General features: G+C 34.7%; 48 protein-coding genes, 1 riboswitch and 1 other annotated feature (2 of these 50 cut by a window edge). Of the genes, 7 read left to right on the plus strand and 41 right to left on the minus strand.

Annotated features, from left to right (window positions below; all coding sequences use genetic code 11):
- The 3 genes from DES36_RS00285 to DES36_RS00295 form a co-directional block, all read right to left on the minus strand.
- Positions 1–1102 carry the 5' portion of a vWA domain-containing protein gene (locus tag DES36_RS00285; protein ID WP_113919222.1) on the minus strand. The gene continues 260 nt to the left of window position 1, outside the view, so the window shows 1102 of its 1362 coding nt (coding positions 1–1102); its start codon is at positions 1100–1102; the stop codon falls past the left edge of the window.
- Positions 1103–1147: 45 nt separating this feature from the next.
- Positions 1148–2458 (minus strand): leucine-rich repeat domain-containing protein, encoded by a 1311-nt coding sequence (locus DES36_RS00290; protein WP_170128114.1) that lies wholly within the window; start codon positions 2456–2458, stop codon positions 1148–1150.
- A 146-nt stretch (positions 2459–2604) separates the two neighbouring features.
- Positions 2605–3387, minus strand: coding sequence for an arylamine N-acetyltransferase family protein (locus tag DES36_RS00295; RefSeq protein WP_113919224.1), 783 nt, complete (start codon positions 3385–3387; stop codon positions 2605–2607).
- Between the two features lie 210 nt (positions 3388–3597).
- Between DES36_RS00295 and DES36_RS00300 the strand changes: the two genes are divergently transcribed.
- Positions 3598–3825: a hypothetical protein gene (locus DES36_RS00300; RefSeq protein ID WP_113919225.1), complete on the plus strand. Its 228-nt coding sequence runs from the start codon at positions 3598–3600 to the stop codon at positions 3823–3825.
- A gap of 183 nt (positions 3826–4008) precedes the next feature.
- On the opposite strand, the gene DES36_RS00305 is transcribed toward DES36_RS00300, so the two are convergent.
- Positions 4009–4557 (minus strand): hydrolase, encoded by a 549-nt coding sequence (locus DES36_RS00305; RefSeq protein ID WP_113919226.1) that lies wholly within the window; start codon positions 4555–4557, stop codon positions 4009–4011.
- Between the two features lie 242 nt (positions 4558–4799).
- Here DES36_RS00305 and DES36_RS00310 point away from each other — a divergent pair, with 242 nt between their 5' ends.
- Positions 4800–5066, plus strand: coding sequence for a hypothetical protein (locus DES36_RS00310; protein WP_148581874.1), 267 nt, complete (start codon positions 4800–4802; stop codon positions 5064–5066).
- Between the two features lie 81 nt (positions 5067–5147).
- Here DES36_RS00310 and DES36_RS00315 read toward each other — a convergent pair whose 3' ends face one another.
- From DES36_RS00315 to DES36_RS00375, 13 genes are all read right to left on the minus strand, one after another.
- Positions 5148–6371 (minus strand): ABC transporter permease subunit, encoded by a 1224-nt coding sequence (locus DES36_RS00315; protein WP_113919228.1) that lies wholly within the window; start codon positions 6369–6371, stop codon positions 5148–5150.
- Position 6372: 1 nt separating this feature from the next.
- Positions 6373–7281: an ABC transporter ATP-binding protein gene (locus DES36_RS00320; protein ID WP_113919229.1), complete on the minus strand. Its 909-nt coding sequence runs from the start codon at positions 7279–7281 to the stop codon at positions 6373–6375.
- 137 nt (positions 7282–7418) lie between these two features.
- Positions 7419–8201 carry a glycyl-radical enzyme activating protein gene (locus DES36_RS00325; protein WP_113919230.1) on the minus strand — a complete coding sequence of 261 codons (783 nt, stop codon included), beginning with the start codon at positions 8199–8201 and terminating at the stop codon, positions 7419–7421.
- Positions 8202–8219: 18 nt separating this feature from the next.
- A complete protein-coding gene (locus DES36_RS00330; RefSeq protein ID WP_113919231.1) occupies positions 8220–10556 on the minus strand; it encodes a formate C-acetyltransferase in 2337 nt (778 codons plus the stop codon).
- Positions 10557–10765: 209 nt separating this feature from the next.
- Positions 10766–10978, minus strand: a complete 213-nt coding sequence (locus DES36_RS14680; protein ID WP_113919232.1) for a hypothetical protein — start codon at positions 10976–10978, stop codon at positions 10766–10768.
- Positions 10979–11246: 268 nt separating this feature from the next.
- A complete protein-coding gene (gene guaA / locus DES36_RS00340) occupies positions 11247–12536 on the minus strand; it encodes a glutamine-hydrolyzing GMP synthase (protein ID WP_113919233.1) in 1290 nt (429 codons plus the stop codon).
- Positions 12537–12671: 135 nt separating this feature from the next.
- Positions 12672–13241 (minus strand): indolepyruvate oxidoreductase subunit beta, encoded by a 570-nt coding sequence (locus DES36_RS00345; RefSeq protein WP_113919234.1) that lies wholly within the window; start codon positions 13239–13241, stop codon positions 12672–12674.
- A complete protein-coding gene (gene iorA, locus DES36_RS00350) occupies positions 13242–15023 on the minus strand; it encodes an indolepyruvate ferredoxin oxidoreductase subunit alpha (protein WP_113919235.1) in 1782 nt (593 codons plus the stop codon).
- A gap of 233 nt (positions 15024–15256) precedes the next feature.
- A complete protein-coding gene (locus DES36_RS00355) occupies positions 15257–16888 on the minus strand; it encodes a class I adenylate-forming enzyme family protein (RefSeq protein ID WP_113919236.1) in 1632 nt (543 codons plus the stop codon).
- Between the two features lie 151 nt (positions 16889–17039).
- Positions 17040–17286 (minus strand) — a binding site (T-box leader).
- A gap of 330 nt (positions 17287–17616) precedes the next feature.
- A complete protein-coding gene (gene guaB, locus DES36_RS00360) occupies positions 17617–19074 on the minus strand; it encodes an IMP dehydrogenase (RefSeq protein ID WP_113919237.1) in 1458 nt (485 codons plus the stop codon).
- Positions 19075–19572: 498 nt separating this feature from the next.
- On the minus strand, positions 19573–21207 hold the full coding sequence (gene groL, locus DES36_RS00365; RefSeq protein ID WP_113919238.1) for a chaperonin GroEL: 1635 nt from the start codon (positions 21205–21207) through the stop codon (positions 19573–19575).
- 26 nt (positions 21208–21233) lie between these two features.
- A complete protein-coding gene (gene groES, locus DES36_RS00370; RefSeq protein ID WP_113919239.1) occupies positions 21234–21518 on the minus strand; it encodes a co-chaperone GroES in 285 nt (94 codons plus the stop codon).
- A gap of 279 nt (positions 21519–21797) precedes the next feature.
- A complete protein-coding gene (locus DES36_RS00375; RefSeq protein ID WP_113919240.1) occupies positions 21798–22661 on the minus strand; it encodes a DNA-3-methyladenine glycosylase family protein in 864 nt (287 codons plus the stop codon).
- A gap of 131 nt (positions 22662–22792) precedes the next feature.
- On the opposite strand from DES36_RS00375, the gene DES36_RS00380 reads away from it, so the two are divergent.
- A complete protein-coding gene (locus DES36_RS00380; protein ID WP_113919241.1) occupies positions 22793–23233 on the plus strand; it encodes a hypothetical protein in 441 nt (146 codons plus the stop codon).
- 143 nt (positions 23234–23376) lie between these two features.
- Here the strand turns inward: DES36_RS00380 and DES36_RS00385 are convergent, their stop codons facing one another.
- The 3 genes from DES36_RS00385 to DES36_RS00395 all read right to left on the minus strand — a co-directional run bounded on the left by DES36_RS00385 (position 23377) and on the right by DES36_RS00395 (position 26279).
- Positions 23377–23952, minus strand: coding sequence for an ANTAR domain-containing response regulator (locus DES36_RS00385; RefSeq protein WP_170128115.1), 576 nt, complete (start codon positions 23950–23952; stop codon positions 23377–23379).
- A 220-nt stretch (positions 23953–24172) separates the two neighbouring features.
- A complete protein-coding gene (gene glnA, locus DES36_RS00390; RefSeq protein WP_113919437.1) occupies positions 24173–25477 on the minus strand; it encodes a type I glutamate--ammonia ligase in 1305 nt (434 codons plus the stop codon).
- A 157-nt stretch (positions 25478–25634) separates the two neighbouring features.
- On the minus strand, positions 25635–26279 hold the full coding sequence (locus DES36_RS00395) for a redox-sensing transcriptional repressor Rex (RefSeq protein WP_113919243.1): 645 nt from the start codon (positions 26277–26279) through the stop codon (positions 25635–25637).
- Positions 26280–26515: 236 nt separating this feature from the next.
- On the opposite strand from DES36_RS00395, the gene abc-f reads away from it, so the two are divergent.
- Positions 26516–28435, plus strand: a complete 1920-nt coding sequence (gene abc-f, locus DES36_RS00400) for a ribosomal protection-like ABC-F family protein (protein WP_113919244.1) — start codon at positions 26516–26518, stop codon at positions 28433–28435.
- Between the two features lie 200 nt (positions 28436–28635).
- Here the strand turns inward: abc-f and tsaD are convergent, their stop codons facing one another.
- The 7 genes from tsaD to mnmA form a co-directional block, all read right to left on the minus strand.
- The gene (gene tsaD, locus DES36_RS00405; RefSeq protein ID WP_113919245.1) at positions 28636–29658 is read right to left on the minus strand and encodes a tRNA (adenosine(37)-N6)-threonylcarbamoyltransferase complex transferase subunit TsaD; all 1023 of its coding nucleotides are present in this window, start codon (positions 29656–29658) and stop codon (positions 28636–28638) included.
- Positions 29659–29697: 39 nt separating this feature from the next.
- Entirely contained in the window at positions 29698–30393 is a 696-nt protein-coding gene (locus DES36_RS00410; RefSeq protein WP_113919246.1) for a TIGR01906 family membrane protein, read from the minus strand.
- Positions 30387–30830, minus strand: coding sequence for a ribosomal protein S18-alanine N-acetyltransferase (gene rimI / locus DES36_RS00415; RefSeq protein ID WP_113919247.1), 444 nt, complete (start codon positions 30828–30830; stop codon positions 30387–30389). The genes DES36_RS00410 and rimI overlap by 7 nt, the downstream gene beginning before the upstream one ends.
- The gene (locus DES36_RS00420) at positions 30827–32047 is read right to left on the minus strand and encodes a CapA family protein (RefSeq protein ID WP_113919248.1); all 1221 of its coding nucleotides are present in this window, start codon (positions 32045–32047) and stop codon (positions 30827–30829) included. Before DES36_RS00420 ends, rimI begins: the two co-directional genes overlap by 4 nt.
- Before the next feature lie 29 nt (positions 32048–32076).
- Positions 32077–33369, minus strand: coding sequence for a sensor histidine kinase (locus tag DES36_RS00425; RefSeq protein WP_113919249.1), 1293 nt, complete (start codon positions 33367–33369; stop codon positions 32077–32079).
- On the minus strand, positions 33362–34036 hold the full coding sequence (locus DES36_RS00430; RefSeq protein WP_113919250.1) for a response regulator transcription factor: 675 nt from the start codon (positions 34034–34036) through the stop codon (positions 33362–33364). Before DES36_RS00430 ends, DES36_RS00425 begins: the two co-directional genes overlap by 8 nt.
- A gap of 320 nt (positions 34037–34356) precedes the next feature.
- A complete protein-coding gene (gene mnmA, locus DES36_RS00435) occupies positions 34357–35445 on the minus strand; it encodes a tRNA 2-thiouridine(34) synthase MnmA (RefSeq protein WP_113919251.1) in 1089 nt (362 codons plus the stop codon).
- Positions 35446–35874: 429 nt separating this feature from the next.
- Between mnmA and DES36_RS00440 the strand changes: the two genes are divergently transcribed.
- Positions 35875–36072: a DUF378 domain-containing protein gene (locus tag DES36_RS00440; RefSeq protein ID WP_113919252.1), complete on the plus strand. Its 198-nt coding sequence runs from the start codon at positions 35875–35877 to the stop codon at positions 36070–36072.
- 203 nt (positions 36073–36275) lie between these two features.
- Here DES36_RS00440 and DES36_RS00445 read toward each other — a convergent pair whose 3' ends face one another.
- The 5 genes from DES36_RS00445 to DES36_RS00465 form a co-directional block, all read right to left on the minus strand.
- On the minus strand, positions 36276–38402 hold the full coding sequence (locus DES36_RS00445) for an ATP-binding protein (RefSeq protein ID WP_113919253.1): 2127 nt from the start codon (positions 38400–38402) through the stop codon (positions 36276–36278).
- The gene (locus DES36_RS00450) at positions 38393–39481 is read right to left on the minus strand and encodes a metallophosphoesterase family protein (RefSeq protein WP_170128116.1); all 1089 of its coding nucleotides are present in this window, start codon (positions 39479–39481) and stop codon (positions 38393–38395) included. Before DES36_RS00450 ends, DES36_RS00445 begins: the two co-directional genes overlap by 10 nt.
- Before the next feature lie 270 nt (positions 39482–39751).
- Positions 39752–40462: a tRNA (adenosine(37)-N6)-threonylcarbamoyltransferase complex dimerization subunit type 1 TsaB gene (gene tsaB / locus DES36_RS00455; RefSeq protein ID WP_170128117.1), complete on the minus strand. Its 711-nt coding sequence runs from the start codon at positions 40460–40462 to the stop codon at positions 39752–39754.
- Positions 40463–40488: 26 nt separating this feature from the next.
- Positions 40489–40932 carry a tRNA (adenosine(37)-N6)-threonylcarbamoyltransferase complex ATPase subunit type 1 TsaE gene (gene tsaE / locus DES36_RS00460; protein ID WP_113919256.1) on the minus strand — a complete coding sequence of 148 codons (444 nt, stop codon included), beginning with the start codon at positions 40930–40932 and terminating at the stop codon, positions 40489–40491.
- A gap of 140 nt (positions 40933–41072) precedes the next feature.
- The gene (locus DES36_RS00465; RefSeq protein ID WP_113919257.1) at positions 41073–42815 is read right to left on the minus strand and encodes a homocysteine S-methyltransferase family protein; all 1743 of its coding nucleotides are present in this window, start codon (positions 42813–42815) and stop codon (positions 41073–41075) included.
- Positions 42816–43085: 270 nt separating this feature from the next.
- Here DES36_RS00465 and DES36_RS00470 point away from each other — a divergent pair, with 270 nt between their 5' ends.
- Positions 43086–43271 carry an alpha/beta-type small acid-soluble spore protein gene (locus DES36_RS00470; protein ID WP_113919258.1) on the plus strand — a complete coding sequence of 62 codons (186 nt, stop codon included), beginning with the start codon at positions 43086–43088 and terminating at the stop codon, positions 43269–43271.
- Between the two features lie 187 nt (positions 43272–43458).
- On the opposite strand, the gene DES36_RS00475 is transcribed toward DES36_RS00470, so the two are convergent.
- The 8 genes from DES36_RS00475 to hpf all read right to left on the minus strand — a co-directional run bounded on the left by DES36_RS00475 (position 43459) and on the right by hpf (position 55044).
- Entirely contained in the window at positions 43459–44046 is a 588-nt protein-coding gene (locus tag DES36_RS00475; protein ID WP_113919259.1) for an ECF transporter S component, read from the minus strand.
- Between the two features lie 251 nt (positions 44047–44297).
- Positions 44298–44413, minus strand: a riboswitch (FMN riboswitch).
- 160 nt (positions 44414–44573) lie between these two features.
- Positions 44574–46727 carry a Tex family protein gene (locus DES36_RS00480; RefSeq protein WP_113919260.1) on the minus strand — a complete coding sequence of 718 codons (2154 nt, stop codon included), beginning with the start codon at positions 46725–46727 and terminating at the stop codon, positions 44574–44576.
- A 121-nt stretch (positions 46728–46848) separates the two neighbouring features.
- Positions 46849–47947 (minus strand): peptide chain release factor 2 gene (prfB, locus tag DES36_RS00485; protein ID WP_423230740.1). Its coding sequence is split into 2 segments (ribosomal slippage): positions 46849–47886 and positions 47888–47947, totalling 1098 coding nucleotides; the frame shifts between segments, so codons are not numbered across the junction.
- A gap of 13 nt (positions 47948–47960) precedes the next feature.
- Positions 47961–50468: a preprotein translocase subunit SecA gene (secA, locus tag DES36_RS00490; RefSeq protein ID WP_113919261.1), complete on the minus strand. Its 2508-nt coding sequence runs from the start codon at positions 50466–50468 to the stop codon at positions 47961–47963.
- A 157-nt stretch (positions 50469–50625) separates the two neighbouring features.
- A complete protein-coding gene (locus DES36_RS00495) occupies positions 50626–51981 on the minus strand; it encodes a DUF5317 domain-containing protein (RefSeq protein WP_113919262.1) in 1356 nt (451 codons plus the stop codon).
- Positions 51978–53237 (minus strand): HD-GYP domain-containing protein, encoded by a 1260-nt coding sequence (locus DES36_RS00500; RefSeq protein ID WP_170128118.1) that lies wholly within the window; start codon positions 53235–53237, stop codon positions 51978–51980. Before DES36_RS00500 ends, DES36_RS00495 begins: the two co-directional genes overlap by 4 nt.
- 238 nt (positions 53238–53475) lie before the next feature.
- Positions 53476–54105, minus strand: a complete 630-nt coding sequence (locus tag DES36_RS00505) for a hypothetical protein (RefSeq protein ID WP_113919264.1) — start codon at positions 54103–54105, stop codon at positions 53476–53478.
- 411 nt (positions 54106–54516) lie between these two features.
- Positions 54517–55044 (minus strand): ribosome hibernation-promoting factor, HPF/YfiA family, encoded by a 528-nt coding sequence (gene hpf, locus DES36_RS00510; RefSeq protein ID WP_113919265.1) that lies wholly within the window; start codon positions 55042–55044, stop codon positions 54517–54519.
- Between the two features lie 1116 nt (positions 55045–56160).
- Here hpf and fba point away from each other — a divergent pair.
- Positions 56161–57090: a class II fructose-1,6-bisphosphate aldolase gene (gene fba, locus DES36_RS00520; protein WP_113919267.1), complete on the plus strand. Its 930-nt coding sequence runs from the start codon at positions 56161–56163 to the stop codon at positions 57088–57090.
- A gap of 183 nt (positions 57091–57273) precedes the next feature.
- On the opposite strand, the gene mnmL is transcribed toward fba, so the two are convergent.
- A protein-coding gene (mnmL, locus tag DES36_RS00525) for a tRNA modification radical SAM protein MnmL/YtqA (protein WP_113919268.1) crosses the window boundary here: on the minus strand, positions 57274–57671 show its final stretch. Its footprint extends 547 nt past the window's final position; only the last 398 of its 945 coding nucleotides appear in the window; its start codon lies beyond the right edge, outside the window; its stop codon occupies positions 57274–57276.

Below are 57671 nucleotides of genomic sequence, written 5' to 3' on the forward strand. Positions count from 1 at the left end.
AATTTTCAAACTCTTCATCTGAAGTAATCTTTGTGTCCTGCTGAATCTTTGCATCGCACTGAATAATATGAATATTTACTTTTCTAAAAAAGTTTTCTGTGCTCTTCATAATGGAGTATGTTTTATTCAAAAATCCTTGCACAACTTCTCCCGAGCAAGAGCCAGAAGTATCTAGTGCTATAACAAAATCTTTAATCTTATAGACTTCTTTGTGCTCTAGTGGCTCAATTAGGGGAAGGTTTCCGTATAATTGCATTCCGTAAGTATAAAATCCAAAATCAAACTCATCATTATTGACTTGGATCTCTTCTGATAGAACAGAAAATTGTCTTAAAAATTCTCCGTAATCGTAGTGATCTCGATGAACTTCTTTTATGTTTTGAATCAAAGCTGTGGCCTCTTCTCCACGGTCTTTAGAAAAAGTCTCTAGTTCGACCTTGACTCTCTCACTAATTTTCTCCCACTCTTCTTTAATCTCCTCTTGGTATTCTTCCTTTTGTTCTTCAAATTTTTTATAAACAAATTCTTCATCTATTTGATTGTCAAACTGTTTCCTCTTTGGATTGAATCCCCAGATAGAGTGATCATCTCTTTTAAACAATGCATCATATTCCTTTAATTGATTCTCAGCCAGAGGATTACGCCAAAAGTACTTATACAATTTCTCAGCTGTAATTTCTGTCTTTTCCTTCAATATGTCAATTACATCTTTTTGTTCTATATCCTTCTGAGTCTCAACGGCCTTTATATTTAATTCTAATATGGTATTTTCAACGGCTATATCTGTAGCTAGATTCCACAAATTAGCATCTTCTATACCTATCTTAAATGGATGATAAAAGATCCAGTGAAAAACCATATGCAAATATGTTCTAGCTAACGCTTCCTTTTCTTTCTTATAGGTTTTTAAGACGTACTTATAGTCGTAGAAAAGCATCTCTCCATTTGACCCTATAGTATTATTATCTGTAAGCTGAAAGGATTGAAACTGATACAATGCTATATGGAGAAAACCTAAAGATACCAAAAGATAATCTCGGGTTAATAAAAGAATCTCCTTGGCTAAATCTCTTGATTTTTTTATTTGTTCTTCTTGATTCATACACATCTCCATTCTCACAAATTAGGTAAACATAAGATTCTCCCCTTAGTCTAAAGACAATGGATCATCAATATCTTGATTGTAGACATTCTCATTCTTGTACTCCATTAGGAAAGCCAGAACTTTAATAGACCTAGACGTATTTGCCTCTTCAATGAATACATCAATTTTGTGAGGATCTATTTTATTTGTACGAGCTAAATAATGGAGGCCTTCTAGTGAATCCTCATGTATTAATTCTAAAATGATATCGTCAATGTGAGATGAAATGTAATTTTCGTAGGTTTTTTGTGATATCGTATTGTATTTGACTTGACCCTTGCAATACATGAGAGCTAATTGTCCTTTTTGATCAACACTTAGAAGAAAGTCAAAGGCAAAGCTACTACCAGAAAAATACTGCAATTTATTGTTTAATATGCCTTTTCTCAGAGGTTCTAATCCGTTTAAACCATTTTTTCCATCTCCTGTTATGGTCACTTTTTCCAGATCCTTACAACCGCTAAAAGCCCATTGGCCAATTTTCACCTTGTCTGACATTTCTATGCTTACAAGAGCAGAACCATTAAAAGCGTGATCCCCTATACATTGCATCGACTCAGGAATAATTATTTCTTTTAGATTTATACTACCCCAAAAGCCGTTTTCCTGAATCCTTTTTACTTTCTTTGGTATCTCAAAAGATTCCCCTTTATTAATAGGATAGTATATTAAAGTCTGTTGGCTCTTATCATAAAGAACTCCGTCAATACTTGAATAATTCTCATTCTCATCTTCTACCTCTATAGATTCTAAACTCTTACAAGCTTCAAAAGCATGCCAGTCGATTAATTTTACTTTAGAAGGAATATGAATCGTTTTTAAATTAGTGCATCCTTTAAATGCAGCTCCTCCTATCTCTACAATTTTATCAGGGATATGGATACTGTCTAGACTCTTGCAATCTACGAAGGCATACCACCCTATTTGGGTAACGGATTTTGGAATAACAATATCTTTAAGTTTACTACAACCGCTAAAGATGGATTTGCCTATTTCTTTTAGCTCTTCTGGTAAATGAACACACCTAAGAGAAGTACAGTAAGAAAATGCATTACGACCGATTACCTCTACTGTATCAGGTATACTCATTTCCTGTAAGTCACTACAGTTACCAAAAGCCCACTTCCCTATTTTAACAACGGTATTAGGTATTTCTATAGATTTTATTCCTTTGATGTTTTGAAAGCACTCTGGGCCAATTTCTTTCACGGACTTACCATTAATTACAGACGGAATCTTTACAATATTATCTGTAATACCTTCTACACCCGTGATTACAATAGCATCTTTTTCTTCTTTATAATAAAATTTCAACACATCATCTCCCCGTGTTCGTTCTAAGCTCTAAGTAAAATCAGCAGGTCACTCCGCGACCGCTGATTTTACCACCTTACCACCTTACCACCTTACCACCTTACCACCTAAAAAGAACACCTCTGGGTAAGAGAGGTGCCCTTATATTATCTCATTGTCTCTAAATCCAATTTAAAATATTCTTTTAGCAGTTTATTATAATGATTGTCATCCTCTATTTCTAGTAGAGATGTTTCATTACCTTCTACTACCTTAAAATGATCGTCTGTTAAAGTAATACGGCCTTCTTTTGTAGGCATGGTGCATACTTTTTTGTTGACAAAAAGAGACTCTGGAAAGGTAGATGTAAAGTGATGGGACATCATAAAATCCGCTGGACTGCATTCTTTTAAATCAAAAGCATATATATACATAAACTCATCTTCGACTTTTCTTTGCAATGCATATCCATACTTTTCAACTTCTACAATTCGAAAAGTATCATAGAACTGTTCTTGTTCCTTTCCTAGCTCTATAAGTATAGGAGCAGCCAAGCCGTGATTTCCATAACCTACATCTAATAGATACTTATCATCACCTATTTCCACACACAAAACTTGATGAGTTTTTGCATTATAAGTTATTCCATTATCTTTTGTAATGCGTGCTAATAAATTTAACACTTTAAAACCCAATCCTTGTAGGATAATGGACAACAAGCCATTCATTTCAAAACAGTATCCACCTCTTTTATTGGTTACAATCTTCTTATATAAAGATTCTCTATCCAAATAAACTGGCTTTTTTAAATAGACATCTAGATTTTCAAAAGGAATATTTAGGGCATGAGCCATGTGTATATTATATAAAGTTTCTTTGGATACATCTAAACTCCCCTTGTAATTAATTCTTTCAAGATACCCTTCAATCGTAAAACAATCTTTTGACATAGTAATTTCCCCTTTAAGTGTAGTCATAGTTTTCTTACTTTTTATTATTATATAAAATTAGTCAGATTACAATATCTAATTGCACATAATTTCTCTTTTCATCATATTTTTTACTTGTCTTATGAAAATATTATCTAATCTTATAAGAAAATAATACATTTTTAATTTCAGTGGGGTCATACTATTTATAAACAAATAAAGGAGTCTATTATGTTTGAGTACACTTTTGAGCGAGATACTGATATAAAAGTATTGACTTCATTTAATATGAATTACGATAAAAAAGAAGTTACAAATGGCCAAAATTATAAAAGATATTACTACACCTATCCAAATGGATTAACAATAGAAATGATTGAGTATCGTAATAAGACCGTATTAAAATCCAATAGGGAATTTGTGGAAAATGGAGATGGGACGTTTGATATACTTATTTAGGTGGTAAGGTGATAAGGTGGTCAGCAAATATGCGACTTACGTCGCAATGAACAATGAATATTTAATAATTAACAATACTAAGGTAATTTTATAAAAATCGCATATTTGTACTGTTCAATGTTCCATGTTCATTGTTCATTGTTCATTAAAAGCTTAGTTTTTTCCGCTTTCCACTTTCAGCAGTTATTTTATCATCTTCGAAATCGCCTTAAATTCTGGCGTTCCAGCGATTTTTAACATATCAAATAACAAAGTCTCCGTATTGCTTATTACTGCCCCCATATCTTTCATTAATGCTATGCCATTTTGTTTATTCTCTAAGGTTCTAGAGCTTACTGCATCACTAGCCACAAATACAGAGTATCCGTGATTTAATAAATCTCTCGTTGTTTGGTATACGCAAACATGTGTCTCTACACCTGTAATAATCACTTGTTTTCTCTTAGATTTTTCTAAATACGCCAAAACCTCATCAGTGCAACAAGTATAGCTTATCTTTTCAAATATAGGATCATTTTTGGTGAGAGCATCTATTTCGCCTATGGTTTTACCTAAACCTTTAGGGTACTGCTCAGTTACAAATATGGGTACTTCTAAAATTTTTGCTCCAGATATGAGAATTTTACTCTTATTCACTAATTCTTCTTTCTCAAGTATTGCTGGCATTAATTTTTCTTGAATATCAATGACTAAAACAATTGCATCCTCTTTATTTAGATAAAATTTATCCACTTTTACTCCTCCGTTTCCCTTCTTTGAAAATGTATATATTAACTTCAGTATAACATTTTTTTATAAGAGTTTGTACAGGTACTTACTTTATTACAAATAAGTATAACTATATTTTTTAGGTAATAAAAGTATAATTTTTTCATATAAATTGGGAATAGTAATTTTATCAAGAATTTAATATTATTGATAAACTATATTTAGGAGGTTTTCATGTGAAAAAGAAATTTTTATTATTAATAACTATGGCTTGTTTCATCTTTAGTTTTTCTGCTTGTACAACACAAGAAGAGCCTATTGAAGAACAAAACCAGCCCATTGAAGAACAACAACAAGTGGATCCTGGCAACGACGGAGATATCAATGACGACAATCTAGAGAATGACGTTATTGATGATGGAGAAAATGTCGGCGATGAAATGAACGATGCCGTCGAAGATGCTGGTGATACTATGGATGAAGCAGGGAACGAAGTAAATGACGCCGTAACTAATGACAATAACAATCAGTAGGATAACACTTTTGTCGCTTTAAAGAGATACGTATTAAAAACCATAACAACCCTTTAGGAGTTCTTATGGTTTTCTTTGTTTTTAAATAAGTAAGTCTCTTCTTGTAAATAATATATGAGAGAAAATATAGCATAATATTGTCCATCCTACTAAAACGAGTATCCCTGTAATTGCCGTAAAGTTAGGATCGTTTAAATAAACAGATATATCTCCTGTAATCATTTCCCCTATTGATGAATAGGTGGTAAAGACGAATTTAGACAAACCATAAAAGCTGGATATCTGAAATACGATCGTTGCCGCAATAAGAGATACTACACTTGCACCCATAGAAACCATACTGCTCTTTACAATAGAAGATATCATAAAGACAAAAGATGTAACTGCCAAAATAAATAGCCCTTGGTATCCAAATAACATGAGAGTATATTGCCAAACGGGAACAATTCTCCAGCTACCGTCAATTAATTCTAATGGATGAGATCCGTTTTCAAGCAGTACGGAAAGATCCCAATCGAAGGCCTTGCCAATAGCCATTGGATAATTCATATCTCCAAAGCCAAATAAGAAACCAACTAAGATAAAAGACAAAAGCTCGATTAATATAATTAATCCTACTGCAGCAATTGCAACAGCAAGAAATTTAGATAACAGCACTTTCCCCCTAGATACAGGCTGGGCTAAAAGCAATTTCATAGTCGGTGGCGTCCATTCTCCTGAAACCATATCTGCTGCAAAGACGGCAATTCCAATTGCCAAAAATATTTGACCAAGCTGCAAAACTAATTCATTAATATAGATGAATGCATTAAAATCATAATTTTCTTGTGGCTTAATCTCCTTATATTGCAAGTATTTCAATTGCTCTAATTCCAGTTTCATAGAAACTAAATCTCCAGATGAATAAAGCGCTTTATTATCTTCAATCATTTTTTCATGTTCTAAGATATCTTGTTTTAATATTTCTTCCCAAGATAGATTTTCATCCACCCTTGTCTTTAGTATCTTTAGTTCTTCTTCCATCATTTTAATATCACTTTGGATTCGGTCCTGATAAAGCTTTACTTCATCCTTATCATTTTTTATTTCCTCTGGAATATTCTCCATGTCCTTCTCTAAATATGCTATATTCTCTTCTAGATTTTGAATTTGAAATTCTGGCTTACTGTATTGTTCCATATAATAAGCGTTTTGCTTAATGCCGTAACACAAAAATACTGTTAGTAAGATAAATCCCACAATGACAACTAGAGTCTTTTTTCGCTTAAAGAGTTTGTATAGCTCTTGTCGTATGAGAACAGCCATATTATTTCCCCCCCTCTACTAATTCCATATACCTTTGTTCTAAACTATTTTGTTTTTGATATATCTGGTATATGTCCACATTTTTCTCTACTAAGGCTTTGATGATTTTTGGAGTGCTTCCCTTTTCTATTACAGCACAGTACTCTGTACCCTTTTGCACTACATTTGAAACTTCTCCAATACTATCTAATACATTTTTTATAGAACTCACTGGACTTGCTACAATTGCAATTTGTTCGTATCCCTGTTGGACGTTTCCGTTAATCAAGTCCTCCATGCTTTTGATTTCTCCATGATTGATAAAAGCTACTCTATTACACAGTTGTTGTACCTCGCTAAGTATATGAGAAGAAATAAATACAGAGGTTTTTAGTTCCTTTACAGCATTTTTTACAATATTTCGAAAATCGATGATTCCAGATGGATCTAATCCATTAGTAGGTTCATCTAAAATAAGCAGTTTTGGTTTTCCCAAAAGAGCACAAGCTAGGCCTAACCTCTGTTTCATGCCTAAAGAATACTTTCCTACCTTATCATCTATTCGATTTGATAAATCTACTAACTCTACCACATCCAATATATCTTGTTTCGGTATTTTTCGAATTTCGGCAATCATCTTTAAATTCGCCATACCAGATAAGTAATTGTACATTTCTGGATTTTCCACCACTGCTCCTAGCTTAGCTCTGGCTCTGTTGCCATCCTTTAAAATGTCAGCTCCATTAATAGAAATACTACCTTTGTCCGGCCGAATAAGTCCTACAATCATCTTTATCGTCGTCGTCTTACCTGCCCCATTAGGTCCTAAAAAGCCAAAGATTTCTCCTTCTTCTACAGAAAAATCAATTCCTTTGATGATTTCTCTTTTACCTAAAGACTTATAAACATTATTTACTCCAAGAACACTCATACTTCCCCTCCTCTTTATATAATCAAGTATAATAGATTTATTTTAAATACTTATTACAGAATTCTTACAAGAATCTTAAAAATACAAAAGAAGCGCTCAAGCGCTTCTTTTGTATTTTTATTTATTCAATTCTTCGTCTAAGCTAATCCTTCAATAATTGGAATTATTTTTTTTGCTATAAAAATTTCTTTAATATTATTTATTTCATCTGTTGATAATGCAGGTATTCCATCCATAGCATATTCCCACCCCAAATAGTGGTACTTATTGCTTCCATATTGGTGAAAAGGCAATAGATGAACTTGATTGATATTATATTTTTTAAGAAAATCTATAATTTGCATTAGGTTTTCTTCATTTGCGGTATAATCAGGGATAAGTGGAACTCTTGGAATAAGCTCTACGCCCTCTGTTTCTGCTGCTAATTTAAAGCTTTCTTTTACTTTTGATAAATTTGCACCTAAAACCTTTTTTAAATTTTTCTCATCCATAATCTTCAGATCAAATAGTACCTGATCTAAATAAGGAAGCAACTCTTTTAGATGATATGCACTGGTGGATCCTGTTGTCTCGATTGCTGTATGAATACTATATAATTTTAGTTCCTTTAATAATTCTCTTGCAAATTCATATTGAGCTAGGGCTTCCCCACCAGATAATGTTACTCCACCAGATGAAGTTCTAAAGAACATTTCATCTTTTAAAACTTCATCTACGACTTCTTCTACTGTTTTCCATTCGCCAATGGTTTCCGTTTTTCCATTTTTTATCCACTCTGTATGCTGTACAGCGCCTTGGGACTCTGGATTGCTACACCAAGGACAAAATAATGGACAACCCTTTAGAAAGACCACCGTACGAATACCACTTCCATCATGAACAGAATATCTTTGAATATTAAAAATCAATCCTTTCATCATTCACACTCTATCCCTTCCCTAAAGTGTATGTGATGCACGAGCGATAATATCGTTTTGGATTTTTTCATTTAAGTCTACAAAGAAAGCAGAGTAACCAGCTACGCGGACAACTAATCCTCTATAATTATCAGGGTTCTTCTGTGCATCAAGCAAAGTATCCTTAGATTGAACATTAAACTGCACATGTTGAATTTTTAATTTCGTGAATGCTCTGAGAAAATTTGAGAATTTCTCTATCCCTTCTTTGCCGTTTAACGTATTTGGTTGAAATTTCAAATTCAGGAGACTTCCATTGACCATGAGCATATTATCTAGTTTACTCACTGTCTTTAGAACGGCTGTTGGTCCTAGACGATCTCTACCTACCATTGGGGAAAGACCACCATCTGCTAATTGCTCTTGTTTTTTCCTTCCATCAGGAGTAGCTCCTACAGCCTCTCCCAGAGGAATATGTGCAGAAACTGTGTATGCACCAGGATTAAACTGACCACCACGGATATTAGTATATTTGCTCATTTCAGTAGAATAGTGCTTAAACATATCTGCTGCGATAAAGTCTATTTCATCATTATCATTTCCGTATTTATCAAAGTCGTTTATGACATGTTCTTGTAATGAAGCGTATTTACCTTCAAAGTTTTTCTCCATTGCTTCTAACATTTCATCAAAAGTGATTTCTTTATTTTCAAAAACCATTTTCTTTAAGACATACATAGAATCACTTAAATTAGCCTGACCTATGCCCTGAACTCCTGAAAAATTATACCTAGCGCCCCCTTCTGTTAAGTCCTTACCATTTTGCAAGCAATCAAGAACAAGAGAGGATAAAAATGGTGTAGGAGCAAATTCTCTATGCCCTAAATCTACAATATCAGATCCTCTAGTAATCAATTCAACATAGTATGAAATTCGCTCTTTCATCTTCTGATAAAGCTTTTCATAAGTAATAGTATGATCTCCCTTGAAGCTATACATGGTTAGTTCCATTACACGTAAGAAATTAAACATTGCGATATCGTGAAGTCCATAGGTACGACCTGGTATAGTCACTTCTACACATCCAACAATGGCATAGTCTCTCGCATCATCTAAAGTGACCCTCTTTGTTAAAAAAGCGGGCACACATACTTCATCATTAAAGAGCTGTGGTATGCCTGTACCCATGCGAATGGTTTCACAAGTTTTATTAAGGAATTTTTGAGAAATCAACTCATTGGTTCGTACAGACAGATTGGGTTGTGGCGTCTTTACATATGCATAGGCATCTAAAAACAGATAAGACAGTTCATTTATAGAGGATCTTCCAAAAGAGTCTAACCCTCCTAATGCAATATTATATCCTACAGGAAAACCAGCAAATGATTTTGCACTTGTTTGACTTCTTAGTATTACTACATCATTTGTTTTTAGGTAGAAATCAATCAAATAGGAGAGTAAAGTTTCCTTTGAGTAACCTTGATTTAAGGAACTTAAATAGAGTTTATATAAGTACTGGTCCATTCTACCTAAGGACATAGACGACGCGTTGGATTCATACTGAGCGGCAATACTTGTCAACCAAACTAATTGTAATCCTTCTTGGAAGTTTTCAGGTTTTTCTGTGCTTAACTTATTACACATAAAAGCAATATAGAGCAACTCTTCTCTTCTTTTAGCCGATATGCCCTGATGTTCTGCTTCGCTTCTGGCTAGTTTTTCATATCTGAGACAATGCCTAGAAAATGCTTCAAATACAATGAGCGCAGCACAAAGGAAATCATTATCGGGATTCTTAGAAATGTGTTCATTTAGAATGTCCATGTATTCTTTTATGCCATGCTTTAAAATCGTTGGAAAATCTAAGATGATATGACCTTGCCCCTTATCCGTTTGATTTAAGCTAACGACCCCTTCATCAATAGACTTTTGAATATCTTTATCTATTTTTTTGGTTATAAAATCTTTCATGCATTTTCCTTGCCAGTAAGCATATAAAACATTTTTATAAATCTTCTTATTTTCTTCTGAAAAATGAAATTGATCTTGAGGCCTAGTATCCATGGTATCTATTTCATCGAATATCCAGTAGGGGTCCATCTCTGGTGATACGATACCACTTCTGGGTTTAATGGTTCGATTACCTACTAGAAGTTCTCCTTCACGAATGGAAATTTGAACATGATCTAAAATATGGGCTACAGCCTTTGCTCTTCGCAAAATAACGGCTTGCCCTTGGGTTTCTTTATAACTTTCAGTATATAAAAGAGCTCTTTCTAAAGAAATTTCTCTTGTTGGATTCAACATATTTTTCTTTATGTTTTCTATTCTCTTTGTGTCTACTTCGTCGAAATTACACATTATTCTTGTTGTCTGCATATTTTAGTAACTCCTTTTCTATGCTTTTATTCTAAATTTTCTCTTCTCATAATATAGAGATAGTCAGTGTGAAAATATGTATTATGATCAATTCACACTGAATACTACTAATTACATTCCTTATATTACTTCCATATCAAAATCAAAACTGCTACAATTTTCACTATATATCTCTCCTCGTATAATAATTTTTTAAACAATCGCACTTGCTAAACTATCATTTGTATCATAAAAAGTTGTTCATTATTAATCCCTTTATGAGATAAAACGTTTTCACAATAACGAAATAAGTTTCTTTGTATATCTTCCTCTGTACCCTTTATTCTAGTGCCTCTTTTTGAAGAGATAATCTTAATAGAATAATTTTCATCAATTTTTTCTAAATCATTAGCAATTGAACTTGGGCTAACATGGAATCTCACTGCTAATTTTTGATGAGTAATCTATTCCTCCAAGCTGTAAGCGCTTATCAACTTAAGTACAATATATCATAAACTGGTTCTTATGTATAACACATAAGGTTTACACATTAATGTTGAAATTATTAATACAACAAATAGAGCCTATACGGCACTATCTCATGCATTTTGTATATGAGTAAATCATTTGCCTTTTAGGCATAACCAACCAAATACTGTAAAAGTAAAAAACCCAGGAGTCCAGGTAATACTGGCTTCTAGGTTTTTTACTTTACTCCCACTCAATGGTTCCTGTTGGCTTTGGAGTTAGATCGTATAGTACACGGTTAACTCCTGGAACTTCGTGAGTGATTCTTTCTGTTATAATATCGAATACTTCATATGGTACACGTTCAATTGTAGCGGTCATAGCATCTACAGTGTTTACTGCTCTAAGGATCACTGGCCATTCAAAACTTCTATTGTGATTTTTTACGCCTACAGACTTAAAGTCGGGCACTACGGTAAAATACTGCCATACTTTACCTTCAAGACCTGCCTTCTTGAATTCGTCTCGTAGAATAGCATCTGATTCTCGAACAGCTTCCAATCGATCCCTTGTTATTGCGCCAAGGCAACGAACCCCTAGACCTGGTCCTGGAAATGGTTGACGATATACCATAGACTCTGGAAGCCCAAGGGCTAGTCCACATTCTCGAACTTCATCTTTAAACAACATCTTTAAAGGCTCGATTAATTCAAATTGTAAATCCTCTGGCAAACCACCTACATTGTGGTGGCTCTTAACCGCTTTTACAGTCTTTGTGCCAGATTCAATGATATCTGGGTATATGGTTCCTTGAGCTAAAAAGTCTACTCCCTGTAATTTACGGGCTTCTTCATCAAATACGTAGATAAACTCATTGCCGATAATCTTTCTCTTTTCTTCAGGATCTTCCACACCAGCAAGTTTTTCAAGGAAGCGATCCACTGCATCGATATAGACTAGATTTGCTCCCATTTCTTCTCGGAATACTTGAACTACTTCCTCTGGTTCGCCCTTACGTAAGAGTCCGTGATTTACGTGGACACATGTAAGTTGGGAGCCGATTGCACGAATAAGGAGAGCTGCTACTACTGAAGAATCCACTCCTCCAGACAGGGCTAAAAGCACCTTTTTATCCCCTACTTGTTCTTGAATAAGCTGAACCTGCTCTTGAATGAAGTTGTCAATATTCCAGTTTTTTTCTGCCTTACATTCTTCTAATATAAATTTTTTCATTATATCCTGACGCTCTTCTACAGTTTTTGGCCAAGGCTTTGCCCCTTTATGATCTACAGATAAAACAGGAACACCTGCATTATATAAAGCATCTGAAGCATCTATTTCAACGCCGTCAACTATCCTATTGACTCCACCGTTTAGGATAATCCCCTTTACATTTTGTAAGTTTTTCACTTCTTCATTTGTCAAATCGTGAGGGTGAATCTCTGTATAAACACCTAATGCTCTAATTTCTCTAGCAATATTCGTATTCATAGTACTGCCAAGGTCAATAATCAATATTCTATCTTGCTTCATCTTTTGCCTCCCACATTTTTAATACTCCTATCCTAACACAACTATCCTTTCAACGCTATATTCTTATATAGAAAAAATCGGTTTTTTGAAAAATGACATCTCCGCAGGAGATGCCATTTTACATTTCGAACTTATTTAAACTAAGCTTTTACCCACTTCTAGGGCTTTCAAGTTAATTTCTACGAATGCAGGTTTTACGTTATCAGAAATGATTTTGTTCCAATCAATAGATTCTAAATTCATTTTCTTAACAATGGTTCCTAAGAGAATTATATTCATTACCTTTGAGTTGCCTAATTTTACAGCTTCCCTTTGTGCATCAACTACAGTTGTTGGTACTTTGCTTTTTAATTCATCTAATATACCATCTGGATAGGTACATTTCCCCATTACCACAGGCATAGGTTTGATGGAATAATTATTTACTACGATCTTTCCATCAGGTTTTAAATAATCCAACCATCTTAGAGCTTCCATTATTTCAAAGGATACCAGTATATCCGCTCCACCTCTCTCTATGACTGGTGAATGGACTTCTTCTCCATATCTGACCTGAGATGAAACAGAACCTCCTCTTTGTGACATTCCGTGGATCTCACTCATTTTCACATCATGACCAGCTTCCATAAGACCTTGTGTGAGTAGCTTGCTGGCTAAAATTGTTCCTTGTCCGCCTACACCAACTAATAGTATACTCTTAACCATTTATCTTTCCTCCTTCACAATGGCCTCTTGTTTCTTACAAAGCTGAGCACAGACTCCACATCCTACACATTGATTTCGATCTATGATCGTTTTCTTCGTAGCTGGCTCATAAGAAAGGGCTGGACAACCAGCTTTAATACAAAGTTTACAGCCAATGCATAGATCTTGATCTACTTTGTACTTATCTTTAAATACATCCTGGAATTCTTCTTGATCTTGTTGAGAAAGCTTTTTGAGAACACACGGCCATCTCGTTATAATTACAGAAGGCTCGTCAAGTCCTAATGCCCAATCGAAGGTTTCTTTTACAAGAGTTAAATCATTTGGATCTATTGTCTTTACATTCTTTGCCCCAAGAGCTCTTACAATGGCTTCAATGTCCATGATTGGAGCATCTGAAAGATCAGCATGACGACCAGAACCAGGATTTTCTTGATGCCCAGTCATACCTGTAATTCGATTATCCAAAATGACATTTACGGTTTTGCTTTGATTGTATAAAACCTCTATTAAGGAATTGATTCCTGTGTGGAAGAAAGTAGAATCGCCTAATACAGAGACTACTCTCTTATCTTCGTTTTTAAGATCAAATGCTATTTGAGCTCCGTGACCTGCTGAGAAAGCGGCACCCATGCAAATATTAAAGTCCATAGCATTGTATGGCTCAGAAAATCCTAAGGTATAGCATCCTATATCCCCAGCAACCATTACGTTCTTTCTTTTTCCTAAATCATAGAAAATTCCTCTATGGGGGCAACCTGCACAAAGAGTTGGAGGTCTTGAAATCACCATGTCTTTATCGTAAGAAATTGTTGGTAGTTCACTTCCGTATAAGGATTTTCGGATTACATCAGGTGTAAGTTCACCATATGGAGGGAATGTATCATTTCCATGAGGTACAAAACCTAACATTTTTACTCTTTCCTCAATGTATGGGTCGTTTTCTTCGAGAACATATATTGTATCTAAATCCTTGCAAAATTCAGAGATCATCCTATCCGGAAGAGGATTAGTAAATCCTAGTTTAAGGTAATTTGCTTCATCTCCAAATACTTCTCTTGCATACGAGTAGCATACTCCTGATGATATTACACCAATTTTTTTCCCATTGTCCTTGATAAAATTAAAGGGAGATTTTTCACTGTAGTCAGCAAGGTCAATCATCCTCTGTTCTACTTTCTTTCTCAATTCTCTTGCTACAGCAGGAACGGTTATGTATTTTTTTACGTTTTTTTCATAATCTGAAAAATCTGCTTCCACCCGATTCTCACATTCTACGATGCTCTTTGAATGACAGACTCTAGTTGTCACTCGGACAAGTACAGGCGTATCATATGTTTCACTGATGGTAAAGGCTTCTTTCATCATGTCTTTTGATTCTTGGCTTGTTGCAGGTTCGAGCATAGGAATTTTTGCAGCTTTAGCATAGTTTCGATTATCTTGCTCATTTTGAGAAGAGTGTTGCCCTGGTTCATCAGCTGTTATAAGTACAAAACCGCCAGTAACACCTGTATAAGCATATGTAAACAATGGATCTGCCGCAACATTTACACCAACATGTTTCATAGACGCCATAGATCTTAATCCCGCTATAGAAGCCCCTATAGCTGCTTCTATAGCAACTTTTTCATTTGGAGCCCATTCTGATTTTACTTCTTTTCGCTCCGTCAAACTTTCTAATATCTCTGTGCTTGGTGTTCCTGGATATGCAGAGGCAAATTTTACTCCAGCCTCCCAAGCTCCCTGAACCAAAGCTTCGTTTCCAGTCATTAGTTTTTTCATGGAATCCTCCTTATTCAAAATGCTTTATCTTAATTTAACACTTTAACTAGCATTTGTAAAACACATTCTAATCTTATAACCTAAACCATTGTTTCCCTTTTTACATACTAATAAAAATCACTTTCGACTAATCTACGCTAATCATACGAGCCTTATCAAAGATCTTAGACTCAAAAGGAATACTATCGTGCTAGTGACTAAGGACTTACGACTAGGGACTAAAGCGGACCTACTTAACTTTCTGTCTGTGCCTCTACCAGATTTATACTACAGTACTTTTCTCTTAGCTTAGGCTTTTCAATTTTGCCCGTTGGATTTCTTGGAATTTCTTCAAATACAAATTTTCTAGGGCGTTTGTAACGGGGGAGTCCATTGCAAAACTCTGCAATTTCCTCTTCACTACAAGTGTAACCTGGTTTTAATTCGATAATTGCTTGAGCAATTTCTCCAAGACGCCTATCGGGAATTCCAATAACAGCAGCATCTTTAATTGCATCATGTGTCCTAAGAAAATTTTCAATCTGTACCGGATACAAATTTTCTCCGCCGCTGATAATCACATCTTTTTTGCGATCTACAAGATGAACAAAATGGTCCTCATCCATTCGAGCCATGTCACCTGTAAATAACCAACCGTCTTTGAGCACTTCTGCTGTAGCATCTGGATTTCTGTAATAACACTTCATAATGCCTGGTCCTTTTACACAAAGTTCCCCTACTTCACCTTGCTTAACGGCCTTCCCTTTTTCATCTGTAATTTTTATTTGCCACAGGTGTCCAGGGATTCCTATGGCACCTACTTTAGAGACATTGTCTATGCCTAAGTGAATGCAACCAGGCCCTATAGATTCCGACAAACCATAATTCGTATCATATTGATGTCCTGGAAAATAGTCTAACCACCTATGAATCAGACTTGGAGGAACAGGCTGTGCACCAATATGCATCAATCTCCATTGAGAGATCTGATGTTCTTCTAACTTGATTTCGCCTCGTTCAATTGCATCAAGTATATCTTGAGCCCATGGTACCAAAAGCCAAGCAATGGTTATACCTTCATCAGATATGGTTTTCACGATCCACTCAGGATCTATGCCTCTAAGTAATACTGCCCTACTACCAGATAAAAGACTTCCAAACCAATGCATCTTTGCACCAGTATGATAAAGGGGCGGAATGCAGAGGAAATTATCTTCTCTTGTCTGCTTATGGTGGGCTACTTCTACTTTAGCAGCTGTCATAAGACTCTCATGGGTATGTAATATTGCTTTTGGAAAACCAGTCGTACCTGATGAAAAATAAATCACAGCATCTTGCTCATCTTTAAGTATGATTTTAGGAGCTACTGAAGAACAACATGCAGTCAATGAATAATAGTTTTCAGCAAAGGAAGGGCAATCTTGACCTAGGTATAGACGTATTTTTACTCTTGAAATCTTATCTCGAATAGCTTCTATTCTTCCTGTAAACTCTGGGCCAAATATTATGACGTCACATTCTGCTAGATCGATACAGTATTGGATTTCATCTGAAGTATATCGATAGTTAAATGGTACTGCAATTGCACCAGTCTTTAATATTCCAAAATAAATGGGCAGCCACTCTAGGCAATTCATTAATAAAATTGCCACCTTCTGACCTTTTTGTAATCCTCTATCCAATAAGAAATTGGCCATGCGGTTTGCTTTATCATCAAATTCACGCCAAGTCATTTCTCGACGGAATTTCTTTGATGGATCTGTTTCAACTAGATCATAATCTTTCCAACTGGTTTTAATTTCTTTTATTCCTGGGTTGATTTCAACCAAACTTACTTCACTGCCGTATAAGGCTGCATTTTGAGTAAGAATTTCTGTAATAGGCATGTTTTCTTCTCCATTTTATTATTTTCTGGAGGGGTAGGGTTAAAGGTAGTTGGCTCTATTTTGTGCAGTGGCGCCTTAGCAGTGGTCTTTGCCCCCTGCTAAGGTCGTGAAATTCGCCAAATGAAAGAAACCGCCCTCCGAATATTGCTATTCAGAGGACGGATTATGTCCGTGGTACCACCTCAATTTACAAATATCTCACGACATTTGCCTCAACAGGTGCAATCACACCCTTGCACTATAACAGGTGCACCTGGCAAAGCCTACACAGAAAATTACCTTCAGCCCGCAATTCCTGGAATGTATTCAAAACAATTCATCTTTTGCACCTTCCACCAACCGGTTGCTCTCTATAAAGCCTGACATCGCTTTTACTTATTTCCAATCAACATTATTTAAACTTGATTGTACTCTTTTTGTAAAAGAAAGTCAATGTCAACTTTTATATTTCTTGTTAAGTTATTTTAACATAATTTTACCCTCTCAAACTCTTTAAAGGCTACTTCGTACTCATAAAATAGGTCAATTATTTTCAAATATACAAACAAATATGAATGTGTAGACCCTTTTAAGTTCGTAATATGAATTTATTACATTACATTGAAGGTCCATTTTTATCTGCTAATAAGGCCTGATTTTCACCTGTACACATTAAATAAAACAACCTAGGAAACTCCTATCAGTCAAGGATTTCCTAGGTCTTATTTTTTCTGTTGTTCGTTTATTATCTAATATTTTGCACTTGTGTAATTTGGGGATTCCTTATCAATAGAGACATCATGTGGATGACTTTCTCTTAAACCTGCACTTGTAATCTTGATGAATTGAGTATTTTCTTTTAATTCTTGAATATTTGCAGCACCACAATATCCCATACCAGAGCGAAGGCCACCTAACATTTGAAACACTGTATCTGCTAATGAACCTTTGAATGGAACTTTTCCTTCAACACCTTCAGGAACCAGTTTATTGTTGCCCTCTTGGAAATAGCGATCAGAGCTTCCTTGTTTCATGGCTGCAATAGAACCCATTCCTCTATAGGATTTAAAGCTTCTACCTTGATATATAATCGTTTCACCAGGGCTTTCTTCCGTACCTGCAAAGAGGCTACCGATCATAACCGTATCCGCTCCTGCTGCAATAGCTTTTACAATATCTCCTGAGTACTTAATACCTCCATCAGCGATAATTGGAACGCCATATTTCTTAGCCACTTCTGCACAATCCATAATAGCAGTGATTTGAGGAACACCAATTCCTGCAATAACACGTGTAGTACAAATAGAACCTGGTCCAATTCCTACTTTAATAGCATCTACTCCTGCTTCGATTAAATCTTTAGCTGCTTCTCCTGTAGCAATATTTCCAGCGATAATTTGAAGTTCAGGATAAAGTTCCCTAATGTGTCGAATGGCATCTAGTACACCTTTTGAATGTCCATGTGCTGTATCAACAACCACTACGTCTACTCTTGCTTCGACTAGAGCCTTTATTCTGTCTTTTAGGTCTTTGTTTACGCCTACAGCTGCACCAACTAAAAGTCTTCCTTTATCGTCTTTTGCTGAATAAGGGTATTTGATAGCTTTTTCGATATCTTTAATTGTAATTAAACCTTTTAAATTATTGTATTGATCTACAATAGGAAGCTTTTCGATTTTATGACGTTTTAGAATGTTTTCTGCTTCTTCTAAATTTGTCCCCTCTGGAGCAGTGACCAGATTGTCTTTTGTCATAGCATCTTCTATTCTCTTTGTAGGATCATTTTCAAATCGAAGGTCTCTATTGGTGATAATGCCCACTAACTTTCCGTCTACTGTAATGGGAACTCCCGATATGCGGTATCTTTCCATAAGCTCTAATGCATCGCCTACTACATGGTCTGGGCTTAAGAAGAATGGGTCTACGATGACGCCGTGTTCACTTCTCTTAACCTTGTCCACTTCCATAGCTTGATCTTGGATAGACATGTTCTTGTGTATAATACCAATACCACCCTGTCTCGCCATAGCTATAGCAAGCTTTGCTTCAGTTACAGTATCCATTCCTGCACTAATAATAGGAATGTTAAGCTTGATTTTCCTCGTTAAAACCGTAGCAAGTTCTACTTGATTTGGTAAAACTTCTGAATGAGCAGGTATTAATAGAACATCATCAAAAGTCAAACCTTCTTTTACTATTTTTCCCATACTGTACACTCCTAATTTAATTTTATTATCGTGAAGGCAACGAGCCAAGTGGCTGCTTGCAGACATTTGGCGACTGCCCGCGTAACCATAAGAAACTCGCAAAGCGTGTTTCTTGTGGTTGGCTGAATTTATAAGACAATTCGAACATTGTTGAATGAAAAGATATTGAATATCCGTAAGAATATTTTTATTAGTATAGTATTAACTAAAAAGATTGTCAATATCAAACCTAATTTTCAGAATATTTACATTTCACAAACACTTCGTTAAAAGCGCCTTCTGCGCTTTAGCCATCAGCAGCCAGCTACTAGTCACCAGCGTTCTAGGGTCAAGTCACTCAGATCAAGGCTTTCATCTATATATCAAGATGACTCAAATAGTAGATAAAGCAAAACTTCTAACTTTACATATTAGATATGCGAGTTCCGCATTGAGCCTTTTGCTTTCAGCCAAAAAAAAAGCCTCTTACGAGACTTTTCTTCATTACTTAGGCCGGAATTACATCATTCCGCCCATTCCACCCATGCCGCCCATTCCGCCTGGCATTGCTGGTTCATCTTTTGGTAATTCAGCTACTGCTGCTTCTGTAGTTAAGAACATAGCCGCAACAGAAGCTGCATTTTGAATTGCAGATCTTGTTACTTTTGTTGGGTCTGTAATACCTGCTTGGAACATGTTTACATATACGCCTTTAGCAGCATCAAAGCCCATACCATCTTCTTTTACTCTTAAGTTTTCAACGATAACAGAGCCTTCTAATCCTGCATTTGCAGCGATTTGTCTTACTGGCTCTTCAAGAGCTCTTCTAACAATAGAAGCACCTGTTTTTTCGTCGTCTTCTAAAGTGTTAATTAAATCTTCTACTTTTGAAATAGTACCTATGAATGCTGTACCACCACCGCTTACAACACCTTCTTCAACTGCTGCTCTTGTAGCGTTTAAAGCATCTTCAATTCTGTACTTGCTTTCTTTCATTTCTGTTTCAGTTGCAGCACCTACTTTGATTACAGCTACACCACCTGATAATTTAGCAAGTCTTTCTTGTAATTTTTCTCTATCGTAGTCAGAATCTGTTTCTGGAATTTGTCTCTTAATTTGATTGATTCTGTCTTCTACATCCGCTTTATTTCCTTGGCCTTCTACGATGATTGTATTTTCTTTATCTACTTTAATTTGTCTAGCTCTACCTAATTGCTCTAATGTAGCAGATTTTAAATCAAATCCTAATTCATCAGAAATCACTTGACCACCTGTTAATGCTGCAATATCAGCTAACATAGCTTTTCTTCTATCGCCAAACCCTGGAGCTTTTACTGCTACGCAGTTAAATGTTCCTCTTAATTTATTTACAACTAGAGTAGCTAAAGCTTCTCCATCTACATCTTCAGCGATGATTAATAATTTTCCGCCTGTTTGAACGATTTGCTCTAGTATTGGTAAAATTTCTTGAATATTACTGATTTTTTTGTCTGTTATTAAAATATAAGGACTGTCTAATATAGCTTCCATTTTTTCATTGTCTGTTGCCATGTATGCAGAAAGGTATCCTCTGTCAAATTGCATACCCTCTGTAAATTCTAATTCAGTACCCATACTTTTGCCTTCTTCAACAGTGATAACACCATCGTTTCCTACTTTTTCCATTGCATCAGAAATTAATTTACCGATCTTTTCATCTGCTGCAGAAATAGAAGCAACTTGAGCAATACCTTCTTTGTTTTCTACTTTTTTGCTTGTTTTGTGTAATTCAGTTACAACTATTTCTACTGCCTTTTCAATACCTCTTTTTAATCCCATTGGATTTGCACCAGCAGCTAAGTTTTTCATACCTTCTCTAATGATAGCTTGAGCTAGTAATGTAGCAGTAGTAGTACCGTCACCAGCTACATCGTTGGTTTTTGTAGCCACTTCTTTTACTAATTGTGCACCCATGTTTTCATAAGGGTCTTCTAATTCGATTTCTTTTGCAATTGTAACACCATCATTTGTGATGATTGGAGAACCAAAGCTTCTTGATAATACAACATTTCTTCCTTTTGGTCCTAAAGTAACCTTTACAGTATCTGCTAGTTTATTAACACCTTCAACTAATGATGCTCTTGCATCTGAAGAAAATTTAATTTCTTTTGCCATTTTTATTCCTCCTCTTATTTTACTTTTTATTCAACTATTGCTAAAATATCGTTTTGTCTCACGATTAAATAATCTTCGCCATCGATTTTAACTTCTGTTCCTGAGTACTTAGAATAAATTACGGTATCTCCTACTTTAACTTCTAATTCTATTTTTTTACCATCTACTAATTCACCACTGCCTACTGCTACTACTTGAGCTTCTTGAGGTTTTTCCTTTGCAGTACCTGGCAAAACAATGCCACTTGCAGTTGTTGCTTCTTCTTCTTTTACTTTAATTACAACTCTGTCACCTAATGGTTTAAGTTTCATATAAAAACCCTCCTCGTATTTTATCCGAATTGATTGTTAGCACTCATTATTGTCGAGTGCTAATCGACACATATAATGATACAAAATAAATTCTTAAAAGTCAACTATATTTTGGCATTTTTATTTTACTTATATTCAACTTTCTCATATTTTTTTAACAGTATTGGAACAAAAATTTTATATCTTTACAATCCACACCTCTACATTTACATACTAAATATGAGAGTTCCGCTTTCCACATTCAGCTTTCCGCATTTTCTGTTAAATCACCTAATCTTTCTACAACTGATTTCTTGCATAGTAAAACAAATACTGTTGTGCAAAGCCTGCGTTATCTTTCCACATATCTTCTGCAAATTTTTGAATTTCTTTAGGTGTGCACTCTCTTTTAAAGTATAATTTTTCTGTTACCTTTCGAATCCATACGTCTATGGGGTAGCAGCTGTACTTTCTCATAGAAAATAGCAGAATACAGTCTGCCACTTTAGGTCCAATTCCTTTAATTTTAAGGAGTTCTTTTCTGGCCTCTCCTGTTTCTAAATTCTTAAGATTATATAAATCTACTTGACTTTCATTGACCTTTTGTACAGCATCAATAATATACTTAGCTCGATAGCCGCTTTTAATTTCCTCCAAATCCTTTTCTGTAATCCCCTGTAAACTTTCTGGTGTAGGAAAGGTATAATACTCTTCTCCTTTATAGCACATCTTTTGACCGAAAAGTTTACTAAAACGTTCTAGTATTTTTTTTATTCGAGGAATATTATTATTAGCAGAAATGATAAAGGAGATTAGAGTTTCCCACTCATCCTGACACAAAATCCGAATGCCCTTACCATATTCTGTAGCAGCTTTCATGATCTTCTCCTTTGATATTTCTTCAATTAATTCTTCATAATTTCTATTTAAATCAAAATAATCTACCCATATATCCTTAAAATCTTTTTCATCTGTATTATAAAAAGAAATTTCTTGTCCTACTTGATACATTTCTAATACCTTGTCTTTTACTAGACCTATATAATGCCCTTGTTCTACTTCATTCCAACGGAAACATTGTCCACATTCAAAAGTCTGCTTTAAATCAAAGTACCCTGTTTGAAGAATTATTTGATTTTTGTGTATAGATGTTTCTTTTAACATATGTGCACCTCGTATGATTGTCATATCTATGATGGAATAATTAATATTACCATAATTCTATAATATTTGATACAATACTATTATAATCTAAAACAGTCTCTCTTAAAACAATACCTATAGAGGAGTTTACTATGTTTAAAGAACAAAATCACAAGACTATTATTTATGCCATTTTGGGGTTTATCTTATTTGTTATTTTATTAATTGCTAATATGGCTGAATTTCTTACGTATTTTTTGATTACCGATTCTTTTACTTTTTTAGAACTGCCCATAAAAAATGCCAGTGTAATAGAATTTATCATTTTTGCTATATTATCCACGTTAATCTCCTTGTTTAGCATTGCTCTCATGCGAGTGAGAAAATACAATGCAAATATAGCCTATGCTTTATGCCTGATATTCATTATTATGAATGCTCTAAAACTCATTTTTTATTTTCCTAGTATTACTTTAAATAAAGAGCACTTCTTTTTCCTACTAAAGCAATACATCCCTTTAGTAACCAATACTGTAACGATTTTCTTTGGCGCTATGCAGATTTCGGAAATCAAATATGATAAATATAAATAAACCAACGCAAAGCGTTGGTTTATTTATATTTAGTCCTTAGGCGCTACACCCTAATCACTCGCACTATGGCTATCTTAGATAGCCTAAATAAAGACTCAAAAGGAATCCCAAAATGCTAGAGACTAACGACTAGTGTCTAGCGACTACTTTTTAGATTTTAGGGACCTAATGATGGCTTCTGCTATTTTTTCCATAGGCACGCCCTTATTCATACTGATCTTTCTTATGTATGTGTATGCACCCTCTTCTGTACATGACTTTTTTTCCATAAGAATGCTTTTTGCTTTTTCTATTATTTTTCGCTCGGCTAGTTGTTTTTTAAGTTTTTCGATTTCTCGGTCTAGTAGTAACATCCTTTCTCCATTAGCTATAGCGCCTTTTACGATTTTTAATAATTCTACTTGATTCATAGGTAAATGTACAGATCCGTATATCCAACCTTTTTCAATCCAATCTATGTAATCATTCCTAAAATCATTTGCTACGATTAAGACCGGACATATTTTTTCAGTATAAATAATATTTACTACATCAATAGCTCTCAAACCACGAAGCTCCTCATCTACTATGACCAAATCAATATGCCTAGTATGGGCAAGGCGAATCAAACTATTTCCATCTTCGCAAGTCAATACATTATAGCCGGATTTTTTTAAGCCTAACTGAATATGAGCTTCAAGCTTTTTATTGTTAATACAAAGTATCAGACTTTTTAGCATACTTTCCTCTCCCATCTGATAGTCCCTAGTCATTACTCTTTAGTCATTAGCTTGCATGTGTCAGGATCTTTCGCTACCGCTCAAGATGACTGGGGTAGCAGCTAAGAATTTATACAGTATATAAAAACGCGCCTAAGGCGCGCCAAACGATTATTTAACTATGGTTCACTTATAATGATTATAACAGTTTACTTAGGGAAATAGTATCTCAAACAATATATTAGATGCTAGTCAAATATTGGTCTAATTCCCACTTTGATACTTGTGTTCTATAGTCATTCCACTCATGTAATTTACCTTTGATATATTTTACCCTTGCATGCTCACCTAATGTATCCATCAATAATTCATCTTGTTTTAATGCTTCTATTGCTTCTAATAAGGTACCTGGCAATGCACCAATTTCTTTTTCTATTTTTTCAACTTCGGTCATATCATACACATTTTCTGAAACAGGTGCAGGTGGCATTAGTTTTTGTTCAATCCCCGATAGTCCAGCCGCCAAATTACCTGCTAATGCTAAATATGGATTTGCTGAAGGATCCGGATTTCGAAGTTCTACCCTGGTAGATGATCCTCTTTTAGCAGGAATTCGAATCAAAGGACTTCTATTTTTAGGAGACCAAGCAATATTGACAGGAGCTTCATAACCTGGTACTAATCTCTTATAGGAGTTTATAGTTGGATTTGTAAGCGCCGTCAAACCTCTTGCATGCTTTATTAATCCAGCAATATAGTGCATTGCTGTATCGCTTAATTGGTATTCTCCATTTGGGTCATCAAATGCATTTTTTTCACCGTTAAATAAAGATTGATTGATATGCATGCCAGAACCTGCAATGCCATAAATAGGTTTTGGCATAAATGTGGCGTGAAGACCATGTCTTTGAGCAATTATTCGAACGACCATTTTAAAAGTCATAATATTATCTGCTGCTTTTAGCGCATCTGAATACTTAAAGTCAATTTCGTGTTGACCTGGAGCGCATTCATGATGGGATGCCTCAATTTCAAAACCCATCTCTTTTAAGGTAAGTACCATATCACGTCTTGCACTTTCACCTAAGTCTACAGGAGCTAAATCAAAGTATCCTGCATCATCATTTGTCTTTAAAGTAGGAGTCCCATCTTCTCCTATTTCAAATAGGAAGAATTCACATTCAGGACCTACATTCATGGTATATCCCATGTGTAATGCTTTTTTAATTGTTTTCTTCAAAATATTACGTGGACATCCTGCAAAAGGAGTATTATCTGGATTATAAACATCACAAATCAATCTTGCTTCTCGTGCAGTTTGAGGTTTCCATGGAAATACGACGAATGTATCTAAATCTGGTTTTAAATACATATCCGATTCTTCGATTCTTGCAAATCCATCAATAGAAGATCCATCAAACATGATTTCCCCATCTAGAGCCTTATCTAATTGCTCTATGGTAATGGATAAATTCTTCATAATTCCTCGTAAATCTGTAAATTGTAAATGTATAAATTCTACGCCCAATTCTTTTGCCTTTTGCATAACTTCTTGTTTTGTCACTCTAAATCCTCCCTATTGATATTCATCTTTTATAACAAAAAACGTCTACAATATGAGTAAAAAATACTCAATTTATAGACGTCATTGTCGTTTATATTTACTTGTGTTTATTATATTTAGTTCTCTTTATTTTGTCAATTTAAATATCTAAATTATCTTCATTCATTAGATAAGTTAAGGTATATAAACTTTCGTTGATTGAAACATTCTCAATAATAATATTGTCTGGAACATTGACATCATTCGGTGCAAAATTCCAAAGAGCTCTAATATTAGCGCGAACAAGAATATCTGCGATTTCTTGACTAGATGATTTCGGTACACAAATAATTCCGATATTAACACCATTATCTCTTACAAAATCTTCTAGTTCCATTATATCATGTATCTTAATATCTCTAATGGTATTGCCTACTAATCTTGGATTAACATCAAACATGGCTAGAAGCTTAAAACCTTCTCTTCGAAACCCTTCGTAATTACTTATGGCTTGACCTAGATTACCAGCCCCTACAATTACGGTTTTGTATTCTCTATTTAAGCCTAAAATGCTTCCTATTTCCTTATATAAATCATTGACATTATAGCCATAACCTTGTTGCCCAAACCCTCCAAAACAATTTAAATCTTGGCGTATTTGAGATGCAGTCAATCCCATAATCTTACCTAATTCTTTAGAAGATATTCTGTTTACATCATTTTCTATCAATTCACCTAAGTACCTATGATATTTGGGCAATCTTCGCACTACGGCCATAGACACCTTTATTGAATTTCTTTGCATATGCTTACTCCTTCCAGATAAACCCATCAAACAAATCTAGTCAACCTATTATAGCAAACTTGATATTATAGTGTCAAATGGAGTTTATTTCTCGTCTTTAATCTGTTAAAATGAATTATTCCTATTATTCACGCCAAAATCTTATTTGAAGTCTTTATTAAGTACAAAATGTCTTATTCGACATATAAATAAACTAAAAATCAATTTTCATATAGCATAAGTTAGGAGGATGAAAATTGCTCACTTGTAATAATATCACTAAAAGTTACGGAATAGATCTTATACTAAATAATGTATCCTTTAAAGTGGATAAAAACGATCGCATTGGCATCGTTGGTAAAAATGGCTCTGGTAAATCAACCTTATTTAAGATTATTACCAACAACTTATACTTTGATTCAGGGGAAATAAATATAAGTAAAGATACCTCTATTGGCTATTTGTCACAAGACTTAAATTTAAATGAGGACATAAGGATTTACGACGAGCTATTATCTGTCTTTCAAATTTGTATTGATCTTGAAGGGGAAATATATAAATATCAGGAGCTCATGAGCCAAAATATTGATTTAAACAATACCATGGATAAATACTCTAAGCTCGTAGAAGAGTTTGAGACCTTAGGAGGCTATGAGTATCAAAGCCGCATACGAGGAATCGCTAATGGACTAGGCTTTAGCGAAGAAGAATTAGATAAGAAAATTGGCGAATTAAGTGGAGGGCAAAAGACTCGCGTCGCCTTAGGAAAATTATTGCTTTCAAAACCTCAGCTTTTTTTATTGGATGAACCTACAAATTATCTAGATGTAACTGCCATCCAATGGTTGGAGAATTATTTGCAATCCTATGATGGTGGACTCATGATTATTTCCCATGACAGGTATTTCTTGGATGCAGTTGTAAACAAAATATTTGAAATTGAAAACCACAAGCTCAATGAGTACAATGGTAATTATTCTAATTATGTAATGAGAAAAAAGGAAAATTTGGATATTCAAATGCACCATTATGAACTGCAACAAAAGGAAATTCAGCGCCAGGAAGAAATCATTGATCGATTTCGGCAGTTTAATCGAGAGAAGAGCATTAGAAAAGCAGAAAGTCGAGAGAAAATGCTAGATAAAATGGAGCGCATTGAAAAACCTATCGTCTTTCAAAAGAAAGCTCGCATTCGCTTCGAACCACAAATTAAGAGCGGAAAAACAGTCTTAGAGGTCATGAATTTAAAGAAGTCTTTTTCTGAAAACACTCTTTTTGAAAATATTGACTTTACTATATTCCGAGGAGAAAAGGTCGGTATCGTAGGAGCTAATGGTACTGGAAAGACGACCTTGCTTAATATTATTGCGGGAAATCTATCTCAAGATCAAGGAGAAATTGTTCTCGGTCACAATGTAAATGTAGAAATGTATCATCAAGAACATCAAGGTTTAAATCCTAATAATAGTATCCTCTCTGAAGTATGGGCATCAAAGCCTGCTGCAAATGAAGGAGAAATACGAAACTTTTTAGGTGCTTTTATGTTTACAGGAGAAGACGTCTTTAAATCGGTAGGCTCTTTGTCTGGTGGAGAGACAAGCAGAATTTCCCTTGCAAAGCTCATGTTATCAAAATCTAATTTTTTACTCATGGACGAACCTACTAATCACCTTGATATGGAGACAAAAGATATTTTAGAAGAAGCTTTAATCCATTATACAGGAACGGTACTACTTATTTCTCACGATCGATACTTTTTAAATAGAGTAGTAGATAAGCTCCTCGTACTTGAGAACAATGGCATTTTTATGTACAATGGCAACTACGATTATTATCAAAAGAAGGTCAATGATGCCAAACTCTTAGAAGAACTAGAAAATCAAGGATCTTCTATGACAAAGACTCAGATGAACAATATAAAAAAATTAGAAAACAGCCAAAAGCAGAAATTAAAAACTCTTAAAAAGGAAATAAGCACCTTAGAGACGAAGGTCAACGAATTAGAAGACCAAATCAAAGAATTTGAGCTCCTCATGTGCAAAGAAGATTTCTACGATGACTATGATAAAGCGAATAGCATTACAGAAGAGTACAATACTACAAAAGAGGTTTTAGATGTAACTTTAGAAGAGTGGACCGAAAAACAGCTTGAACTAGAGCTTTTTAACAATAGCTGAGCGATGGTTGAACTATTGTTAAACAATTGTCTAACTATTGTTAAAAATAATACAAAATTTACAAAAAATATAGGAGATTTTATCGAAAGAAAATCTCCTATATCTTTTTGAATAAACCTACACTACACAACCTAAATTTTCTACTTAAACAATCGTTTAACTACTGTTTAACCATCGCTCAACAACTGTTCAACTATTGTTCAACCATCCTTCAACGATAAATTCGCCACAGCATTTATATCAAAAGCAGAAAACTCTCCTTTTATATACTTATAATATCCTGCACTTGCAATCATGGCTGCATTGTCACTGCATAAATCTGGTTCTGGAAAGTGGATGGATAGCCCTTTGTCTAAGACCATCTTTTCCAAGGTGTTTCGAAGCAAACTGTTCCTTGCCACACCCCCAGACAAACATATGATAGACATATTATTTTCTAGAGCTGCTTTCATGGTTTTATCTGCTAATACATCTATTACGGATTTTTGAAAACTAGCTGCTACATCATTAATATTGACTTCAATATCCTTCATTTTACAGCTATTTAAGTAATTTAAAACAGATGATTTTAAGCCACTAAAACTAAAATCATAACTGTCTTCCTCCAAATAAGCTCGAGGAAAATTTACAGCTTCAGGGTTTCCCAATTTAGATGCCTTGTCGATTGCAGGACCACCAGGATAACCTAATCCAAGGGATCGAGATATTTTATCAAAAGCTTCTCCTGCTGCATCATCTCGAGTTTGGCCTAAGACTTCATATACACCATAATCTCTTACGATGACAATATTCGTATGCCCTCCTGAGGCTACTAATGTGATAAATGGAGGCTTCACTTTTTCATTGTCGATATAATTTGCGCTAATATGCCCTTCCATATGATTTATGCCAATAAAAGGCTTATTTAAGCTAAAAGCAACGGCTTTTGCATAGGATAAACCTACTAATAAGCTTCCAATTAATCCTGGTCCGTAAGTTACGGCTACACCATCTACATCTTCTAACGATATATGACTCTCTCTTAATGCCTTTTCTACAATAAGATCAATTTTCTTTATATGATTTCGAGAGGCTATTTCTGGCACTACACCTCCATAAGCTTCATGAATATCGATTTGAGAGTAGATGATATTAGAGTGACACTCTCTACCATTTTTAACAATGGCGGCAGAAGTCTCATCACAAGAAGACTCAATTCCTAAAATGATTATATCTTTATCTATTGTTCTTTCCTTCTTTCTTTAAATTCTTCTAATACTCCCTTACCTCTTATAAATAAATTTTAAATTTTGATTTCTATTCATTTTACGCTCCATAAGAGAGCCTAGCACTCCTATAGATAAAAGGAGAGCTAAACTTGTACCTAATATAAGTGTTGCAATACTCATAAAAAAGTGAATATCAACCATATTGATGAGTACACTTTCCATTGGATCTAGAATCCAATAATCATTTGTAAAGAATATTTTATGAAAAACAACAAAATACTTATTAAAATCTTGACTTATTACAATTGCTAGGAGTCCCCCCACTACAATAAAGGTTATTGCGCTGTATTTCATGGCTTTGTATAATTTTGTTTTGTCCTTTTTATAAAAACAAATCCCACATATCACTGTAAGAAGACCACAAACGTTTCGTAAGATAATACCAGTATGAAATAGATTCTTTACGTCTTCCATGTGAACAATTTCTCTCTCTTTAAAGACAATCTGCTCTTGGCCGTCTATAACACCCTTTATAGCAAAATCCTGCCTGTCACCTAGTAAAAATTCCTGTATTTCGTCTGTTATTTTCATTAAATCATCGATCTCAATATTGGTAGTCATTACAACTCCATTTTCTAGATATTGATCTCTAAAAAATCCGTCCCACATGACTACAAATTGTACTGTCGTCAAGAGAACAAATATGGGAATGGCTATGACTAAGAGAATAAAACCTATCCTTTTTAACATTTTTTCCTCCACATAATGATGGCATCTTCTTGATTATCTTCATAATATCTTGGGCGAATTCCATATTCTTCAAAATTAAACTTTTTATACAATTGCAAAGCAGCTTTATTGCTTTTTCTTACCTCTAAGGTCATTTTGTAAATATGATGTTCTTCTGCTTCTTTAATCATGTAAGACAGGATATGACTACCGAATCCCTGTTTTTGATAATTTGGGTCAATAGCAATATTGGTAATATGGGCTTCATCTAAGATAAACCACATGCCTCCATAACCTGCAATCTTCCCAGAAGATCTTATAACTACGTATTTGGCTAGAGAGTTTTCTAATTCTTCTAAAAACATATTCTCTGTCCACGGAATAGAAAAACACCTTTCTTCAAGAGTCAAAAGCGCTTTAATTTGATCTTTTTTCATCTCTAAAATGTCTATGCTCATTTATTTGCTCCAATTTCCCCATACAGTTGCATCTTTCCCATGGTATTCTCATAGGATGCTTGTAGTTTAGCTTTTGTGTAATCATTATAATCCCCTTTAAGAGCATCTCTTACAGGAAGCACTTCATAATGAAAGCTTCCATTAGATTCTGTTCGATTTACCCAAGTGGGTATGTAGTTCACTCCTACTATTCTCTTATCTCCAGATACAAAGTCCTTTTCTAAAACTAAATCTACAATGACTCCATCTTCTGTATGTGTGCTATTTGCAATAGAGCCTAAGGTCTCTCGCCTTTGATTTGAGATAAAATTGCCCATAGAGTATATGACGTATTTTGCCTCTCCGTCTATATAAATGATATCAGACTCTTGTATTACGTGTGGATGACTTCCTAAAATAATATCTGCCCCCCACTGAAACATACTATTTGCTAATTCCTTTTGATAAGAAGAGGGTTTTAACTGGTATTCATTTCCCCAGTGAATAAACACGATAGTAAAGTCTGCTCCATTTTCCTTGGATTGTTTAATATCACCTTCTATTTTTTCTTTATCGATGAGATTCACCATATACTCTCTGTCTTGTGATGAAAGCATACTTTCCATGCCATTCAAACCATAAGTATAGCTTAAAACAGCTATTTTAATATTCTCTACTTCTGCAATATATATGTTTTCTCCTGGCTCTTTATAAGTTCCTACACTGACCATATTGTTTTCTGCAATTTTATCGATGGTTCGGATTACTCCATTTTTTCCTTTGTCTAATGCATGATTATTGGCAGTAGCTAGTACATCATATCCTATTCTGCTTAAAGTCTCTACACTTTCATCAGGAGCATTAAATACGGGATATCCAGAAGGCGTTCCACCTGCTGTGGTAGATTCAAAATTGCCTAGTGCTAAATCCGCACTTTCAATGTATTTCTTTACATGTCGAAAGCTTGGATTAAAGTCATACTTCCCATTCTTATATGCACCATCAATCTGAGGACCGTGAAACATAATATCTCCATTTGCTCTTAAGGTAATCCTCTCTACTTTCCCTTCATAGTTCCCAGTGGGATAGGAAAAAACTTCTCTTACTAAATCTTCTTGGGGAGTACTAATAGATAACTGCATTTTCTCGCCATCTGAACTATTTATGAGATTGGGCAAAGTTACAATCCCTACTATAATGACAAGCACTATTAGGATGCGCTTGAATTTTTTTTCCATAATTTCTCCTTTCTACTTCTATTTATTCATTACTTATTTTTCGAAGTAAAACCGATGATAAATTCGCTTCCTTCGTTTAATTTACTTTTAATCTCAAGGGTGGCTTTATGCTCATCAATAATCCATTTAGCAATGCTTAGACCTAAGCCCACACCACCTTGCTCTCTAGAGCGGACTTTATCTACTCTATAAAAACGTTGAAAAATCTTGTTTTTGTCCTCTTCCTCAATGCCTATACCTGTGTCTTTAACGCTAATATAGGCTTTATCTGAAGTGGTCATTAAACTAACCTTTACTTGTCCACCTTTCGGAGTATATTTAATAGCATTATCAATAAGTATGACAAAAAGTTGCTCTAGTCGATTCTGATCGCCCTTTACGAGAACATCATCAGCAATAATGCTTTGCAAAAGAATATCTTTTTCTCTTGCTAAAACGGACATCTTTTTACACACATTCTCTACAATAAGAGATAATACTACTATTTGCATATTAGCACTAATCTGCTTATTATCCATTTGGGCTAAGGTTAACAAATTTTGCACCAATTTCGCCATAACATCTGTTTCCGTATAGATATTATCAAACCATTTTTTATTTTCTACAATCGTTTCTTCTTCCTTTAAGGATAATACTTCAAGATTCGATTTGATAATGGTTAAAGGAGTTCTAAGCTCATGAGAGGCATCTGCCACAAACTCTTTTTGCCTTTCATAAGATTGCTTTACAGGCTCAAGAGACCTTTTTGCAAGAAATGAGCTTATAATAATCAATACAATCACGCTACAAAGTCCAATAGTAACAATGATAAAAAAGAGCTGATTAAGGATAAAATGGTCTATTTCACTAGACTGATAAACTTGAATAACACCGCCTATGCCATTTGGCAAGGTATAATACTGAGTGTATATTCGATAATTGACATTGCTTACCTTCATCTTTTCAAATTCTGTAGATTGATTTTCATATACTTCTCTCGATTGCTCAAATAATTCTTTGATTAAATCTTGGTCTACATAATTTAAAGAAGACAATCTTCCATTATTGTCCCATACGATATAGTGAACATCTAAAGAATTTCTGAGAACATTCTTATTAGAGGAGTCTTCTTCCATATAATCCTCTATAATAATAAAATCAAAAGTTCCAAGTTCTTGGCTTCGCCTTATGATTTGATTCGCTTTATCTCTCAAAGTCACCTTTGAAGATTGACCTAATGCATAAGAAAAGATACTTACAATGGAATAAGAAAAGACGAGTAAAAAACATATTAAGATCAATGCATTTGTAAGAGTTAATTTTCTGTGAAGTTGTTTAAACATCTTTCACCCTTAAGGTATATCCTACACCTCGAACAGTATCAATACTGATATTAGTATGTTTTAGTTTTTTTCTGAGATTGTGTATATATATTTCAATATTGTTTTCATTTACATCACTATCTAGACCCCAGACTCGGTCTAGAATTTGCTCTCTAGTAAAAACTTGCTCCGGACGTTTAATGAGCATTTCAAAGAGCATTGCCTCTTTATAGGTTATTTTCTCAGGTTTTCCATCAATCTTTATAGTGTAGTTATTCAAATCAAACTCAACGGTGTCTAATTTGATGGTATCTTCTATATAGTCTTTATCTACTCTTCTACTCAGTGCCCGTATTCTCGCAAAGAGTTCCTTGGCTGCGAAAGGCTTGACTACATAATCATCTGCACCAGTATCTAATCCTTTTACAATATCATCTGTAGCATCTTTTGCTGTCAACAAAAGAACAGGAGTATTGTTACCCTCTGCTCGAAGTTCAGATAATATCTCTAAGCCGCTTTTATAGGGGAGCATAATATCAAGAACAATTACATCATACAAACTAGACTTTGCATAGAGCAATCCTTCTTCCCCATCATTTGCAATATCGCATTCTATATTTTGAATTTTACACATCTCTTCTAAGGCATCTGTAACCTTTTTTTCATCTTCAACAAAAAGAACCTTCATATAATCTCACCTTTAGATTCAATTATTCTATTTTTCCATTATACCACTAGAAGCTTTATTATATATTAATTTTTTACACAAGAAAAGCGCCTACTGGCGCATTAGTTGCTAGTCATTAGTCACTAGCATTGGGGTATTGCTTTGGGGTCAAGATCGTTCTCTTGCGCTCAGGATGACTGGGCAGAAGTTAGGGGCAAAAGCAGGACTTTCCTATTTAATAAGGAAATGGTAGTCAAATTCTGATTGCTGAACGCTGGTTTCTGGCAACTAAAACCAAACATACTTTACATGACCAGCTTAAAGAGCCTCAAATTTAACTTCTACAACTCTATCTGATCAATAGTGGCTCCACCTAAACACTCTTCGCCATCGTACAGCACTACTTCCTGGCCTGGTGTAACAGCCTTTTGTTTTTCGTGAAAAATTACTTTTATCTTGTTTGCTTCTAAAACTTCTACATCAACGCCTTGGTCACTTTGTCTGTATCTAAACTTAGCTGTACAGCTAAAGCTTTTAGCAGGGGCATATCCTTTTACCCAGTTCATATCCGTAGCTATAAGAGAATGAGAATAAAGTCTAGGATGGGAGTCTCCTTGAACTACGTAAAGGGTATTATTTTCTAAGTCCTTATCTACTACAAACCAAGGATCACCACTTCCTTGACCACCTATACCCAGACCCTTTCTCTGGCCTAAGGTATAGTGCATAAGTCCAGAGTGTTCTCCTCTTACTACTCCATCTAAATCTTTTATTGGACCTTTTTGTGCAGGAAGGTAATTGTTTAAAAATTGATTAAAATTTCTCTCCCCTATAAAACAGATTCCTGTAGAATCTTTTTTCTTAGCCGTCACAAGCCCTTCTCTTTCTGCTATTTCTCTAACTTTCTTCTTTTCTAAATGACCAATAGGGAACATCGCTTTCGATAGCTGTTCTTGTCCCAATTGACAAAGAAAATAAGTCTGATCCTTATTATTATCTACACCTCGCAGCAATCGATATTCTCCATTTTGGGAATCGACTTGTGCATAGTGGCCTGTTGCTAAATAATCGGCCTCAGTTACATCTAATGCGTAGTTTAAAAAAGCTTTAAATTTAATTTCTTTATTACAAAGTACATCAGGATTTGGTGTTCTTCCCCTTTTATATTCTTGCAAAAAATAAGAAAACACATTATCCCAGTACTCTTTGACAAAGTTTACACTGTAATAAGGTATTCCAATTTTATTACAGACTTTTATTACGTCTTCATAATCTTCAGTCGCTGTACAGACACCATTTTCATCCTCTTCATCCCAATTTTTCATAAAAATGCCGATGACATCGTATCCTTGTTCTTTTAATAGGACTGCTGCAACAGAAGAATCCACTCCTCCAGACATACCTACCACAACTCTGGTATTCTTACTCATTTAATCAACCTCTTATAATTTCTTTTACTGTCTATTTTATTATTAATGGTGTTATGAAGTCAATGGTAAAATAGCGGAATGCTTTTTAGTTAGACGGTTGGTCCGTTTGACAGGTTACATGCTTTATTGCTTTGTAAATTTGCGAAATTTTCAATATTGAAAGAAGATAAACGAAAGCTAAAAACAAAACCTTCAATGAACAATGAAAAATCAACATAGAACATCAAACAGTACAAATATGCGACCTCTATTAAATCTCTTTAGTACTGTTAATTGTTCACTATTCAATATTCGCTGTTCATTGCGACGTTAGTCGCATATTTGCTGACCACCTGACCATCTTAATGCTGACCACTAAAAAAAATTTTTTTTGATTAAAATTTTTTTTTTAAAACATACTAATAACAATTCATGAAAGGAGTTGTATCAATGGATAAATTAGCACTAGTACTCGTTATTATTGGAGCAATTAACTGGGGTCTAATTGGATTTTTCCAATTTGATTTGGTTGCAGCTATCTTTGGCGGACAAACAGCAGCACTAAGCAGAATCATCTATGGTCTCGTTGGATTAGCTGGACTTTATTCTATTAAATTCTTAGTAGGAGAAAGAAGAGTAGATAGCTGATAGAAACGAGGTGGTCAGGTGGTCAGCAAAACCGTGGCCACCAATGGTGGCTATTATGGCGGAACGGTGAGACACCGTTCCCTACCTCTTCTAGCCTATAGACGAGTTTTTCCACTTTCCACCTTTAACTCTACACATCATGCTTTTCCCATCTAACTGTCCAACTAAAAGATTTCCGCTTTCCGCATTCAGCTTTCAGCTAATTACAATTTTATTATTTGAAAATCTTCCGTATATTTACTCATTATTTCCATCTCTCTTCTCTGAGAAGTAAAGATGATGATCTGCCTATTAGATGATTTTTTTATAATATATTTTAGTACATTAGACAATCGATTTTCGTCGTATTGAATAAAGGTTTCATCTAATAACACGGGAAAGGTGGTACTGCTTATAAATTCATTTAATCCCAATCGAAAGGCAAAATAAATTTGATCCATAGTACCTGAACTAAGTTTATTTAAGTCTATAAATTGATGATATATAGGGTCTTCAACTTTTATTTCTAAATCTTTAGATACTTTAACTACTTTATATTTTTCTGTAATCTCTCCTACAATTTTGCCGAGAAGTCTGTTTAACTCTGGTGCAAATTCATTGTGAATTTCTGCTGAAAGTTTTTGAATGGTATCCATAGCTAATTGTAAGGCGTCTTGTTTTCCTTGAAGCTTTTCTAATTCTCTTTCATGGTAATGAATATCATTTTCTACATCTGAAAGATCAACTAATTCATCTAAAATACTCTCAACACTTCCTTGAAGTTTAGATTTCTTCAAATTCATATCATTGATTTCTTTATCTTTTGCATTTTTCTTAAGTACTAATGCATCTAGATCTAATTCTACCTTGAACTGTGCATATTGAGAGTATTCTAAAGCTTTTGCCTGCCATTTATCTAGTTCTTTTAAGGGAATAAGGGTCTCTAATAATATGGTGCTGTTTTCTAATTGTTTCTCTAGTGCTTCTACATCCCTTTTACTTTTCAAATGGGCTTCATATGCTTCAATACTTACAACTTTATTCTTTTGGAGAAGTTTTCTTACCTCTAAATCAAGGCGTTCTATCTTGCTTTTATAATCATCAATGGTTTCATTAAACTCTTTTGTCTTTTGTCTTTCAAAAACGAACTCTTCACCTACAGCCTTTCTCTGCTCTTCGTATTGCCTGCCATAATCTGAGGTCTTTTTATAAAAGTAAATAACAAAGAAAATAAAGATAAGAAGAGTGTAAAAAAGAGGATGAAGAATACTACCCAGAAGACCGCAAATACTTGCTATACTGCTTAAGATCATAAATCTTTTGCTTTGATTCTGTTTTTCTTTTAAAGAATCCACTCTTTGTTGATTTTGTTCATCTTTTATCTCTGTTTTATGGGTACCTTTTTTAGAGATCATATCCTCTACATGCTTTTCTAATATTTCAATTTCCGTCCGCATGCCCTTTATGCGATCATATTCTTCTTCTGAAACCTCTTCATAGGAGATTTTAGAGATTTTTTTTAGAATTTCATTATTTTCTTTTAATTTTGATTCATATTCTTGCACTTTGCATAATGCTTCATAGGACTGACCGGATAAAATATTCTTATGATACTCTTCCCTCTCTATTATTGCTTTTTGAATACGATCTTCTATTTTGTTGATTTCTTCCGTGAGCTCTTCTACCTTTATCATATTAGATCGTATTTTATCTTTATCTTCTTGAAGGCTTTTAATATGATATTTTACTTTATAAATAGGCGAGTCTTTTCTTCTTTCCGTTCCAATCTCATTATAGCTATCATTTAAACTCTTTAATGCCTTCTGAACAGATAGATCTCCCTTGCTTTCTCCTAAATTAGCAAGATAGTCTTTTAACTCTTCAGATAGCTCTTTGCTAGTTCTACATCCTAGTTGAGAGATGCTCACAGTATTATTGTAAATTCTCCTATTCATCATACTCTCCTCAAAGGGTGCATACAGTTTTATTGCAGAATCGTAGTAAAATTCCTTGCTAATATCTTCACCTGTTCCCTCATCATAGAGCACTACTTTATCTTTGCCTTTTAGAAGATTTCTCTCTATTCGTACCTCTCTGCAATCTTCTTCATAAATCAGAATGCCTTCATAAGAACTAGAAAACATGGGCAAGTATTTTTCATAATCAGGATTATAGGTTCTACGGCTTTTATAATCTTTATAAAAACCAAAGAACATAGCCTCAATAAACTTATGTACAGTGGATTTTCCAGCTTCATTTTCTCCATATATAATATTAATTCCTGGTTTTAGTGAAATCTTTTTATTTTGGTACTTGCCAAAAGAAGTAATGATTAATTCTTTTATATACACGGTTCACTCTCCTTTAAAAGAGCTTCTAAACCCAAATACAAGGCATCTTTGTTTTTTTGTTCCTCTAAATCCAATCTCTTCATTTCGTCTATGAACATCCCAATAATATTATCTTTATTTTCTAAATAGATTTTCTCTAAATCGTAATCTGGTCTAGTACTATCATTGATTTCTACATAGTAAAATTCTTTAGTGGCCTCTTCCATCAATTGTTCTATATTAATATCTGAATCTCTAAATCCCTTCAAATGGAGCCTATAAAGGTTTTTTCTATCTTTAAAACTACAGAGTTTATAAAGGATTTCTTCATACGTCATCTCAGGGGTACATTCTACTTCTTTTATGAAGAATTCTCTTTTAGCCATAGGCACGAATTGTACCTGCAACTTATGAACGCCTATTACTCCTAATAACACCCCTCGATCTCCAACTTCTCCAAAATCTAAAGGTTCCGGGCTACCTGCATACCTCATATTTTTTTGTATTTCATCTTGTTTATGTATATGACCTAAAGCAATGTACTGAAAAGGAAATGTAGCCAAATGATCTTTATCAATTGGCAGATATTGTGAGTTCTTATTGTACACATCTCCATGAAGCAAAAGAATGTTCTCTTGAGACTCATCTAATTCACCTAAGTCAAAGGTAAAGGGCTCTTCTATATACTTGGTCGTCCAGGCAAAGCCGTATACATTTGTCTGAAGCTCTGGAAAACTAACCTTTGTCAGCTTCCTAGTTTTAAAGACTGTAACATTAGGATTCCATTCTATTTTTTTGTAAGGAGACCTGTCCCAATAATAATCATGATTTCCAGGGGAAATAATCACATTTGTCTCAGGAATACTCTTAAAAGCCTCATTTATTCTCTTTACTTGACCTATGGTGATGAGATGATCTTCAAACAAATCTCCACTGATGAATAAGAAATTTGTACTTTCCTTCTTTGCTAATTGAATAATATCAAAGAAAGTATCCCACATTTCCTCCCGTCGATTTTTTGCAATATCTCTTGGAAAACTAGCATGATTAAAAGTAGAACCCAAATGTAAGTCTGCCGTGTGAATAAATTTAATGGTCATGTCTGCCTCCGTTCTAGTTATACGTTCTATTGGTATGTGAAAAAGGAAAAAATTATTCGCTAATGAGATGATGGTTGGACGGTTGGACGGGAAAAAGCAGAAAGCTGAATGCTGAAAGCGGAAAACTCGCCTTTGGGCGAGAAAAGGACCCATGCTTATGATAATTTAATTCCTAGATCCTTCGTCGCAAGCTCCTCAGGATGACCGTGTAGTAGCTAGAGGCTCAATAGAGATTCGCAGACGATTGCTTTCTAGCTACTTCACAATTGTTCAACTATTGTTCTTTTTCAATTCCATCTGTATTTCCGCTTGAGATTTTCGCATGTAGTTTGGTTCTAGATTGGAATAGGTGGTGGTTACTCCTTTTTTAGCAACATCTAAGGACAAACTGGCTAGAGAGGAAGCCTTTGGCATTCTACTAGATACTGGGGCTACTTTTAGCAAATTTTTGTATTTTTCTAGAGCTTCGTAGGGGATTTTTTTTACGCCATCTCCTAATAGAACCACTCCTTTTCCTTGACCTGTAATGATATTTAAAAGCTCCTCTATAGAATACACAGATTCTTGAGTTAATGCTTGTAAACCTTCTTCTGTCCATTCATAAAAACAAGTGTATACTTGATCCCTTTGTGCGTCAATAATAGGGCATATGATTTCCTTGCAAAAAGGCAGATTATATGCTAAAGCTTCTAATGTGGATAAAGGGATGACCGGTTTATTTAAACTTTGGGCTAAGCCCTTAACCGTAGCTATAGCGATTCTAAGCCCTGTAAAAGAACCAGGTCCTACTGTACAGCTAAATAAATCTACATCTTTAAGTTCTAAACCTGAATTTTTTAGCACCTCTTCGATTAAAAGCATAAGCCTTTCTGAATGATTTTTTTTCTTAGAATGTATGGTAGTTTCACTATATAGTTTTTCTTCATCTGCTATTGCAGCAGTTGCAACTACAGTTGCAGTATCTAAGGCCAATATTTTCATAATATTCCTACTTTCTACGTTATACTTCATAAATGAATGTCATAATACTCTAAGCCTTTAAGAAGAAGGCTTCTCTTATTAAAATCTTCTGCCTTATTTAACGTAATCCATATCTTTTTCTGTGGTAGCTCATGAGCAATAATATCTGCCCACTCAATAATAATCACACTATCATCTCGGATGTACTCCTCAAAACCCATTGCAGATAATTCATCGTAATCACTTACTCTATAAATATCAAAGTGATAAACGAAACAATCATCTAGATGGTATTCGTTGACTAATGTATAGGTAGGGCTCGTTATATACTTGTCTTCTACGCCTAAGCCCCGAATGATTCCCTGGGATAATGCGGTCTTGCCGGCTCCCATTTCACCTTCGATACACACAATAGAACCAGGAGGGAGTTTTTGGCCTAGAGCAAATCCAAACTCATAAGTTTCCTCTGACGACTTGCTATTTATTTTCATTTGTTCTCCTTTCGTCAATAAGCGGAAAGCAGAAAGCAAAAAGCCGAAAAAGCAATTTGCTTTCTGTCAAATAATCTTTCCTTTGGAATTTCTGCTAAAGAGATGTTACATTTCGAAATAAATGAATTCCTAAGCTTATCTTATGATCTACTATTGGGAGCTACATCTACTTCAGTAGTATTAATACGATATTTCTTAGTATACTCTTTGCCATTAGGGTCTGTGCCTGTAAAAACTCTGTAGGCTTCTATGGTTTCAAGCATATCTTTATCATATACGTTCATCATGACTGCATCAAGACCTTTGGCTAAAGCCATTGCAAAATACGTTCGATCTAGCACCCTTCGGTTAGGTAAACTAAAGGACACATTAGCAACACCTAACATAGTCTTTACTCCTAGTTTCTTTATCTGTTCTACTACTTGTAGGGTATCCATCAAACTCTCTCCGTGTGTTTTAGCAGGAAGAGACAGACAGTCTACGATGATATCCTTTTTATCAATGCCATATTCTGAAGCCCTTTGAATAATCTTTTTAGCAATCTCAACCCTTTCTGAGGCCTTTTCGCAAATTCCCCTTTCATCAAAAGTCATTGCAATAACTAAAGAACCGTATTTTTGCGCAATTGGGAAGATCTTCTTCATACTCTTCTCTGTACCATTGACAGAATTAATGATTGCTTTTCCTGGATATACTCGCAAAGCTGCTTCAATGATTTCAGCGTGAATGCTGTCAATTTGAAGTGGTGCGTCTACGCTTGAAGCGATTTCTTCTATTCCACAAAGCATAGCCTCCATCTCGTCAACTCCAGGAACGCTAACATTTAAATTAATAATTTGTGCGCCACATTTTTTTTGTTTTCTAGCAGTGGAATAGAAAAAAGAATCCTTCTTATTTAAAAGAGCATCTGTATACTCTTTTCTTCCGGTTGGAACTAAGGCCTCACCCATGATGGTAATCCCTTCAAATAAGATGGGGTTTTTTGGTGATGCTGCAATGGTAAAATTTTTCTTTTCTTGAAGATTTAACTCCACATTTTGTAATAGTTTTTTACATTCTGCAATATGAAGTGGTGTTGTTCCGCAACACCCTCCAACTATGGATACTCCCATATGAACCATCTTTTTCATATTTTCAGCAAATGCCTTTTCATCAATATCATAGTGAGTTTGATTGTCTACTACTATTGGAAGCCCAGCATTAGGCTGCGCAATAATTGGTGTAGAAGAATAAGCCACGATCTTTTCAACTATAGGAAGTAATTGTTCTGGGCCAAAGGAACAATTAATGCCTATAGCATCTACTCTTAAACCTTCCAATACAGCTACCATAGTCACTGGATCTACACCAAACATGGTTTTTCCGTTTTTGTTAAAAGTCATCGTGCATACAATTGGTAAATCGGAATTTTCTTTTGCTGCTAAAACGGCAATTCTTGCTTCTGAAATATCCGTCATAGTCTCAACTATAATGAGATCACAACCTGCTTTCTTTCCAGCTAGAACTTGTTTTTTAAATTGTTCATACGCTTCATCAAAGGTCAAATCTCCAATAGGCTCCATCATTTTTCCTAAAGGTCCTATATCTAATGCCACATAAGCGTCTTCTGCTACTTCTCTAGCATTATGAACCCCTGCAGTAATAATCTCTTCAAGGGAATAATTGCTCCCCTTTAACTTAAAGTCATTGGCTCCAAAAGTATTGGTAGTAATTACATTTGCTCCAGCATGTACATATTCTTTGTGAATTTTTTGAATGAGTTCTGGTTTCGTTATATTAAGTTCATCTGGAATCTTAGCTTCTGGTGCCTCCGCTTGAATCCTCGTTCCCAAAGCTCCATCAAAGATGAGTAATTCCCGTCCTAATTTGTCTATTATATCCATTTTTCTATTCTCCGCCCCTTCTTTTTTAAAATATTTAATAAACTTATTAACTTATTAAATATTTTTCATCTTTCAACAAATCATATATGTATTATAACAATATTGTGCTTTAAAAAAAACTTATTTCAACTATTGTTCAATAGTATTTACAAAAATTGTAATCAAAAATCTCTTTATATCTTTGATTCAATACTACAAAATATTACCAGATTATTTTTTTGAAATAGATACAAACTATAACTACACCAACAAATAAAGGAGGCAACAAAAATGAGTAGAAGAAAACAAAAAGCAGGATTAGAAAATTTTAAACAAGAATGTGCTAATGATTTAAACATTAATTTGAAACAAGGCTACAATGGAGATTTAACTTCTAAGCAAGCTGGCTCCATTGGTGGAGAAATGGTTAAGAGAATGGTTCGTTCTTACGAAGAAAAAAATATGAATAATCAATAATAAAAAATGTGCCTTGGTTGCTAGTCATTAGTTTCTAGTCACTAGCACTAATGTATTTCTTTAGGGTCTAAATGCTTCATTTACGCTTAAGTGTCTAATAAATCATTAAATCCTAAAGTAAAATTTTCAATAAAAGACATGAAAGCGTCCCTCTATGGGACGCTTTCAACATTCTAATTTTCGAAATTTATTTATGTAATATAGGAGATACTTTTTTATACATTAACATAGTGATAATAGAAATACCTAAAGTTTTTAATATATTAAATGGTGTAATTCCGTATAATATTAATGTTAAATAGTCTTTTATAGCCGGATTCACTACAGAGCCCATTCCTACAATTGCTTCCATTGGCATCATGGTCTCGTAAAATGGAAGAGTAATATAATAGTTTACAAATCCTGCAATGATAATCATGCTTATGGCTCCTACTGTCAATCCAGTAATTGCATTTTTCTTTGTTTTCTCACGTTTATAAATCATTCCTATAGGAATGACCCAAGCACAACCTATAAGGAAGTTTGCCAATTGTCCTACCCCACCTGTTTCCGATCCTTTTACAATAAGATGCAAAATATTTTTGATGAACTCGATAAGTACACCAGCTACTGGACCCATAGAAAAAGCACCTAGTATAGCGGGAATATCGCTGACATCAATTTTTAAAAACGCTGGAAATAACATAGGAATAGGAAAATCAATATACATTAAAATAAATGCAATTGTACTGAGAACTGCTATTCTCACCAAATATTTTGTTTTGTTGCTAGCCATAATAAAGCCTCCTTAAATTATAATTGGAATAATTACTCTCATGTGGATAAGAAAGCGCCTTCGGCACTTTAGTCGTTCATCTTTAATCCTTAGCATTCGGGCATTCCTTTTGGGTCAAAATCCTTCGCTTGCGCTCAGGATGACTAGGAAAGAGCTAGGTCAAAAGTGGGACTTTCGTATTCAATAAAAAACCAGCTCTCAATTACTCAAGGGCTGGTTTTATACTAACTTAATATTAACGTAAGTCAAATATTAATCCTCTCTCATCCAGACTTTACTGTCGGTCTTGGAATTGCACCAAGTCAACCTAAAAAGGCTCGCGGACTTTACCGCCGGTCGGGAATTGCACCCTGCCCTGAGAATTTAATTATTCTTTTATGAGATAACTATAACATACTCGGCATAAGAGTGCAATGCCTTTTTAACTATAGTCGAACGGTTGTTTTTTAACAGTAGTTAAACCATTGTTGAACAGTCGCTAGACAGTAGTCAAACAATGGCTTAACCATAGTTTAACTATCGTCCCACTATTGCTCTTCTTTCATACTAAGTGAAATTCGTCCTCTCTCTACGTCTACTCCTATGACTCTTACTTTGACAATATCGCCTACTGCCACTACATCCATAGGGTTTCTGACAAATTTATCGCTTAATTGTGAAATGTGCACTAATCCATCTTGATGTACTCCTATATCTACAAAAGCGCCAAAGTCAATTACATTACGTACAGTTCCTGTCAGTACCATACCTTCTTTAAGGTCTTTTACTTCCATTACTTCTGTCTTAAAGATTGGTCTATCGAATTCATCTCGAGGATCCCTTCCTGGTTTTTGAATTTCTTTTAGGATATCCACAAGGGTTAGCTTTCCAATGGACAAATCATTAGAGAACTGTTCTATATTTACCTTACTAAAGGCTTTACCTATTTCAGAATATTTTGTTCGTATATCTTCAATTTTATAATTGAAATGATCTAAAAGCCTTATTGCATCTTCATAAGATTCTGGATGCACGGCAGTATTATCTAAGGGATTTTCGCCTTCTGAAATCCTTAAAAAGCCTGCCGCTTGTTCAAAAGCCTTGTCCCCAATTTTTTTTACCTTTTTTATGGTAGCTCTATTTGTAAAAGGACCATTTTCTCTTCTATATTCAATAATATTTTGAGCAGTTGTATTGTTAAGACCAGAAATATTTTTTAAGAGAGACACAGACGCTGTATTAATATCTACTCCAACGCTGTTCACCACGTCTTCAATGACTCCATCTAATGATTTTTGAAGCTCTTTTTGATTTACATCGTGTTGATATTGTCCTACTCCTATGTGCTTTGGATCGATCTTTACCAATTCAGCTAAGGGATCTTGTAATCTTCTAGCAATAGAAATAGCTCCTCTTAAAGATACATTGATATCTGGAAATTCTTCATTGGCTAATTTTGATGCAGAATATACAGATGCCCCTGCTTCATTGACTACTAGGTATTCTACTTTTAAATTGTTCTTCTTAATAAAACCTGCCACAATGATTTCTGATTCCCTAGAAGCCGTTCCATTTCCTATAGCAATTAATGTAATAGCGTGGTTTTTGACAAGGCGTAAAAGGGTCTTTTCAGATTCTTCAATCTTATTCTCAGGAGCAGTAGGATAGATCGTAGCCGTATCTAAAAGTTCTCCAAATTCATCTACTACAGCTAGCTTGCAACCTGTACGAAAGGCTGGATCAAAGCCTAAAACCACCCGACCTTTTACTGGTGGCTGCAATAAATAGTTCTTTAAATTAGTGGCAAATACCTTTATAGCTTCTTTTTCCGCTACTTCAGTAAGGGTAGAACGGATTTCTCGCTCTATTGAAGGAAAAATAAGTCTCTTATAAGAGTCTTTTATAGCATCTATCATAAATTGATTTGTGTGTTCATTTAAGAGTTTGCTGTTTAAATACTGCAAAATTCTTTCTTCATCCATCTGAACCTTTACATTCAGTATGCCTTTTTTCTCTCCACGATTCGTTGCTAGTACTCGATGATTTGCAATTTTATTTACTTTTTCAGAGAAATCGTAGTACATCTCAAATTCTGTGATCTCTTCCTGCGATTTCTTCGAGTAAGTGGATGTAAGAAAACCATATTCAAAGACGAATTCACGAATCTTTTTACGATACTCAGCCTCATCAGATATATCCTCAGCTATAATATCCATAGCTTTGATTACAGCGTCTTCTCCAGTTTCAATTTTCTTTTCAAGATCAATGTATTTCTTACCTTCTTGAAGAATCTCTTCATCTGTGGATATTTGCAGTCGAATAAGCGTAGCGAGTGGCTCTAAACCTAATTCTCTAGCTATAACGGCCCTAGTCTTTCGTTTTTGCTTATACGGAAGGTATAAATCCTCAACTTCTTGGAGGATTCCCGCCATTTCGATTTTTTTAGTTAGTCCATCTGTCAATTTACCCTGGTTTTCAATAGAACGGAGGACTTCTTCTTTTCGTTTTTCTAAATGCCTTAAATACATTAATCTTTCATCTAATTCACGAAGAGTAACATCATCTAAATTTCCAGTGGCTTCCTTGCGATATCTAGCAATAAAAGGAATCGTATTTCCCTCGTCGATGAGATGAATTGTAGTCTCGACTTGATTTCTTTTTATATTAAATTCTTTTGTAATTTGTTCTATAATCTTATTCAAATAGTAAAACTCCTTTTTTAGTCTCTAGTCAATAGTCATTAGTCACTAGCTTGCATGTATTCCTTTTGAGTCTTATATGCTACCTTCGGGTAACTAAGTGCTAGAGACTAGGGTCTAATGACTAAAGACTAGCTTTGAGGTATTCATTTATAAATAGCTCCAAATCCCCGTCCATAACAGCTTGCACATTTCCCGTTTCTGCATTCGTGCGATGGTCCTTGACCATGCTGTACGGATGGAATACATAGGACCTGATTTGATTTCCCCAAGCAATTTGTCCGTATTCTCCTTGGATATCTTCTATTTTTTCTTTGTGTTCTCTCTCTTTGATTTCTACAAGCTTACTTAATAGCATTTTCATAGCTGTCTCTCTATTTTGAATCTGAGAGCGTTCGTTTTGGCATTGAACGACGATGCCTGTAGGGATATGAGTAATTCGAATAGCCGATTCCGTTTTATTGACGTGTTGACCACCTGCCCCACTAGATCTATAGGTATCGATTCTTAAATCATCGGTATTTATCTCTATATTACTATCTTCTTCTATTTGAGGTGTAATATCTACAGAGGCAAAGGATGTATGCCTTCTACCGGAAGCATCAAAAGGAGAAATTCGAACTAATCGATGTACACCTTTTTCACTTTTTAAATACCCATAGGCATTATTCCCCTCTATTGATACTGTTACACTTTTTATTCCAGCTTCATCCCCTGGTTGATAATCTAAAGTTGTAACTTTAAAGCCTTTCTTTTCCGCCCATCTCAAGTACATTCTAAGGAGCATTTCAGCCCAGTCGTGAGACTCTGTCCCTCCAGCGCCAGGGTGTATGGAGAATATCACATCATTAGCATCGTACTCACCACTTAATAGAGTTTCTAGATTAAATTCTTCAATAGCTTTTTCTAGTTCGTCCATAGAAGATTTCAAATCTTCCTCTAAATCCTTATCTTCGCTTTCTTCTATTAATTCTATTAGTAAGCTAATATCCTCTAATTTGCTCTCAAGTCCAGCAACTTTTTCCCATTTATCTTTAAGAGCGCTAGATTGCTTTAGTATTTTTTTTGCATTTTCCTGATCATTCCAAAAGTCAGGAGCATTCATTTTTTGCTCTAACTCATCAATTTCAAATTTTATCTTTGACAAGTCAAAGTGAATCCCTCAATTCTTTAAATATTTCATTTGCTTCTTTATATCTACTTTTATACTCCTGTATATCCATACTTTTTCACCTCTTATAGATTATTTCCACAGCATCGCTTATACTTCTTGCCACTACCGCAAGGGCAAGGGTCATTTCTTCCAACCTTGTCTTTATTGACAATAGGCTTATTTACCTTTTCGTCTTTATTGGTCGTCACCTGAGACAAATCTGTAGCTTCCCTTTGTTCTACTTTGTCCTTTCTTACATCAATATGGAACAAATACTTTACAGTATCTTCTTGAATGCTTTGATTCATCTGTTCGAACATATCAAAGCCCTCTTTGGTATAAGCAACAACTGGGTCTATCTGGCCATAAGCTCTTAGTCCAATTCCCTGTCTCAATTGATCCATATTGTCGATATGATCCATCCATTTGCTATCTACAACTCTCAATAAGACTACTCTTTCAAGCTCTTTCATCTGGTCTATACCTATTTCTGCAATTTTTGCTTCATAGGCTTTTAAAGCTTTATCCATTAAAGCTTCTTTTATCTCATCTTGAGTAATATCATTCTCTTCAAATGTCAGAGTGCCCTTTTCTAAAAATATAGATTCACAATGTTCTACTAATCCCTTTAGGTCCCACTCATCTGTATGTTGACTAAAACCAGTATATATGCTGATGCTGTCATCGATAAGCCCCTCTAACATCTTTAGGATTTGCTCGTGCACATCTTGTCCTTCTAATACAGACCTTCTCTGAGAATAGATGATTTTTCTCTGCTTATTCATGACATCATCATATTGTAAGACATGCTTTCTGATACCAAAGTTTTTGCCTTCTACTTTCTTTTGAGCATTTTCGATACCCTTGGTCAGCATTCGATGTTCTATTGGAACATCTTCCTCTAAACCAATAGTGTCTACTAATCCTAAGATTCTTTCCGATCCAAATAATCTCATTAGATCGTCTTCGAAGGAAATAAAGAATTGTGAAGAACCTGGATCCCCCTGCCTTGCAGCACGACCTCTTAATTGATTATCAATTCTTCTACTTTCATGTCTTTCTGTACCTATAATGTGTAAACCGCCTAGTGATTTTACTTCTGAATCTAAGACAATGTCCGTACCTCTACCTGCCATATTTGTAGAGATGGTAACGGCATTTTTTTGTCCTGCATTACTAACGATTTCAGCTTCTTTCTCGTGGTATTTTGCATTTAATACTTCATGTTTTATGCCTCGTTTTTTTAACATGCTACTTAATTCTTCTGATTTTTCAATAGAAATGGTACCCACTAATATTGGCTGACCTGTTTTATGCCTTCTTTCAATTTCATCCACTACTGCTTTAAACTTAGCTTTTTCAGATTTGTAAAAGGCATCATTAATATCTTTACGAATCATATCTTTATTTGTTGGAATGGACAATACATCCATATTATAAATAGATTTAAATTCTTCTTCCTCTGTTTTAGCTGTACCTGTCATACCGCTGAGCTTCTCATACATTCTAAAATAATTTTGAAAGGTAATTGTCGCAAGAGTTTTAGATTCCCTTTCTACTTTTACATTTTCCTTAGCTTCTATAGCTTGATGAAGCCCATTACTATACCTTCGCCCCTCCATAAGTCGCCCAGTAAATTCGTCGACGATGACAACTTGACCATTTTGTACTACATAATCTTTATCCCGTTTCATAGAATACACTGCTTTTAAGGCTTGATTAATATGATGAGACAATTCCATATTTTCCATATCCGCTAAGTTCTCTATACCGAATTGTTTTTCTGCTTTTTCAACTCCATTTTCTGTCAATGTTACTGAATCAGCCTTTTCGTCAATGGCATAATCTTCTTCTTCTTTTAATCTCTTTACAAAGCTGTCTACGATATTGTAGAGCTTTGTACTCTTATCTCCACTTCCTGAAATAATAAGAGGAGTTCTAGCTTCATCAATTAATATACTATCCACTTCATCCACAACAGCATAGTGAAGTTTTCTCTGCACCATTTGTTCTAAGTGGACCACCATATTATCTCTTAAATAATCAAAGCCAAATTCATTGTTTGTCCCATAAGTGATATCTGCACCGTAAGCTACTTTTTTTTCTGCAGAAGTCATTCCATGTACGACTAAACCTACTTTTAGCCCTAAAAATTCATGGAGTTTACCCATCCATTCACTATCTCTTTGAGCTAAATAGCTATTGACCGTAACAATGTGCACTCCTTTTCCTGAAAGGGCATTTAAATAAGCTGGAAGGGTAGACACAAGAGTTTTACCTTCACCTGTCTTCATCTCTGCAATATTTCCTTGATGAAGAACAATTCCACCGAGCAATTGAACTGGAAAATGCTTCATCCCTAGAACTCGGTCTCCAGCTTCTCTAACGACAGCAAATGCCTCTACTAGAAGGTCATCTTCACTTTCCCCATTAAGAAGCCTGCTTTTAAACTCACTCGTTTTATCCTTTAGCGCTTCATCCGTAAGCTTTTTCATTTCTTCGTCTAAATCAATAATTTTATCAACAGTTTTCATTAATCTCTTTACTTCTTTTGCATCTAAATCACCAAATATTTTTTTTAGCAATGACATATTTACACCTCTTTGTTAGGATTATGTTTTAGTTGGATTTGTAAGTTTTTTATTGCTTATCCATACTGCAATAATCTTAATGAATTCAATTCTAAGCCTGCAGCTATTTATGCAATTTTCTGTTCAGATAGTATATCATAAAAAAGACTTGTTTACATTACAAGTCTTTTTTCCAAAAGTTAATTTTTTTACCACCAACAGTAATCTCAACCAAAGTATATCCTTCGGCTTTCCTTTTTTTCATTTTTTTCATCAATTCAATTCTGTCACTATCCGTAAGATTTTGAAGCATATGGTTCTCCTCTTGAGGCCTTTCTCCTTTATCTTGCAAATCAATATGGGATAGCTCTAATTCTTCTATATTATTATCCTCAGTATCATTGACCTTTACAGATTCTTCTCGGTTTACTTCTTCATGATGAATAGGTAATTGGTAATTAGGATTTTTCTTGATTTTACCATCTACAATGATAAACTGATTTGTAGTATCAATTTCTTCATAATTCGTTTCTTGTTTTTCTTTATACGGATTCAAATCAACTTGAGGTGTTTCATCTACTAATGGCTCATTTTCCTCAATATTATTCATTTGATCAATATCTTCCTTTTCTATTTCTATAGTATCTTCTTTTTCTTGGTTGTTTGTACTATCAAATTCCATCAAATCATCTTGAGAAGATTCATCTTCTTGCCAAGGCATAACCACTGTAGCATCATTTAGGGTAATTTCCTCTCCTACGCTTTGCTCCTCTTGGACACTTGTTGCTTTGCTCGTATTTAAGACAATTGTTTCTTGGCTATGACCTTCTATATCTTGTTCTACCTCTATTGCCGTCTCTCCTTTTGCAGAGTTGATTTTTTGTTCAAACAACAGCATTTCTTCTAGGGAGTCCATAGGCTTAAAATTTTCATAGCAGCTATTCTCTTCTTCTCCCTCGTCTATCTCATCTCGATCTTCTGAAAAAATCATAAGAGATTGAAGTAAACCAAAAATTCCGACAAACATAACGATATCACCAATACTGTAAATATTGTTAAACAAACTCAGCGCTTTCGGTAAACCAAAAGGTATAATATCTGCCAAAATTCCCAGCAAAGTACTTGGCTCCAATAACTGATGGGTTCCTACTTTAGCCATCAATAATTCGGACAGGGCAGTAGCATCTAAGCCTATTTTTTCTGCAGCATCTAGTGACACGGGCATTCTTCCTCCGTTTAAGAAAATCACTATAAAATTGAGTACAATTCCTAAAGTAACGAGAATAAACCACTTGTTATCAAAATTACCCATTAAGCCAGCAAATAGAATAATGTAGCTGACAAAATGAATTAAAACATCATAATTTTGAACAATCTCTATATTGTATTTATAAGCAAAATAAATGCCTATTTGCATAACAAATGACAATAAAATCAATGGCACAAGTTTTATTTTATAATGCATTAAATTCTTTAGACTACCTTTTTTTATATATCCAAATATAATCGCAAGAGTAAATACAGCAATAATCATATTTTGAACCTACCTTTATTATATAATACTAAAAATTTATCCACTACAAAGGGATCTAATTTTTTACCGGACTCGTCTTTTATTATATCAATGGCTTGTCTATTTGTCATGGCTTTTCTATAAGGTCTATCTGTAGTTAGAGCATCGTATATATCCGCTACAGAAATAATCCTTGCCTCTAAAGGGATCTCTTTTCCTTTTAACCCATTAGGATACCCTGTTCCATCATACCCTTCATGATGTGATTGAATGAATGTTGTGGCCATTTTTAAAAAGCTAATACCATCAAGGATATTGACGCTTTTTTGAGGATGTTGTTTTATGGCTTCATATTCTTCCTCTGTAAGCCCTCCAGGTTTATGTAAGATGCTATCTTCTACTCCTATCTTGCCTATGTCGTGAAAAATTGCAGCGTATTGAAGCTGCTGTATATCTACTTTTGAATGACCTATTTCGTTAGCAATCATAATAGAGTACTTTTCTACCCTCTCTGAATGACCTTTTGTATAAGGATCTTTTTCTTCTAGGGCAGAAGATAATGCCTTGATAGTGGACAAATAATTTGCCTGCATATCGTACACTAATTTAAAAGAATATCGTATAAGCATATAAGGAAAAAAGAGAATCAAGACCATTTCTATCCCAGTTTTTTGGTAGGTCATAACGATGATAATGCTGACTGTAGATAATCCAAAGAAATTTGGAATAACGCCCTTAAAGTTCTCTCTAAATAGAAGTATTGGGTCAGCTTCCGAACTTACTATCATAAATGTCGTAATCAACATTACATCCATTAGGATATACAATATACCTGAAATGAACATGGGTATAATAGAACCTTGTTTGAATTCTAAGCCCTGGTTTAAATATATAAAGAGCAATGAGGACAACCCGCTACTAATAATATAAGCATTTAAATTACCTAGGGTTTTATACCATGAAATATTAAAAAAATATTTTACTTCTCCATCCATCTTATATACTGAAAACAAAATACTAGCAATAGCACAGAGTAAACCTTCGCTAGGTCCAAATAATATGGCTACAGATAAGACAATGCCAAAAGTGAGGGTCACACCGCCTTTATTAGGCGTGAAAATAACCACCGATTCTGTAATAATTGCAAATACAATAAATAACAACAAATGAAAATTAAAATTTATAGGAAATTCTTTAAAAATAATGAAAGAAAGAATGACTGAAATAATGCTTAGGCCTAATAATATATGTAATGTTATTGCATTGACTTTTCTCATGTAAATCTCCTTATATATTAAAGCCGGCATACTTTTATGTAATTTTGTTTAAACGATTTTGTGTATTAGCACCATTTGACGCCAGCGCCGCCAGCTACAAATAAAGTCATGATAACCAAAAGTACTTGGATTATTTTAGCCTTCATGTAAATGCCCCCTTATATAAATAATGGGACTGTTTTCCGCTAAATAAAACAATCTAATCCGCTTCGCTCAAAAGTATGCCAGCCTTAATTTCTCATGGAATAACTCTAATTTGTCGATTTATAGAATTTAATACTGCCTTTATAATAGCTGTATTGATATCGCTTTCAACGATGCACTTTCCAACAAAAAGTTTCTCTCTTTGTTCATACATCTCATATAAAGCCAATAGTACCACTTCTCGTCCAGCTATAGATACCAGTTTTATTTCCTCTAAGATGAATTTGACTTTATAATTTAAAAATATTTCAATAGCGTCTAAAGTTGCTTCTGCAATTAATCTATTAATTTGAGAAGTACTCCTAATTCCTTCGCTTTTCCCCTCATACGTTTTACCATCACATTCTAGTGTAACTTTTGCTTTGGCTTGCATATTATAACTTCCGTATTCAACGGAGCCAATTTGCAATCTTTGGCTCTGAGGAGTTTCCCCTTTTTCATATATCTGGGCAATGCTTATGATTTTATGATCAACTTTTATATTATATTTAGCCATAAGAAGGGATTCGACATCTCGAATAATTTGCTTCACAGACCTTTGATTATCAGAAAGAATATGTATTTCAGTAATTATATGTGACTCATTGACTACTATACGAGAGCACATTACGCCAATGACTTTACCTATAGATTCTTCCACATTTTGAATATCAGTGCTTTCCATTTCAACAACTCCTAAATTATAGATATATATAATGATACCATTAAAATACCATATAATGATATAAAAAAACACAAATCATTAAAAAATATTCTAATAAATATACAGCTATATGCAGTCAAATAGAAAATTTAAGTTTATACTATATGAATGATAGTTGAACGATGATAAATAGTAGTTAGGTGATTACTTAAAATATTGAAAACAGGTACGTTTAGATTTTTATAGTTAGTGCATTTCACAAGAAAGTGCCATGGGGTGTATTAGTCTCTAGCGTATTCCTTTTGGGTCAAGATTCTTCGCTTGTGCTCAGGATGACTGGGTAGGAGCCCATGTCAAAAGTAGGACTTTCCTATTACATTACATCAAAAAAGAGCAAAGCGAAAAGCTTTGCCCTTTAACATTTTGAACTATTTAGATGGTCGGCTCGATTAATCCGTAATTGCCATCTTTTCTCTTATATACTACATTTACTTCATCGCTTTCACTATTTAAGAAAACGAAAAAATTATGTCCTATTAAATCCATTTGAAGAGAAGCTTCTTCTGGTGACATCGGCTTTATTGGGAATCTCTTTGTCTTTACAATTCGATTTTCTTCTTGATTGTTACCACTTTCAGGAATAGAGTCGAATCGAATAGTAGCTTGTTCTTTGTATTTTCTTTCAATTTTTGTTTTATGTTTCCTTAGTTGTCCTTCTAATTTATCAACAACTTTATCGATAGAGCCATACATATCGTCAGTAGCTTCCTCAGCTCTCAAAAAAGAACCATTAATTTTAATTTGTACTTCTAAAATATGCATATTCTTTTGAGTACTAAGAGTTGCAGTTGCTTCCACCTCAGGAACGAAGTATTTGTCGAGCTTAGACAATTTCTTTTCCAACATATTTCTTAACCCTTCAGTTACTTCGATATTCTTCCCATATACTATTACTCGCATAATAACAACTCCTTTAAGAAAATATAGTGATTAGTTAGTATTATTATTATACCCCTAAAGAATATGACAAAACATTTTTGTTTGTAGTAAATACTTCATTATATAAAAGGAAATTATTGGTAAATTTAAAAATTAGGTGGACAGGTAGTCTGAAAAAAAGCTGAATGCGGAAAGCGGAAAGCGGAAAAAAACTCGCTGTAGGCGAGGTTGTGTAGGATCCTTCGTCGCTTCGCTCCTCAGGATGACTATGTAGAAAATTATATTATAGTAGAAATTAGTACCTTAATGATAACTTTAAAATCGTTTTTTAGATACTTAAACAATTGTTTAACTACCGTTTAACCATTGCTCAACAATCGTTTAACAACTGTTTTTACTTACAACTTAAAGCTTAAAACGTAGAACTATTACCGCCTTAGCTGACCTGGTCTTTGCCCCCACACTCGCCAGCTGGAAGTTTAGCTAGGGTTCGCCTTCACAACTCCTTCTCTCAATTTCTTAATTGGCTGGTCTTACATCTAAGCCGCACCATGCTCAGTATGCTCTTTTGGCTTACCTTACGTGGATCGTTTTGCCTGCGACTGGCATCGATTTTCAACCACAGACCTAAGGCGTCCTTTTATTATACTAACTTAAAAGGAAAAAAGTCAAGATGAAAGTGCCAAGGCACTTTATCGATCAGCAACCAGCCGCCAGTCACCTGTACTCTCGGGCTAAGCTTTGCGGGTCAAAGATCCTTCGCTAGCGCTCTAGGATGACTCGGCAGTTGCTAGGGCCAAAAGCGTATGTTTCCTAGTATAGAAAGCATATGCCACCAAAGGTAGCTTGTCTGTTTTGCTGACCACGTGGGAGTAATACCCGATTTATCTAGCCCGAAGAATAAGAGAAATCGAGTGGCATTACCCCTGTCAAGGTGGGCAGGTTTGTAGCGACTAGAAGGAGCTAGAAACCCGCAACCTACGACAGACCACCTGACCACCTGACCACCTTATCAATCTTGTAAACGAGCACATTCTCATTTTCTGTGTTTTAGTTGGATATTTTACCACAATTATTGTATACTACTTTTGTAGAACACTTTACGTTATCCATTTAAGTAAAATAGGAGGTTTTGTAATGGCTTTAGTAAATTCTAGAGAAATGTTTAAAAAAGCTTATGAAGGAAATTATGCAGTAGGGGCGTTTAATGTCAATAATATGGAAATTGTTCAGGGTATTATGGCTGCTGCTCAACAAGAAAATGCACCTGTTATCTTACAAGTATCCGCAGGAGCTAGAAAATATGCTAGCCCAATTTATTTAAGAAAGCTAGTAGAGGCTGCAATAGAAGAGACTGGTCTTGACCTTGTTCTTCATTTAGATCATGGTGAAGATTTTGAAATATGTAAAGCTTGTATCGATGATGGCTTTAGCTCTGTCATGATAGATGGATCAAGATTTCCACTTGAAGAAAATATTGCATTAACAAAAAAGGTTGTAGAATATGCTCATGATAAAGGAGTTACAGTAGAAGCAGAATTAGGAAAGCTTGCAGGTGTAGAAGATGCAGTTAAAGTTGCTGCAAAAGATGCTACGTACACAGATCCTGACGAAGCAGTAGAATTCGTTGAAAGAACAGGCGTAGACTCCTTAGCTATTGCTATTGGCACAAGCCATGGAGCTTATAAATTTACAGGAGATCCAACTTTAGACTTTGATCGATTAGCTACTATCACAGAAAAATTAAAAGGTTTCCCATTAGTATTACACGGTGCTTCTTCTGTACCTCAAGAATTTGTAGAACTAAACAACAAATACGGCGGACAAATTCCAGGCGCTCAAGGTGTACCTGAATCTATGCTTAGCCAAGCTGCTAAACTAGGTGTATGCAAAATCAATATCGATACAGACTTAAGATTAGCTCTAACAGCTTCTATCAGAAAGACTTTCGTAGAAAGTCCAGCTGAATTCGATCCAAGAAAATATTTAGGACCAGGTAGAGATGCGATTAGAGATATGGTAGCTCATAAAATGAGAAATGTATTAGGTTGCTCTGGTAAAAAATAAAGAAGAAGCTTCAATATTTTAGCCATCAGCCACCAGCCACTAGTGCTCTAAGCCAGGGGCTTGGGTCAAAAGTAACACCTGCATATAAAATGGCTCAAATAGTTGCATTTTCTCAAAGTAGCAAAACAGAGACAAAGGGGACAGATTTATAAATCTGTCCCCTTTGTCTCTGTTTCCCCTTTGTCACCACTGAAATCTTAATGTTTTTCCGCCTAAATAATTACACTTTTTTCCTTGATAGCTTTCTCTTTTTTTCATTTCTTCTTCAATCATATCCTTAATCTTCCACCAACTAGTATTCCAATTGCAAAAAAGAGTGTTTTCCTGTGGCGCTCTGCCTATAAGCCTTTGTATGGATATATTAGGTTTCAAATATTCTAAAAACAATATCACTCTGTTAATGTAATTATCCAATGAGACTATTTCAAACTCATTATTCATATATAATTCAGCCATCCTTGTGTGTTTTTCAATATAAAGGGCATGAGACTTTATAGAGTCTATATTTAATGCAGATATGATTTTTGCGCTCTCAATTACATCTAATTCATTATCCCAAGGCAAATTTAATATTACATGAG

Origin of the sequence: Alkalibaculum bacchi, from assembly GCF_003317055.1 — a bacterium.
Taxonomy (GTDB): domain Bacteria; phylum Bacillota; class Clostridia; order Eubacteriales; family Alkalibacteraceae; genus Alkalibaculum; species Alkalibaculum bacchi.

Coding starts and splice junctions, on each gene's coding strand:
- DES36_RS00345 (WP_113919234.1), bottom strand. CDS start 13,241: ATGGTTAAGAGTATACTATTAGTTGGTGTAGGCGGACAAGGAACAATT.
- iorA (WP_113919235.1), bottom strand. CDS start 15,023: ATGAAAAAACTAATGACTGGAAACGAAGCTTTGGTTCAGGGAGCTTGG.
- DES36_RS00420 (WP_113919248.1), bottom strand. CDS start 32,047: ATGGAAAAAAAATTCAAGCGCATCCTAATAGTGCTTGTCATTATAGTA.
- DES36_RS00500 (WP_170128118.1), bottom strand. CDS start 53,237: ATGAGAAAAGTCAATGCAATAACATTACATATATTATTAGGCCTAAGC.
- DES36_RS00380 (WP_113919241.1), top strand. CDS start 22,793: ATGTTTAAAGAACAAAATCACAAGACTATTATTTATGCCATTTTGGGG.
- DES36_RS00320 (WP_113919229.1), bottom strand. CDS start 7,281: ATGAGTGTTCTTGGAGTAAATAATGTTTATAAGTCTTTAGGTAAAAGA.
- fba (WP_113919267.1), top strand. CDS start 56,161: ATGGCTTTAGTAAATTCTAGAGAAATGTTTAAAAAAGCTTATGAAGGA.
- guaB (WP_113919237.1), bottom strand. CDS start 19,074: ATGGGAAAAATAGTAAAAGAAGGTTTGACTTTTGATGATGTTCTATTA.
- rimI (WP_113919247.1), bottom strand. CDS start 30,830: ATGAGCATAGACATTTTAGAGATGAAAAAAGATCAAATTAAAGCGCTT.
- DES36_RS00425 (WP_113919249.1), bottom strand. CDS start 33,369: ATGTTTAAACAACTTCACAGAAAATTAACTCTTACAAATGCATTGATC.
- hpf (WP_113919265.1), bottom strand. CDS start 55,044: ATGCGAGTAATAGTATATGGGAAGAATATCGAAGTAACTGAAGGGTTA.
- DES36_RS00440 (WP_113919252.1), top strand. CDS start 35,875: ATGGATAAATTAGCACTAGTACTCGTTATTATTGGAGCAATTAACTGG.
- DES36_RS00330 (WP_113919231.1), bottom strand. CDS start 10,556: ATGCAGACAACAAGAATAATGTGTAATTTCGACGAAGTAGACACAAAG.
- tsaB (WP_170128117.1), bottom strand. CDS start 40,462: ATGAAAATATTGGCCTTAGATACTGCAACTGTAGTTGCAACTGCTGCA.
- DES36_RS00495 (WP_113919262.1), bottom strand. CDS start 51,981: ATGATTATTGCTGTATTTACTCTTGCGATTATATTTGGATATATAAAA.
- guaA (WP_113919233.1), bottom strand. CDS start 12,536: ATGAAGCAAGATAGAATATTGATTATTGACCTTGGCAGTACTATGAAT.
- DES36_RS00505 (WP_113919264.1), bottom strand. CDS start 54,105: ATGGAAAGCACTGATATTCAAAATGTGGAAGAATCTATAGGTAAAGTC.
- DES36_RS00465 (WP_113919257.1), bottom strand. CDS start 42,815: ATGGATATAATAGACAAATTAGGACGGGAATTACTCATCTTTGATGGA.
- mnmA (WP_113919251.1), bottom strand. CDS start 35,445: ATGAGTAAGAATACCAGAGTTGTGGTAGGTATGTCTGGAGGAGTGGAT.
- glnA (WP_113919437.1), bottom strand. CDS start 25,477: ATGCAAAAGGCAAAAGAATTGGGCGTAGAATTTATACATTTACAATTT.
- DES36_RS00430 (WP_113919250.1), bottom strand. CDS start 34,036: ATGAAGGTTCTTTTTGTTGAAGATGAAAAAAAGGTTACAGATGCCTTA.
- DES36_RS00310 (WP_148581874.1), top strand. CDS start 4,800: ATGGCTTGTTTCATCTTTAGTTTTTCTGCTTGTACAACACAAGAAGAG.
- DES36_RS00355 (WP_113919236.1), bottom strand. CDS start 16,888: ATGCCTATTACAGAAATTCTTACTCAAAATGCAGCCTTATACGGCAGT.
- DES36_RS00395 (WP_113919243.1), bottom strand. CDS start 26,279: ATGCAAAGAAATTCAATAAAGGTGTCTATGGCCGTAGTGCGAAGATTG.
- groES (WP_113919239.1), bottom strand. CDS start 21,518: ATGAAACTTAAACCATTAGGTGACAGAGTTGTAATTAAAGTAAAAGAA.
- DES36_RS00325 (WP_113919230.1), bottom strand. CDS start 8,201: ATGATGAAAGGATTGATTTTTAATATTCAAAGATATTCTGTTCATGAT.
- tsaE (WP_113919256.1), bottom strand. CDS start 40,932: ATGAAAATAAATAGCAAGTCGTCAGAGGAAACTTATGAGTTTGGATTT.
- DES36_RS00450 (WP_170128116.1), bottom strand. CDS start 39,481: ATGACCATTAAATTTATTCACACGGCAGACTTACATTTGGGTTCTACT.
- DES36_RS00295 (WP_113919224.1), bottom strand. CDS start 3,387: ATGTCAAAAGATTGTTTTACGATTGAAGGGTATCTTGAAAGAATTAAT.
- secA (WP_113919261.1), bottom strand. CDS start 50,468: ATGTCATTGCTAAAAAAAATATTTGGTGATTTAGATGCAAAAGAAGTA.
- groL (WP_113919238.1), bottom strand. CDS start 21,207: ATGGCAAAAGAAATTAAATTTTCTTCAGATGCAAGAGCATCATTAGTT.
- DES36_RS00470 (WP_113919258.1), top strand. CDS start 43,086: ATGAGTAGAAGAAAACAAAAAGCAGGATTAGAAAATTTTAAACAAGAA.
- DES36_RS00375 (WP_113919240.1), bottom strand. CDS start 22,661: ATGTTAAAAGAAACATCTATACACAAAAATCAAATAATTCTTCAAACA.
- DES36_RS00300 (WP_113919225.1), top strand. CDS start 3,598: ATGTTTGAGTACACTTTTGAGCGAGATACTGATATAAAAGTATTGACT.
- DES36_RS00385 (WP_170128115.1), bottom strand. CDS start 23,952: ATGCTAAAAAGTCTGATACTTTGTATTAACAATAAAAAGCTTGAAGCT.
- DES36_RS00315 (WP_113919228.1), bottom strand. CDS start 6,371: ATGGCTGTTCTCATACGACAAGAGCTATACAAACTCTTTAAGCGAAAA.
- DES36_RS00475 (WP_113919259.1), bottom strand. CDS start 44,046: ATGGCTAGCAACAAAACAAAATATTTGGTGAGAATAGCAGTTCTCAGT.
- DES36_RS00410 (WP_113919246.1), bottom strand. CDS start 30,393: ATGTTAAAAAGGATAGGTTTTATTCTCTTAGTCATAGCCATTCCCATA.